Consider the following 57671-nt stretch of genomic DNA (forward strand, 5'->3'; position numbering starts at 1 on the left):
GCCGACTTCCAGTTGCTCCTGCATCTGGACGCCAAAGGGGCGCTGCTGCTGGCCCGCTATCTGCCGCATGGCCGGCTGACCCTGGCGATTGGTCTTGCCGTACTCGCCATCATCGCCCTGCTCTGGTGGAAGGAACGCCCGTTGAACCTGCTGCGCGGCAAGCGCCGCCTGGTTGTGATCGCGCTGGCATTGATGGCGAACCTGAGCCTTTTGCGCGGATGGGCGCCGTGGCCGGTGCTGTATGGGGAAGACGTGCCCCTGAAGATCTGGGCGCCAAAACTGCAGGCGCTCGAAAGCGGTTTGCTCGCGAACCTGCTGCACTACCAATGGGCGATGGGCGTGATTTTGCCGGCGCCCGATGACGCCGCAGCCAGCGCATTGCTCGCCCGACACCGCGACCTGCTGACACAAACTCCGGCGATGCCGCCGGCAGACCTGCCCGACATCATCGTTCTGCAAAGCGAATCCCTGTTCGACCCCTCGCGCCTCAATGGCATCGAATCCGCGCAGGTGCTGCCCCATTTGCGCGAGCTCGCGCAGTCGGCGCAGCATGGCGACATGTGGGCGCCCACCTTCGGCGGCGGCACGATCCGTACCGAATTCGAGGTGCTCACCGGAATTGCCATGCGCTATTTCCCGCTGGTCGAATATCCGTATTTCGGCATGGCGGCAACGCGCGAAACGAGCCTGGCGAGCGTGCTCGCCAGGCACGGCTACGAAACCCTTGCCGTGCATCCATACCACCGCAGCTTCTGGAATCGCGCAAGCGCGTTGGCGAATCTGGGCTTCGCTGATTTCGATGCCGAAGACGAGTTCGGCGACGCGCCGCGCCAAGGCTGGTACATCAGTGACGACGCGCTCGTCGATCACTTGCTTGCGCGTCTGTCGCAGGCGACCTCGCCGATGTTCGTGTTCGCGATCAGCATGGAGAACCACGGCCCTTACGACGACTATCCCAACGTCGATACGCAGCGGCTCCAGGCACTGAAACTCCCGCCGCAGCTCGATGAGCATGGCAGCAAATTGCTGCGCGGCTATCTCTATCACCTGGACAATGCCGATCGTGCACTGGCCCGGCTGGTGGACGGGCTGCGCCAGCGTCCGCGCCGCAGCCTGCTGCTGTTCTACGGCGACCACCTGCCCGGGCTCAACGAGGTGTATGACCAGCTCGGCTTCAGGAACGGCGCAGCCGCCACCCAGCAACCGGTGCCTTGGCTGCTGCTCGATACCGCTCACCCCGCGCCACAGGCAGCGCAGGCAACAGCCGCGTTCTATCTGCCGGGCAAACTGCTGGCTACGGCCGGAATCGATGACGAGCCCTACTTTCGCCTGCTCGAATCGCTGGGTGAGGCCGATCATGTCGGCCCCGGCTGGTCGCCACCCGACGATGCCCAGCTCGCCGCCGTGATGCAGCTGCGCCAACAGCGGGAATTTGCGCGACTGCTGCGCCAGACCTTTGGCGCGCGACCGACCGTTGCGCAACCGCCCGCCGCTGCACCCGGGGAACGCTGACACGGCGACGCATGCAGCAGACGCCTGTCGACATGACGGCGTTCGTGCCACCCGCCAGGGCTTGCCCTAAAATCCGCGCTCCGCCAGCCGCCCGGCCTTCGCCAGGGAATGACCATGTCTGTAACCGCAACTGCGTCGGATCATTCGGCGATCGACCGCGACTACACGCTCGAACACAAGTACACGCGCGGTCAGGGCCGCATCTATCTGTCGGGCGTGCAGGCCCTGGTGCGCCTGCCCTTGATGCAGCAGATGCGTGACCGTGCGGTCGGGCTCAATACCGCGGGCTTCGTCTCGGGCTATCGCGGCTCGCCGCTCGGCGGCCTTGATCTCGAACTGTGGAAGGCCGGCAAGCATCTCAAGGCGGCCAACATCCAGTTCACGCCCGGTCTCAACGAAGACCTCGGCGCGACGATGGTCTGGGGCACGCAGCAGGCCAACCTGTTTCCCGGCGCCAAGTACGACGGCGTGTTCTCGATGTGGTACGGCAAGGGCCCGGGCGTGGATCGTTGCGGCGATGTGTTCAAGCACGGCAATGCCGCCGGGACTTCGAAGTTCGGCGGCGTGCTCGCGCTCGCTGCCGACGATCACGCCTGTCGGTCGTCGACCTTGCCACATGGATCGGAACTCGAATTCGTCAGCGCGATGATGCCGGTGCTCAATCCGGCCGGCGTGCAGGACATTCTCGACATGGGTCTGCTCGGCTGGGCGATGAGTCGTTTCACCGGCCGCTGGGTCGGCTTCAAGACGATCGCTGAAACGGTCGAATCCTCGGCCTCGGTGCTGGTCGATCCGCATCAACTCGACATCATCCTGCCGCCGGATTTCACCGGCCCCGAGGGTGGCCTCGGCATCCGCTGGCCCGATCCGCCCTTGCAGCAGGAAATGCGCCTGCACCAGTACGCGGTGCAGGCCGCCTGCGCCTTCGCGCGGGCCAATCGCATCGATCGCGTGGTGATCGATTCGCCGCGTGCGCGGCTGGGCATCGTCACCACCGGCAAGAGCTTCCTCGACGTGCTGCAGGCGCTTGAATACCTCGGCATCAGCGCCGAAGACGCGCGCGAAATCGGTATCCGCGTCTACAAGGTCGGCATGACCTGGCCGCTCGAACCGCAGGGCATCCGCGAATTCGCGCGCGGCCTGGAAGACATCGTGGTGGTCGAGGAAAAGCGCTCCTTCATCGAATCGCAGATGAAGGAAACCATGTACAACTGGGATCACCACGTGCGGCCGTCGGTGATCGGCAAGTACGACGAAGAGGGCAATTGGGTGCTGCCTTCGACCAACGAGTTGACGCCGGCGATGATCGCGCTGGTGATCGCGCGCCGCCTCGGTCGCTTCTTCAGCAGCGATGCGATCAAGGCGCGGGTGGCCTGGATCGAGGCCAAGGAACACGAGCTCACCCTGCCGCGCGCGAATTTTCCGCGCGTGCCGCACTACTGCTCGGGCTGTCCGCACAACACCTCGACCCAGGTGCCCGAAGGCTCGCGCGCACTGGCCGGCATCGGTTGCCACTACATGGTGACCTGGATGGATCGGCGCACCGACACCTTCACGCAGATGGGCGGTGAAGGCGTGACCTGGTGCGGGCAGGCGCCATTCACCGAAACCCGCCACGTGTTCCAGAACCTCGGCGACGGCACCTATTTCCACTCGGGCTCGCTGGCGATCCGGCAGGCAATCGCGGCCAAGGTCAACATCACCTACAAGATCCTCTACAACGACGCGGTGGCGATGACCGGCGGCCAGCCGGTGGACGGCACGCTCAGCGTGTCCGACATCGCCGGGCAAGTGTGGTCCGAGGGCGTCAGGACCATCGTCGTGATGTCCGATGACCTGAGCAAATATCGCGACATCGATTTTCCTCCGGAGGTGACATTCGAACACCGCGATCAACTCGACGCGGTGCAGAAGCGGCTGCGTGAAGTGACCGGCGTGAGCGTCCTGATCTATGACCAGACCTGCGCCACCGAGAAGCGCCGGCGCCGCAAGCGCGGCAAGCTGGAAGATCCGAACAAGCGCGTGTTCATCAACTCGCTGGTCTGCGAAGGCTGCGGCGACTGCGGCGAGCAGAGCTTCTGCGTCTCGGTGCTGCCCAAGGACACCGAGTACGGGCGCAAGCGCGAAATCGATCAATCCGGCTGCAACAAGGACTTCAGTTGCGTCAAGGGCTTCTGTCCGAGCTTCGTCACCGTGGTCGGTGGCCGCCTCAAGAAGCAACAGGGCAAGGCGAGCGTCGATTTCTCCGCGCTGCCGCAACCGCAATTCGCCAGCGATCTCGCCCAGCCGTGGAACATCCTTGTCACCGGCATCGGCGGTACCGGCGTCGTCACGATCGGCGCACTGATCGGCATGGCCGCGCACCTCGAGGGCAAGGGCAGCACCGTGCTCGATCAGACCGGTCTGGCGCAGAAGGGCGGCGCGGTGACCTGTCACCTGCGCGTGGCGCGCACGCCCGCAGACATCCACGCGGTGCGCATCGCCGCGGGTGAAGCCGACCTCGTGCTCGGTTGCGACATGGTGGTGGTCAACGACTACTGGGCACTGTCCAAGATCCGCGCGGGACGCTCGCGCGTGGTGCTCAACAGCTACGAGGCGATGCCCGGTTCGTTCACGATGAAGCCCGACCTGCAGTTCCCCGCGCAGGGCATCATCGATGCGGTCAAGACCGCGCTCGGCGGCGAGTCGCCAGAGCTGATCGATGCGACCGAGCTCGCCACCGCCCTGCTCGGCGACACCATCGCCGCGAACCTGTTCATGCTCGGCTACGCCTGGCAGAAGGGTTGGGTGCCGCTGTCAGGCGAAGCCCTGCTGCGCGCGATCGAACTCAATGCCGCTGCGGTCGAGATGAACAAGGCCGCATTCAACTGGGGCCGACTGGCTGCGCATGACCCGGTTGCGGTGCGCAAGGCGGCCGGCCTGCCGCATCCGCATCTGCCCTCGGGCGCGATTGCGTTGGCGCTGCCGCTGCGCAAGCCCGCAACGAGCTCGGATGGCGCAATGGCCGCAGCGCTCGACGATGGCACGCTCAGCAGCTCGCTCGATGAGCGCATCGCGCGCCGCGTGGCCTTCCTCGGCGAGTACCAGAATGCCGCCTACGCCGCGAAATACCGCGCCCTGGTCGACAAGGTGCGCGCCGCCGAGGCCGCCGCGTTGCCGGGTAGCAGTGCGCTCGGCGAAGCGGTCGCGCGTTACGCGTTCAAGCTGATGTCCTTCAAGGACGAATACGAAGTCGCGCGCCTGTACGCCTCGGGCGAATTCGAGCAGCGCCTCAAGCAGGTCTTCGACGGCGATTACCGCGTGCATTTCAATCTCGCGCCGCCGCTGTTCGCCAAGCGCGACGCCGAGGGGCGTTTGATCAAGGCCGAATACGGGCCGCGGATGATGACCGCGTTCAAGCTGCTGGCGAAGTTGCGCTTCCTGCGCGGCAGCGTATTCGACGTGTTCGGCTACACCGCCGAGCGGCGCGAGGAGCGCAAGCTGATCGCCGAGTACTTCACGATCGTCGATGAACTGCTGTCCGGGCTCGACGCGGGCAACCACGCGCTCGCGACCGAAATCGCCTCGATTCCCGAGCAGATCCGCGGCTTCGGACACGTCAAGGAGCGTCATCTGGACAAGGCACGCGAACGGCAAGCAGCCTTGCTTGCGCAATGGCGCAATCCGCAAGCTCGGCGCGACGCGGCTTGATCGCGCCGCGCCTGCCGATGCCTTAGCGTGCAGCCACGCGCGGGCGCAGATCGTCGACCAGACGCTTGCGACTGCTGCGCGCAAATTCGGCCGGCGAGAAGGGCATCGCCGCTGCGGCATAGTCGTCGATCAGGCGCAGCAATTCCTCGCGTGCGATGCCCGCTGGCTGCGCCTCACTGCCGTTGGCGGTCACTGCCGTGAGTCGTTCCTGCAGGCATTCCTTGCGCGCAATGCCTGCGCCGCTCGCGGGGTCGGCAACGCATAAGCCGAAGGTGCCGTCGAGAAAAGCGGGAATGTAGTTCTGCCGAATCTTCGCGTCGATTGCTGCAGGATCCTCGCCTGTGCCTGCGAGCGCCGCGTGCAGTTCCGCGCTCAAGACAGCCAACACCGCGTCGCGCTCGCCACCGGCAGCCGCGCGCTCGGCGATCGCCACCCAGCGCAGGCATTCGGGGCGGAAATACTCGCCCGCTGCGGCCTGCTGAGCTTCGATGCGGCCGAAAACCGCCGACTCGATCGCGTCGCCATCGCAGACATAGGTCGCGCGCGGAACCGCCCCGAGTTCGATCAAGGTCGCCAGGCGTTGTTCGGAGATCTCGGCCATCTCGGTGAAGCGCTGCCGGGAGACGAAGTGCCTGTGCAGATATTCGTCGAGCGTCATGTGCTCTCCATTGGCATGTCTGGGGCGCCGTGACGATCGCGCCACTCGATCAGTCTTGCCTCAGGCTGGTTCAATTCGAGTCGCTTTCGGCTGCGCTGTCACGCGCGAGTTCGGCTTGTTTCTCCGGGGTCAGCTTGAGGATGCCGTGACGAATCTCGCGGCTGAGGATCAAGCGCGCATCGGTGGCAACCGCGGCGAGTGAGGCATCGAAGGCGAGCTTGCCGGCATCGTCGTTCCACACCACGCGGCGTTCGCGCAATTTCTGGATGAAGCCGCGGAACAGGCTCTTGTCGAAGAATTCGGGTGCATTCAGCTCCTGCAGCAGCGACAGCCGCTGCGCGCTGAGCGTGCACAGATTCTCGAGCTCGGCGGAAGTCAGCGTGCCCGAGCCGTTCTTCACCAGCAGCGCGAGCGCGATGTAGTAGCGCTCGATCGCCGGCAACAGGTTGTCGGCCAGCGCACGCAACTGGAAGGCCGCATCGGTCTGACCCGGTCCGCGGCTGATGATGCGACCATCCGCGCTGGCGTGCAGCAGATCGCGGGCGACGAGGAAATCGATTGTCTGCTGCACGCGCGTACCGAACTCTTCTTCGTCCCAGGGCAGGAACAACTCGGCCTGGACGAACGGATAGACGATGCGTCCCAGACGCAGGATCGAGGAGCGCGCGATGCGTCGATTGTTGAGCAGGCAGCAGGCAACCCACGCCGCGCAGGCGAACAGGTGGCTGACATTGTTGCGGAAATAGCTGAGCAGAACACCGGCCTTGTCGTCGGCAACCAGCACATCGCCAAGCGGATGACTGACGCGGCGGATCCATTGCATGCTCTCGCCATAGGCGATGATCTGCGTGGCCGGCAGCGCGGAAACGGTGACGCGCGTCGAATACGGCAGTGCCTGCAGCAGCTCTTTCGACAAATCGAGCTGGGCGAGCAGATCGGTCTCGGACATCGCATGCTTGGGCGTGGCAAGCAGGGTGATGCCGAGCAGATTGACCGGATTGACGTCCGCGGCGCGATTGATGTTGACGAGGATGCGCTCGCCGAGCACGTCGACCGCGCTCTTGAGCCAATTGGGCTTGGCTTCGGGATCGGCGGTCGCAGCGCGCCAGTCGGGCTCGATCTCGTCGAGCAGCGGGGTGAGAAACAGCGCTTCGCCGAAATTGACCGAGACCGCACCGTAATTGCGGCGCAAGACGCCGAGATTGCGCAACATGCCGCCCCAGGATTCCTTTTCCTTGGGCTTGCCGGAAAGCTCGCCGATGTAGGACTCGCCTTCCATGACCTTCTCGTAGCCGATGTAGACCGGCTGGAACACCACCGGGCGATCAGGCTGGCGCAGGAAGCTGCGCAGGGTCATCGACAGCAAGCCGCCGCGCGGCGCGAGCATGCGTCCGGTGCGCGAGCGTCCGCCTTCGATGAAGTACATCAGCGAAATCCCGCGCGCGATGAGCTGGCTCATGTATTCGCGGAACACCGTCGAATAGAACGGATCGCTGAAACTGCGGCGCAGGAAGAAGGCGCCGCCCCGGCGCAGCAGGCCGCCGATCACCGGCAGGTTGAGATTGACGCCGGCGGCGATGTGCGGCACCGCCAGGCCATTGCGATAGAGCAGGTAGGGCAAGAGTGCATCGTCGGTGGTGCTGCGATGGCAGGGCACGAAGATCACTTCGTGACCCGGCGCGATCTCGCGCAACTTGTCGAAGTGATGCATGTGCACGCCGCGATAGATCTTCTCCCACAGCGCGGTGAGCAGGAACGAGGCAGAGCGCACCACCAGATGCGACTGGTCCGCGGCGATTTCCCAGGCAAACGCGCGCGCCTTGGCGGCGGCGGCCTCGCGCGGGATGCCTTCGCGATTGGCATGGGCATCGATTGCCTGCTGAACCGGTGCGGCATTGACCACGCCATCGATCAGGGTGCGCCGGTGCGAAAGATCGGGGCCGATCACCGCGGCGCGCACGCGGCGGAAATGCACGCGCACGATGCGCTGCAATTTGCGCACGCCACGCTCGGTGCTGCTTTCGCCGGCGACGACGTCGCGCAGGCTTACCGGCGCGGCAAATTCGACCAGCGTGTCACGGCCATTGAGCGCGAGCGCGAGCAGGCGGCGGAAGCGGCCGACGACGACCCAGTTTTCGGAGAACAGAACGCTGAACCAACCCGACTCACGTTGTGGCGCGCGACCGACGAAGATCGATACCGGCACCAGACGCACGTCGAGTTCGGGTGCACTGCGCACGGCCTCGGCGAGCAGGCTGAGGGTTTCCGAGCGGGTCGGATGCGGCGCGCGTCCGAACATCGGCGGCCGGCGCGAGAGCGTGATCACGGCGCGGCGACGACCGATCGGCAAGCGTTCGGCTGCCGCATAGGGCGAGGGCAAGCCGGCTTCCTGGCAGGCCTGTTCGAGAATCAGATTGTCCGACAGACCGTAGCGCTCGATGAGATACACCGTCGGACGCGGATCGTCGGGCAGCAGTGAAAGCACGTCCTCGGGCGTGCGCTGGATGCGCACCCAGGGCCGCAGCAAGCTGCCGAGGATGCGCAGCCAACGCGGCGCCTGCACGCCTGATTGCGGTGCCGGCGCAGGAGATGGGTCGTTCATGCGCGCAGTCTAGCGGATGTGAAAAGTCCCGCCTTGCGCGGGACTTTGCGACAGCGAACACGCATCACGCCGCATTCGCCTGCGGGCCATGCCGCGCATGACCCGCGCTGGAGAGGGCAAGACTCAGCCCTGTGCTTCGGGCTTTTCCGCCGACTCCGCGGCTGGCGCCACCTCGGGTGTGGCAGCTTCATCGGCGGCCTTGGCCGCGGCCTTGTCCTTGATCTTCTCGATGGTGTCCTTGCCGTACCAGCGGCCGTCGACGTTGACCATGTCGGCCTCGCCGGTCAGCGGCGTGCCCAACAGCGTGTAGGCGATCTTGATCTTGGCGGTCTTGCCGTCGTTGCTGACGACTTCGGGCTTGATCGAATCGAGCGTCTGGTCGAACGAGAAGCCATAGACGTTGAGGGCCGCCTTGAACGCGGCAAATGCCGTCTTGCCCTTTTCCATGCCCTGCTCGTAGCTCAGCGCGCGCGCCTCGTCGATCGACTTGAGGTTGAGATCACGCGCCGCCTTGACCACGATCGCGATCACCTGCTTGACCTTGGCCGGATCGGTGAAGCGGGTCTTGGTGACCCAGGCACCGAGCGCGTTGATCGCGGCCAGGGCCTGTTGCTTGGATTCTTCGGACATGTCCTTGTTCTGCTGCACCATGCCCTGCAGCCAACCCGATCCCATCGCCACGTACATCGGAATCTGCTGCTGGTACTGCGCATCGAAGGCGGTGAGCTGCGGTTCGATTTCGGCGTAGATCTTCTCTTCGGCGTCGGGGGCGGTGAGCTTGCCGATGGTATCGGCGAACTTCTGCCGCTCTTCGTCGGTGATCGGATCCTGATCCTTGTTCCAGTCGGCCTTGATCTTGGCGAACTCGGCGGGCGGCAGCGAATTCTTCATGAGACCGTCGAAATCACCCGCCTTGAGCAGCTTGACCGAAGCCATCAGCGCGCCATCGGGCGAGGTCGCAGCAGCGGCTTGCTCGGCGGGCGCGGTTTGCGGCTCCTTCTGGCAGCCGACGGCAACGAGGGCGAGCGCACTGAGCAAGGCAATGCGAAACAGGGGCTTGTTCATGATTGGATCCAGGATTCCAGGTGGGATTGCGGGAGCGGCACTCTAGCAGATCGGCCCCACGCGGCCGGTTGCCGAAAGGCACAAAAAGAAAGCCCGGGCGATGGGAATCGTCCGGGCCAAGTTCCGGTCAAGCCGGAGGAGGAAGTCTGGCGTCCTTGCGATTTCGGGATACCACCACGAACTCGAAAAAACCATGCGCGGACTATAGTTGGCGATCAATCTTTACGCAATACTTCAATATGATCGATACAAGTTGTTGATCAATAACGAAGATTATCGAGCTTTTCCTGGCGCCTTTGTGCGGGCGGCTGCTTCCAGTCGTTGCCGAACAGGGCCGGCTCCCAGGAGCCATAGGTCGGGTTGGGCAGCACGAACCAGCGCTCGCCGATCCAGGGCAGATAGGGTTCGACCGCAGCCTTGCGTTGGGCCAGCGTGTTGGGGCGGGCCTCGAGGAAATCGCCCAGCTGATCACCGAACTGCATGAGCACGCGATAGCGCTGGCCGATCAGGCGCCGCCGGCAACTCTTGTCGCTCTTGCCCTGTGGCGTGCAGCCGGGGACATCGGTGCCCTGCCCGAGAAAGACTTTCTCGCCCGCAGCGATCGGAAAACCCTCGCTGCTCAGGTTGGCGAGCGTGACTTCGTTGAGCTCCGTGTCGCGATTGGACAGATAAAACACGGTTACGCCGTGTTTGGCTGCAAAATTCGTGAACTCGCGCGCGCCGGGCAGGGCCTTGGCTGCCTTTTCCTCGCACCACTGCGTCCACAGCGCGTCTTCATGGGTCTTGCCCGCGCGCACCAGTCGCGCCGCATACGGCGAGTTGTCGAGCACGGTTTCGTCGATGTCGAGAATGATCGCCGGCTTGAGCTTGCGTACCGGGCCGCTGCGGTCCGCGTGCGCCAATGCGTCCCAACTGCGATCCTTGAGCGCGCGTGCGAGGGTGTCGGTGGCGTCGCGGTAGACCTCGAGATAGATGAGGTCGTGCTCGATCGCGGTCTGCGACCAGGCCACCGCATTGAGATTGTCGTTGGGTGCAGGCCCGCTCACCGCAGGTGCGGGCACCGGCATCGCGGCTGGCGTGGCGGGCGGTGCGGATACGGGTCGGCTTGCGGGCGTGGCACAGGCACCGAGCAGCACTGACAGCAACACCACGATGAACGAATGACGATGGGGATTCATTGCAACTCCGAAATGGACATTGACGGGTTCAGCCAAGGCACCTTGGCACCAAGCGGCACCGTGCTCGGCCCTTCCACTCCAGGTCGGGGCGCGTTGCGCAATGCCGGCCGGCGACGGCCTGCTAGGATCACCGCTGAAGTTTAAAGCACCCCGACGCAGCATCGTTGCCGCGCCGGCACGGAGACCTGATGAGTCCGATCGCCAACCTGCGCTTCACCCTCGCCGCCTGCATCATCGCCGCACTTGCGTTGCTGGCGGTGCTGCACCTGCACCTGCTGTCGGCCCTGATCGCGGGCCTGTTCGTGTTTGCGTTGATCGACATGCTGGCGCCGCATGTGCAGCGCTACCTGCCGCGCTCGAACGCATACCGCATTGCGGTGTTCGTGCTGAGCGTGGTCGTGGTCGGCCTGATCACCCTGGCCGTGCTCTTGACGATTTCACTGGTGCGCAAGGAGATCGGCGATCCCAAGGTGTTTTTCGACAACCTCAATCCCCTGCTCGATCGCGCCCGCGGCCAGTTGCCCGGCTGGATCGTCGATCACCTGCCCGACAACATCACCGAAATGCGCGTGGCCGCGCTCGACTGGCTGCGCCAACATGCCAGTACGCTGCAACTGGCCGGCAAGGCGGCAGCACGCAGCCTCGCGCACCTTCTGATCGGCATGGTGCTGGGCGCGATGATTGCGCTCGCCGCCAATGGCAGTCGGGGCCAGGGCCGCACGCCCTTCATCGCCGCGCTGCACGCGCGCAGCCGCAACCTGCTCGACGCCTTCCGCGACATCGTCTTCGCCCAGGTCAAGATCTCGGCGATCAACACCGTGCTCACCGGCATCTTCCTGCTCGCCTTGTTGCCGCTGTTCAGCACGCCGATTCCGTTCGCCAAGACCCTGGTCGTCATCACCTTCATCGTCGGCTTGCTGCCGGTGGTCGGCAACCTCGTCTCCAACACCGTGATCTTCATCGCCGCGCTGTCGGTGTCGTTCGGCGACGCGGTCGCCGCGCTGACCTTCCTCGTGCTCATCCACAAGCTCGAGTACTTCCTCAACGCGCGCATCGTCGGCACCCAGATCCACGCCCGCGCCTGGGAACTGTTGGTGGCCATGCTGGTGATGGAATCGGCCTTCGGCATCGGCGGCCTCATCGCCGCACCGATCTACTACGCCTTCCTCAAGCGCGAGCTGGCCGAGGCGAAACTTGTTTGATCGAGTTCACGAAATTCGGGCTTGACGCCCCCCCCCCCGCCGTCCTTCACACTCATGATGCGCCACAGATGATTGGCGCACTCACCCATGGAAAAGGAGAGAGTTCCGTGAAGTACATCATATCCACATCGCTCGCACTGTTTTGTCTTGGCTTGGCTTTTGGCGCATCGAAAGCAAGAGCCGAAGAATCGGTCATCATTGATCACACCGAGTTCACTTGTACAAATGCGTGCGAGGTTTATGTCTTGCCAAACGGTGGTTGGGGTGTTCGTGATTGCTGCGGTGGATCCATTATCCGGATCGTTCTTGTACGTAAATAGTCCGTCTGGGCCTTACCCGTAGCTGCAGTTCGGAGATGATCGTGGTGAAGTGGAAATCAGCGTATGGTTTTGTTTTGGCGATCATTGCGATCATCTCTTTTCTTTATTTTTTTACCACTGACGCGCATCAGTCAATTGTCATAACCAAAGAAAATCAGCAAAAAGTTGACAAGCCAAAGGTGCCACCGATCGAAGAACTGCCTCTCGCCATTGAACACGTCCACGCGAACAAGGGCCGCGGCACATCGCAAGAAATTCCGAAGGGTGATGAAGTCCCGCCGCATGGCAAAAAGGGCGGATTGACACTTCATGAACGATCGATACCCATCGAAAGAGGTCTGCTCGCTGGAGACAGCATCAACTTTCTCGGCATCAGGTCAGCCTTGGCTTCTCCGGACTTCTTGAATTTCGTGGCGGAGCTCAGGGATCAGGCTGCCGATAACCAACTTGCCAACGACGTAAATCAGTTATATGAAAGCGCTTTGACTGCTGAGGTCAGCAAATTCAATAATTCGATCATGCGGGTAAATGCTTTTTCCTGTGGAACAATATTTTGTGCGGGATCGATCACTGTAAATGACGAAGAATCATGGAAGGCTTTCATGGCGTCTTTCCAAGGTGAAGGGAAGTCGCCAAGCTACGTTTTTACCGATTTCCCTGTCACTATCGATGATAGCCGTACTGAACATCGTTTCATGTTCTCCACCGATGCAAGCAATTCGTCGGATATTCAAGTGCGGCCGTAGCAAGCACGCTTGTTGCACATCGGGACTTGCGTGCTTCAATCACCGAGCAAGGCGGCCAGACGCGCCAGATGCGAAGCGGCCATTTCCTGCTTGAGTGCGGTGTCCTTTTCCTCATCGCGTCCTGACCAGTGCAGATCATCGGCCGGCAGTTCCATGAGAAAGCGACTGGGCAGGTTGGCGAGGATCTCGCCGAAGCGCTTGCGGCGTTTCGCATACGACAGCGCAAGGTGTTGCTTGGCACGGGTGATGCCGACATAGAGCAGGCGGCGTTCCTCTTCGAGACGTCCTTCCTCGACGCTGCCCTCGTGCGGCAGGGTGGCGTCATCGACACCGACCAGAAACACGCTGCCGAATTCGAGGCCCTTGGCCGCATGCAGGGTCATCAAGCGCACGGCGTTGCCGGGATCATCGCGGTCACCATGCGTGAGCAAGGCGAGCTGCGCGGCAAGGTCGCCGGCGCCGCGACTGTCCATCGCGCGCAGCCATTCGACCAGCTCGCGCAGGTTTTCCAGACGCCGCTCGCGCAGCGCCGGCTCCTTGATCTGCGCGCCCAGATGTTCGGCATAGCCGATGCGCGCGATCAGGGCTTCGACCAGATCAGCCGCGGCATCGTGTTCGGCGCGCGCCGAGAATTCACCCATGAGCTTGGCAAAACCATGCAGCGATGAGGCCGCGCGCCCGCCAAGCTGGTTGAGCACGGCGTCGCTGTGAGCGGCATCGAGCAGGGATGAATGCCGTGCGCCGGCCAGTTCACCCAAACGTTCGAGCGTCGTCGCACCGATGTCGCGGCGTGGCAGGTTGACGATGCGCAGAAACGCGGCGTCATCGTCGGGATTGGCGATGAGGCGCAGGTAGGCGACGAGATCCTTGACCTCGGCGCGATCGAGAAAGGCGGTGCCGCCGCTGACGTGATAGGGCAGGCGCGCAAGCCGCAGCGCTTTCTCCAGCGCGCGCGACTGGTGATTGCCGCGATAGAGCACCGCGAACTGGCTCCACGGCAGCTTGTGTCGCTGCGCCAGATGCGCGATCGCCGCGGCCACGCATTCGGCCTCGTGCTCATCGTCACGGCATTCGAGCACGCGGATCGGATCGCCTTCGCCCTGCTCGCTCCAAAGGCGCTTGTCGAACAGGTGGTCGTTGTGCGAAATCAGCGCGTTGGCCGCACGCAGGATGCGCCGCGCGCAGCGGTAATTCTGTTCGAGCTTGACCACGCGCAGGGTTGGATAGTCGCGCGCGAGTTCATGCAGATTCTCCGGATTGGCGCCGCGCCAGGCGTAGATGCTCTGGTCGTCGTCACCCACCACGGTGAACGCGCCGCGCTCGCCCGCGAGCATCTTGATCAGCCGATACTGCGCGGCATTGGTGTCCTGATATTCGTCGACGAGCAGATAACGCAGGCGCTCGCGCCACGCAGCGCGGATCTCGTCATTGCCATCGAGCAGCGCCAGCGGCAGGCGGATCAGATCATCGAAATCCACTGCATTGAATGCAGCCAGACGCCGCTGATAGCCGGCATACAGCGTGGCCGCCTCGCGCTCGCGCGCACTGCCCGCCTGCGCCGCCGCCTGCTCGGGGGTGAGGCCCTCGTTCTTGGCGCGGGAAATCAGCGACTGCAGCGCAAACAGCGCATCGGGCTTGATGCCCTTGGGCGCAAGTTCCTTGATCAATCCCTGCGCATCATCGGCATCGAGCACCGAAAAGCCGCGGCGCAGGCCCGCGTGCGCATGTTCGATCTGCAGGAATTTGAGGCCCAGTGCGTGGAAAGTGCAAACCGAGAGTCCCTGCGCGTCGTCGTTGCGCAGCAGACGCGCAACGCGCTCGCGCATCTCGCGCGCCGCCTTGTTGGTGAAGGTGATCGCGGCGATCTTGCCCGCCGACATCTGCTTGCGCCGGATCAGGTGAGCGATTTTCTCGGTGATCACGCGCGTCTTGCCAGAACCCGCGCCGGCGAGCACCAGCATGGGGCCGTCGCTGTATTCGACCGCGGCGCGTTGTTGCGGGTTGAGGCTCATCGGCTCGCACCGGAAGGAGAGCGAGATTGTGCCGCACCGCTTGCCATGCTGACAGCTTGACAGTGAATCGAACTCGCTGCGTTCAGTAGATCTCGGCGACGCAACAACGCAGGCTGCCGCCGGCCTTCTCGATCTCGGCGAGATCGACTGCGCCGATGGCGAAACCCTGACGCGCAAGCGCCGCGCGCTGTGCGGGCGTGAGTGCGGCCTCGGCGCGCGCGCTCAGCCAAACCCGCTGCGAGTTGAGCGCGATCGCATTGCCGGCATAGGCGGCCTTCTGCGCGGCATCGAGCCAGATCGCGCCTTCGCCATACACGTCGGCGATCGCCTGCGCATCCTCGCTGCGCGCAAAGCCATCGGCTGCGATCAAGGCGGCACGTCCGGCGAGCACCGCGAGCACGACATTGGTGTGGTACTCGCCCGCAGCAAGCGGGAAGGCGAAGCTCAGGCGCAGACCGAAGGCCGCGTGCATCGCGCGGACGCCATCGAGATCGCAGCGCTCGGACAGGCCGCAGTAGCCAATGCCACGCGCGCGGTCGATTACCAGCGCGCCAGTGAGTTCAGCCACGAAGGTTTCTTGCGAGAAATCGATTACGCCATAGCCGAGCACATCACGGAAATAGGCGCGGATATCAACGCGCCGCGCCTCGCGCTGGCGCACGGTGTGGCGCATGCGTCCGACGATCAAGCGCCCATGGGTGGTCGCGAACACGTTGTTGGGAAACATGCCATCGGCGCAGTCGGGATCGCCCGCGAACAGCGTCACCGGCACATCGACACCGAGCGCAAGCGCGAGTGCATCGTGCTGCGCGCGCGCGCGCGCCAGATCGATGACGCCCGCGTCGAGCATGTAGGCGTTGTCCTGCGCCGACTCGACAGCGAGCGCCGCGCTCGCAGGCGCAACGAGGAAGGCGCCGCGCGCGGTTGCGGGACGACAAGGTGGATACCCTTCTGCGCTGTACGCGGCGCGAAACTGGGCAGCACTGGTGACGATCATCGATGACCCCGGGATGCGGCGGAATGGCGAAAGCAGGCGAGCAGATGGTCATTGACCATGCCCGCGGCCTGCATGAAGGCATAGCAGATCGTCGGGCCGACGAAGCGGAAGCCGCGCTTGCGCAGCGCCTTGCTCATGCGCTCGGACGTCTCGTCGCTGGCCGGCACCTCGCGCGCCTGCGTCCAGCGATTGCGGCGCGGCTTGCCATCAACGAAGGACCACAGATACGCATCGAGCGAGCCGAATTCGGCAATCACCGCCTGGGCCGCGCGCGCACTGCTGCGCACCGCGCCGAGCTTGAGCCGGTTGCGGATCAGACCGGGATCGTCGAGCAGGCGCGCGAGCTGCGTGTCGGTGAGACGCGCGCAGTGCTCGATGTCGAAGTCCTTGAACACTTGACGATAACGTGCACGTTTGTCGAGTACGGTGCGCCATGACAGTCCCGCCTGCGCGCCTTCCAGACACAGCAATTCGAACAGCGCGCGATCGCCATGCAAGGGCACGCCCCATTCGTGGTCGTGATAGTCACGCAGGCTGTCGCTACCGGCAGCCCAGTCGCAGCGGGTGGGTTCGGGCATTGGAGCGAGCCTGCTCGGTGGTGATCGGGGGCCGTATGATACGCGGCCTTCATCGCCCGCCGGATCGCGCATGACGCCCCGTTTGTCTCCGCGCCACCCTGCCCTGCTCGCGCTCGCCATCGTCAGCCTGGTGTGGAGCTACAACTGGATCGTGATGAAGCAAGCGCTCGCTTATGCCGGGCCGATCACGTTCTCGGCCTGGCGTTATGGTTTGGGCACCTTGGTGCTGTTTGCTGTCTTGCTGTTGCGCCGTGAAGCACTGCGGCCACCGCCGCTGTGGCCGACCCTGGCGATCGGTCTGGCGCAGACCACGGGCTTCCAGCTGCTGGTGCAGGCGGCGCTGCTTGCCGGCGGTGCCGGTCGCACCGCCTTGCTCGCCTACACCATGCCGTTCTGGGTGGTGCTGATCAACTGGGTCGCATTTGCGCAATGGCCGACGCGGCGCCTGTGGCTCGGCCTTGCGATCGCCTGCGCCGGCCTGCTGCTCGTGCTCGAACCCTGGCATGGCATGGGCGACTCGGTGGCGAGTACGTCGATGGCGCTCGGTGGTGGCGTGAGCTGGGCGATCGGCGTGGTGCTGAGCAAGCGCCTGTTCGAACGTGGCGGCGTGGGCGCGCTTTCGCTGACAGCATGGCAGATGCTGTTCGGCACTGCCGTCATCATCCTCGTCGCCCTGCTCGTGCCCGAACGTGCGGTGGCGTGGACGCCGCAATTCATCGGCGCACTCGCCTACAACGTGCTGCTCGCCTCGGGCCTCGCCTGGGCACTGTGGTCGTTCATCGTCGCCGAACTTCCGGCCAACGTCGCCGGCTTGTCGTCCTTGGTGATACCGGTGCTCGGCATCGGTTTTGCGTGGCTCGTGCTCGGCGAACGGCCGGGCGCGGGCGAAAGCATCGGCGTGCTGCTGATCGTGTTCGCGCTCGCCTTGGTCAACCGCCGTCGCGCGACTTGATCGATACCGGCGCAAGACCGGCAAGACAGGCATCGAGATCGACGTTGCCGCCGCTGAGCACGATGCCCACGCGCTTGCCTGCGAAACGCTCGCGCCGTGCCAGCACCGCCGCGAGCGCGATTGCCGAAGACGGCTCGACGAGGATCTTGAGGCGCTCCCAGATCAGTCGCAGCGCGGCGAACGTCGCCGCATCGTCGAGCGTCGTCACCTGTACCGAATGCGCGCGCAACAGCTCGAAGTTGATCGCGCCGATGAGGCCACGCAGGCCATCGCAGAAGGTTTGTGGCACGAGTTCGGTGACGCGCGTGCCGCTGCACAGCGAGCGCGCCGCATCGTCGGCGCCACGCGGTTCGGCGCCATGGATCTCGATGCGAGGATCGATGCCATGCGCGGCAATCGCGCAGCCGCCGATCAGGCCGCCACCGCCGATCGGCGCAACCAGCGCATCGAGCGTGCCTGCCTCCTGCAGCAGCTCGAGCGCGAGCGTGCCTTGCCCGGCGATCACGCGCGGATCGGTGTAGGGATGGATCAAACTGGCGCCGGTCTGCGCGCGCACCGCTTCGGCCATCGCCTCGCGCGCGACCATCGTCGGTGCGCAGCGGTGCAGCACGGCGCCGGCAGCGGTGATCGCGGCGAGTTTGGCCGCAACCGCGCCTTCGGGCACGACCACGTGCGCGGCGATGCCGCGCGTGCGCGCGGCCAAGGCCAGGGCCGCGCCGTGGTTGCCCGAGGAATGCGTGACCACGCCGCGCGCTGCCGTCGCCGCGTCGAGTGACCACACCGCGTTGCAGGCGCCGCGGAATTTGAAGGAGCCGGCGCGCTGGAAGCTCTCGCACTTGAACAGCAAGGTCGCACCGGTGAGCACATCGAGGCTGCGCGAATGCAGCACCGGCGTGCGCTGCGCATGCGGCGCGATGCGCGCGGCGGCGGCGGCGATTGCGGCTGAATCGGGAACTGCACATTCGCTCGGCGTCATCGCGGTTCGGTGTTGCCGGGATCGCCGTCACCATAGCAGGCCGCGCAGGGGCTTGCGCCCACGGCATTGGCGGTCGACGGCGGTTGCGGATAGTTTGTCATTCCCCTTTTCGCCCATGCCCGCCCCGATGCCCGCAGCCCAAGGCGCCAAACCGACGATTCATTTGCGCGACTATTGCGCGCCTGCCTGGCAGATCGACGCGGTCGAGCTCGAGTTCGATCTCGATCCGGCAGCAACCCTCGTGCATGGTCGCCTGCACCTGCGCCAGTGCGAGGCCGGGGCGATGCTGCGCCTGGATGCCGAAGCGCTCGAAGTGCTCGAAATCCGCGTCGATGGCGTGCTGCTCGAAGCTGCGCAGTGGCAGCTCGACGCGCGCGGACTGACGCTGCCGGACGTACACGGCAGGATCGTGGTGGACACGCTGGTGCGTATCGCACCCGAGCGCAACACCACGTTGCAGGGGCTCTACACCAGCGGCCCGGCCGAACGGCGCTTCCTGCTCACGCAGTGCGAGGCCGAAGGCTTTCGCCACATCACGCCATTCATCGATCGCCCTGACGTGCTGGCCCGCTACACGGTGACGCTGCGGGCCGACCGCGCGCGCTTTCCGCTCTTGCTCGCCAACGGCAACCAGGTGGAATCCGGCGTGCTCGCCGATGGTCGGCATTTCGCGCGCTTCGTCGATCCGCATCCAAAACCCTGCTACCTGTTCGCACTGGTGGCCGGCGAACTCGCGCAAATCGAAGACGAGTTCGTCACGCGCGAAGGTCGCCGCGTGCGCCTGTTCATCCACGCCGAAACCAGTGCGATCGGTCGCTGCGACTGGGCCATGCAGTGCCTCAAGCAGGCGATGGCCTGGGACGAAACGCGTTTCGGCCGATGTTACGACCTCGACGTGTTCCACATCGTCGTCACCCACGATTTCGCCATGGGCGCGATGGAGAACAAGAGCCTCAACATCTTCAACGCCAAGTACCTGCTGGCTGACGCCGACAGCGCCACCGATGATGATTTTCGCCATGTGCTCGCGGTGGTCGGCCACGAGTATTTTCACAACTGGAGCGGCAATCGCGTCACCTGCCGCGATTGGTTCCAGCTCAGCCTCAAGGAAGGTCTGACGGTCTACCGCGAGCAGGAATTCGAGTCCGACGTCGCCTCGCGCACGCTGCGCCGGATCGACGATGTGCGCACGCTTTGGCGCGCGCAATTCGCCGAGGATGCCGGTCCGCTGGCGCATCCGGTGCGGCCCGACCGCTACAGCGAGATCAACAATTTCTACACCGCAACCGTCTACGAGAAGGGCGCCGAGATCGTACGCATGCTCGCCACCCGCCTGGGTCGCGACGGGTTTCGGCGCGGCCTGGATCTGTATTTCGAACGCAATGACGGCCACGCTGCGACAGTCGAGGATTTTCTTGCCGCACTCGGTGATGCCAATGGCACCGATCTCACGCCGTGGCTGGCGTGGTACGCGCAAGCCGGCACGCCCGAGTTGCATGCGCACGGCGAGTACGACGCGCAGCGCCGCGAGTACGTGCTCAGCGTGCGCCAATCAACCGCGCCGACGCCGAATCAGGCCGACAAGCAGGCCTTGCCGATTCCGATCGCCCTGGCCCTGCTCGGCAGCGACGGTCAGGCCTTGCCGCTGCGTCTGGCGGGCGAGTCCGTGGCTGGGGCATGTGAGCGCGTCGTGCTGTTCGACCGCGACGTGGCCGAGTTCCGCTTCGTCGGAGTTGCCGCCGCGCCGACGCCTTCACTGCTGCGCGGTTTCTCCGCGCCGGTGCGCCTGCGCGTGGATACCGACATCGCGCATCTGCTGCTGCAGGCACGCCACGATTCCGACGGCTTCAACCGCTGGTTCGCTGCCGATACGGTGGCGCGTCGGCTGTTTGCACACGTGCTCGCACACGGCACGGCAGAGTCCGCCACCCTTGATCAATTTGCCGCAGCGCTCGCCGCTGTACTTGCCGATCACGATTTGGATCCCGCCCTGGTCGCCGAGATGCTCACGCTCGCCGACGCCCACTCGCTCACTGACGGCATGCAGGAGATCGATCCCGAAGCCGTGCATGCGGCGCGCGGCATGCTCGAGCGCAGCCTTGCCGAGCGGCTCGCCACGGGTTTGCTGCAGCGTTACCACGCCTTGGCAGACGAGTCCGGGACGCCCACGCAGACAAGCGCCGGCGCTGCGCGCCGGCGTCTGCGCAACGCCTGCCTTGCTGCGCTGGTGCGCGTGGATGAACGTCATCACGGTCTTGCCGGCAGCCACTATGCGCAGGCGCGCACCCTCACCGATCGCCTCGCGGCACTGGCCGCGCTCGCGGCCGTCGGCGCCGCCGATGCCGAGTCGATGATGGAGGATTTCGGTCGGCGCCATGAGGACGATGCCCTCGTGCTCGACAAATGGTTTGCGCTGCAGGCTGCGCAGCCGCAACCGTCCACTCTCGAGCGTTGCATCGCCCTGAGCAGCCACACCGCATTCCAGTGGAGCAACCCGAACAAGGTTTACGCCCTGGTCGGCGCGCTGGCGATGCGCAACCAGCGCGTGTTCCATCGCGCCGATGGCGCCGGCTACCGCTTCCTTGCCGACGCGATCGCCCGCGTCGATGCACTGACACCCCAGGTTGCGGCGCGGCTGGCCACCGCCTTCGGTCCGTGGCGGCGTTACGAATCCACGCGCGCCGCTCGCATGCGCGGCGAACTGGAACGCCTGCGTGCCTGCAGCGGACTGTCAGCAGACCTCGCCGACATACTCACGCGCCTGCTGGCCTGAGGGCATGCGGGGCCCGCCGCAGACACAAAAAAAGAGGCCGCACACAGTGCGGCCCCTTTCCCCTGTTCCACGGCGTACTCGTTGCGGATGCTCAAGCCGGCAGTCGGCTCAGGGCTTCCTGGATTCGGGCGCAGCGCGATTCGATCGCCATCACGGCATCGTTGCCGGCAGGCTTGGCGGCGCTGCGCACGTTGTCGAGAACCATCTCGAGTCGACCCAGTTCGACCATCAGCTCATAGCGCTGGAAAAGCGGGGTCGGAATCACGTTGGTGTCGGGTCGCATGACGGTGTCCTCGGTTTACGGGTTTGGCAAAACGGATGTAGCAACCATCGTGCCAACTGCATCACAGCCATTGGGTGAACCGGGTCCCGACGTGGATTCGTCGCAATCTGACAGCAACCGGCAAAGTCGCGCAGACAAGCTGACCTTTAGCGACTAGAATCACAGACACCGAGGCGCAATGGGGATAAGGTCGCCGCGGGACTGTTCGTTTGAGTTGGCGTGCAACGGCGCCGACGATCTTTCACTGGCGCCCGGCACACGGTCCTCTTGGATTCCCCCTGTTCCTACGACCGCCGGGCGCCAGCCTTCTTTTTTCGACTTGCAATGCGCACCTGCGCACGCTCGGCATGCCTGCGGAATTCGATATTCGGGAGTGTGCGCGAAAGGGCGCCAGGGAAGTGCTCCCACCGACGCAAGCCGGCCCCTGAATTCCGGCATCGGCGTGCTCGCAAACGCCGTGCGTCGGTGGGAGTGTGCAAGGACGGGTGCAGAAAGCATGCCAACACCCCGGCGGGTGTTGTCCTAGAATGCGCGTCCACGCGGTCCGCCCAGGCCGCCCGGATCGTGCAGATGAGCCGTTTTGATGTAATCGTCGTCGGTGGCGGCCATGCCGGCACCGAAGCCGCGCTGGCCAGTGCGCGCTGCGGCGCGCGCACCTTGCTGCTCACGCACAACATCGAGACGATCGGCCAGATGAGCTGCAATCCGGCGATCGGCGGCATCGGCAAGGGCCACTTGGTGCGTGAAATCGACGCGCTGGGCGGCGTCATGGCCTGGGCAGCCGATCAGGCTGGCATCCAGTGGCGCACGCTCAATGCCTCCAAGGGTCCCGCGGTGCGCGCCACCCGTTGCCAGGCCGACCGGGTTTTGTACAAAGCGGCCATTCGGCGTCGGGTCGAGACACAGCCCGGTCTGTCGCTGTTTCAGCAAGGCGTCGACGCCCTGCGCATCGAGGGGGGGCGCGTCACCGGCGTGGTCACCCAATCGGGGCTGGAATTCCACGCCGCGGCCGTGGTGCTCACGGTCGGCACCTTTCTCGCCGGCAAGATCCATGTCGGCATGACCCAGCAGCCGGGCGGCCGTGCCGGCGATGCGCCGGCGCTGAGCCTGGCGCACATGCTGCGCAGCCTCGACCTGCCGGTGGGTCGCCTCAAGACGGGCACGCCCCCGCGCCTGGACGGCCGCAGCATCGATTTCAGCCTGCTCGAGGAGCAGCCCGGCGATGAGCCGGCACCGGTGTTCTCCTTCCTCGGTTCGCGCGCCGATCATCCGCGCCAGGTGAGCTGCTGGATCACCCACACCGACGAGCACACTCACGACCTCATCCGTGGCGCACTTGACCGCTCGCCGCTCTATGGCGGCGTGATCGAAGGTGTCGGGCCACGCTACTGCCCGTCGATCGAGGACAAGGTGGTGCGCTTTGCCGACAAGGCCTCGCATCAGATCTTTCTCGAACCGGAAGGCCTCGATACCCACGAGATCTATCCCAACGGCATTTCGACCTCGCTGCCGTTCGACGTGCAGGTCGAACTCGTGCGTTCGATCCGCGGGCTCGAAAACGCCCACATCACGCGGCCCGGTTACGCGATCGAATACGACTACTTCGATCCGCGCGCGCTCAAGGATTCGCTGGAGACCAAGGCCATCGAAGGACTGTACTTCGCCGGCCAGATCAACGGCACCACGGGCTACGAGGAAGCCGCCGCGCAAGGTCTGATCGCCGGCCTCAACGCCGCGCGCGCGACACGCGAGCAGGCGCCGTGGACACCTCGCCGCGATGAAGCCTACATCGGCGTCCTGATCGATGACCTCATCACCAACGGCACCAGCGAGCCCTATCGCATGTTCACCTCGCGCGCCGAGTATCGACTGCAATTGCGCGAGGACAATGCCGACCTGCGCCTCACCGAGCGCGGCTTCGAACTCGGCTGCGTCCCGCAGGATCGCTTCGACGCCTTGCGCCGCAAGCGCGAGGCGGTGGAACGCGAACAGGCACGGCTGGCGGCGTTGTGGGCATCGCCGGTCAATGCACTCGGCCGCGCATTGAGCGCGGGACTGGGCATCGAGCTGTCACGCGAAACCAGCGCGCGGGATCTGCTGCGCCGCCCGGGCGTCGGTTATGGCGAGCTGGTCGCCGTCGAGGGCTTCGGCCCGGGCGTTGCCGAAGCGGCGGTCGCTGAGCAAGTGGAAGTCGGCATCAAGTACGCCGGTTACCTCGAGCGCCAGAACGAGGAAATCGCGCGCAATCGCCGCCACGACGACACCGTGATTCCCGCGGATTTCGATTTCGAACGCGTGCGCGGCCTGTCGGCTGAAGTGCTCGCCAAGTTCAGCCAGGCGCGCCCGCAGACGATCGGCCAGGCGCGCCGGATTGCCGGCGTTACGCCGGCGGCGGTATCGCTGCTGCTGGTCCATCTGCGTCGCGGCCTGCGCCACGTCGCCTGAAACCGGTCCGGAAGGGGCGACCCGCCATGCGCATCCTGGTGGTCGAAGACGACGCCCTGGTTGCCGACGCGATCCGGCGCGGATTGGAGTCGGCGGGCCATGCGGTGGATCGCGTCGATTGCGCCGAACATGCGCGCACCGCACTGGCAGCCGAGAACTTCGATCTGGCGATCATCGACATTGGCCTGCCCTGCAGCAACGGCCTGAGCCTGCTGCGCAGCCTGCGCCAAGACGGGCTCGCGGTGCCGGTGCTGATCCTCACCGCCCGCGATGGCCTCGCCGATCGCGTCAATGCGCTCGATCTGGGCGCCGACGACTACATGGTCAAGCCATTCGCGATGCCCGAACTGGTGGCGCGCTGTCGCGCACTGATCCGCCGCAGTCGCTCGGCGGCAAGCGCGCTGCTGACGATCGGCGCGCTGGCACTGGATCTGGGCGCCCATCGCGTCGAAGTGGATGGCAGCGTGGTGGAGTTGACGCGTCGCGAATGGGCCGTGCTCGAATGCCTGGCACTCAATGTCGGCCGTGTCGTGGCCAAACCCAAGCTGCTGCAGGCGATCGTCAACTGGGATGCCGAAATCGGCGCCAACGCGATCGAAGTCTACGTTTCGCGCCTGCGCAGCAAGCTCGGTGCCAGCGTGCCGATCCGCACCGTGCGTGGCATCGGCTACCGCCTCGATGACGGCAGCCACTGAACCCCGCGTGATCTCGATCAAGTGGCGGCTGCTCGGCCTGCTGCTGGTTCCGTTGACCGTGCTGCTTGGCCTGGGCCTGTTCATCGATTACCGCACCGGCGTCGCCTCGATCGGTGGCGTCTACGACCGCGCACTCGGCGAAACCGCCTTGGCGATTGCCGCTCATCTGCGCGATGCCAATGGCGATGGTCACATTGATTTCGATTTGCCGCCGCAAGCAATCGCCGCGCTGCGCACACGCGGCAGCGACACGGTCGCTTACGCCGTGCGCCGCATTGACGGTGTTCTGGTTGATGGCGATGCCGACCTCGGTTTCGTGCTGCCGGCCAGCGAACAGGCGCAACTGTTCGATGCGAAGTTGCGCGGCAAACCGGTGCGTGTGGCGGTACATGCCGCGCAGGTTGACCGTACTCCGCTGGTGGTCGCAGTGGCGGTTTCAACTCATCAGCGCGATTCGGCGTTGCGGCGCATCCTTGCCAGCATCGTCCTCACCGACCTCATCCAGTTGATCGGCACGCTGGCGCTGGTCTGGATCGGCGTGCGTCACGGGTTGCGCCCGCTGCGCAACCTTGGCGAACAGATTGCGCAGCGCTCGGCTCGCGACCTCGCACCGCTGCAGGACACCGCGATACCGGCCGAGGTGCGTCCCCTGGTGCATACGCTCAATGCCTTGTTCGACACCGTGCGCGGTGCCGCGCGCGCGCAGCAGCAGTTCACCGCCGACGCCGCCCACCAACTGCGCACCCCATTGAGTGGGATCATCGCGCAACTCGAAGTGCTCGAACGCGAACCGGTCTCCGCGGAATTGCGCGCGCGCCTGCTGGCGCTCCACGGCGGCTGCGTCCGGCTTGCGCATACCGCCCACCAATTGCTGACTCTGGCACGCTCGGAACCGAGCGCAATCACCCACGAGGACTACGCCCGCGTCGATCTCGAACAGCTGGTCACCGAGGCCGTCTCCCACAGTCTCGATCGCGCACTCGACGCCGGCCTGGACTTTGGTGCCGAATGTGCGCCCGCGCAGGTGCTGGGCAATCCTTGGCTGTTGCGGGAACTGCTCGGCAATCTTGTCGACAACGCGCTCGCCTACACGCCGCGCGGTGGCCGCGTCACCTTGCGCTGCGGCGATGATGGTTGCGCTGGCTGGCTTGAAGTCGAGGATGACGGAGCCGGCATCGCGGTCGACCTGCGCGCACAGGTGCGCGAACGCTTCGTGCGCCTGCCGGGCTCACCCGGCAACGGCTGTGGCCTGGGTCTGGCCATCGTCGATGAAATCGCACGCGCCCACGAAGCCGAGTTCAGCCTGGACAGCGGCAGCAACGGCCGTGGCACCCGCGCGCGCGTGCGCTTTCGGCATGCGAGCGCCGAGCCTGTCAGCTTGCCGACAGCCAAGCCGCAGTAGTCTCGCGCCGCGATCAGCGCGGTCAGCCTTCACCCCAGAGAATCTGCCGTCGCCTCGCCCAAAGGCGGCCCACTCCCAGGATGGGCCGCCTTTTTCATTCGAAGCCGTTGGCAAAAACCAGATCCGGCGCCCATTCCCAGGCACCGATGTCGATCGCGCCCGACTGGATTCGCACCACACGGTTGGTCGAGTGCAGATAGGCGAACAGCGGTGCGAGTGATTCACCCGCGGCGCTGCCTGGTGCCACGCCGGCATCGATCGCGGGCGAGCCTGCGGCCAGGCGATAGTCGTATTGCGCAGCATTGACGAACAGCGGATCCACGCCGCTGAGGTTGTGATCGAGCACGGTGTCGGCGCGGCTGCTGAGCGTGCCGGGACCGGCGAAGAGGTTGTTGCGCGCGAGCGCCGGCGTGGTGAGCGCGCTGCCCAGCTGCAGAAAGGTGCCATTGCCACGATCGTTGACGAAGGTGTTGTTGACCACGAACAGACGCGTGTCGGGATTGGCCGTGGCCGGCTCGCTCAGATAATCGAGCAAGGCGCCATTCTGCGAACTTGCCGGCTGCTCGATGAAGTTGCCGATCACGAATGAGAGACCACCGCTGGGCATGCTCAATTCGTAACTGGCGCTGGCGCCGGCTTCGCCGGTGAGGCGGTTGTAGAGGATCTCGTTGCGCAGCGCGCGCGTCTTGAGCAGGTGTCCGACCACCGCATCGTGTGACCAGTTCCAGCGGAACACCAGGGCGGCGACGTGGTTGATGTAGAGGTTGTGCGAATAGCCGTCGCCATAGCCGTTGTGGGCGAATTCGCTGTACTCGATCGTGATCGTGCTCGCGGCATTGTTGCCGGCGAGAATGCCGTTCTCGTTGTCGTGAAAATACGCGCGGCGTACGGTCAGATTGGCACCTTCCTGGCGGATGCCCGCGCCGTTCTGGTCGGGTACATGGCAGCCGGACAACTCGATGTTCTCGATCGTGGTGTCATTGCCCGCGATCACCCAGATCGCCTTGCCCTGCGCGTTCTGCCCGGCGGCATCGATGTGCGGGCGACCGTTGATGCCGATCAGCGAGAGGCCGTTTTTGGACCAGGCGCAGACATCGCCGGCGTAGTTGCCGGCGGCATCGATGAGGATGGTGTCGCCATTGCTGGCCGCGGCGATCGCCGCGCAGGGTTTGGCGTAGGGCTGGCCGGGGCCGACCTGCAGGGTTGCCGCATCGAGCAATGTCGCCGCGCTCGCCGCGAGCGCACCCAACAACAGATTTGACCCTGAATGCTTCACCGCGCTGCTCCGGCCATGCTGTGCGGGCGCAGTCTGCGAGCGCCGTGCGGCACCCGCAAGCAGGCGCCGCACAAGGCGTGATGGTTTGCGCAATTATTTCTTGCGGGTCGCGTCGTAGCGTTCCTGCGCCATGCGCTGGGCCTTGACCGCGGCATCGTGCATCGCCTCGACCTCGGCCTGTGCCACTTCGCCGCCGCCACGCTTTTCGTTGACCAGCAACTTGCCGTCAGCGTCCCAGCCCACCGCGGCGCCACCCTTCTGCTGCACGTACATCGGCTTGCCATCCTTGCTGAAGCCGTAGTGGACCGCGCTGCGGCCACCGGCGTCGAGCTCGGTGTTGACGCGCACGAAGCGCACCACGTTGCTCTCGACAAACGCGTCCCAGGCGATCGACGCGGTGTCGGTGGTATAGGCACCATTGACGGTCTTCATGCCGCCGATGCGACCCTGCAACTTGTTGAACTCGGCCTTGAGCGCTTCGGCCGGGGTGGCTTCGGCGGTGAGCATGATCTGCACATTGGTGCCCGCGCCATGCGTGAGCACCGGCGTGGCGAGGCCCGCCTGGAAGCGGCGGTCGCCGTCGACCAGCACTGCGCGGACCTCGTAGGTGCGCGAGGGTTCGACGCGGGCGCGGTCGAAATCGAGGCTGAAATTGAACGGCGGATTGCCGCTGACATCGAAGGTCTTTTCAGCCAGCGGCGCATCGGGCAGCGCCGAGTCGATCAGGCGCGTGTTGAGTTTGGCGCCGGCACCGATCGTCATCGGATCGTGCAACAGCACCTGCGCGCTGATGGTGTTGCCGGCGGCCACGCCGTTGCTTGCGGCCGCCTTGCTGGTCGCCTGCTGGTCGGCGCCGTTGCAGCCGCCAAGGATCGCGAGCGCGGCGAGCGCCGCGAGCCATTGAATCCGCATGTTCTTCACTCCTGAAATGAAACGAAAGCCATCGTATTTTTGTGCCACGCTGTTCCGGACTTCGGGGTGGCGGGGAAATGCAACTGTACGCCGCCGACGCTTGGACGGCCAGACGCGGCAGCCGCGGCCCGCGGCAGACCGCATCCAGCTCACGCCACAGGCAGCAGGGAAATGTCGGCCACGCGCAGGAACAAACCACGCAGGCCTTCGAGCAGTGCAATGCGATTGGCGCGCACGCGCGCGTCCTCGCACATCACCATGACGCCCTCGAAATAGCGGTCGACCGGTTCGCGCAGGCTCGCCAGGCGCTTGAGCACGCCGAGATAGTCGCCCTGCGCCGCCAGTGGCGCCACTGCCGCGCGTGCGTCGTCGATCGCCGCGGCCAGCTCGCGCTCGACGCCGGCTTCAAGCAAGGCCGGATCGACCGCGCGCGGGCCGGTTTCAGCGGCCTGCCGCAGCAGGTTGCCGATGCGCTTGTTGGCCGCCGCCAGCGCGCTGGCTTCGGGCAGATGCGCAAACCCGACCACCGCGCGCAGACGCTGGTCGAAATCCGCCAGGTCAGGCGGTGCGAGTGCGCGCACCGCGTCGAAGGCTTCCACACCAATGCCTTGCTCGGCGTAGTAACCGCGCAGGCGGTCGATCACGAAGTCGTACAGCTCATTGCCCAGCTGAACGCGACGCGGACCCGGATCGAGGGTCGGCTGCTTGCCGTCCTTGCCCTTGGGCAAGCCCGCCGCGAGCGCGCTGTCGGGCAGTTGCGCGAGCGCCTCCTCGAACTGCGCACGCAGATCGAGCGCAAGACCCGCTTCGATCAGGGTGCGCGCCAGACCCAGCGCGGCGCGGCGCAGCGCAAACGGATCCTTGCTGCCCGAAGGTTTCTGGCCAACCGCGAAGATGCCTGCGAGCGTATCGATGCGGTCGGCCACCGCGAGCACGCGCGCGACGCCGCCCTGCGCGATCGCATCCCCGGCGAAACGCGGCGCATAGAATTCGTCGAGCGCCGCGGCCACCGCGGCGTTCTCGCCGTTGGCGGTCGCATAGTGACGACCCATCACACCCTGCAATTCGGGAAACTCACCGACCATGCGCGTGAGCAGATCGCAGCGCGACAGCGCCGCCGCGCGCGTCGCCAATCCAGCATCGACACCGACGCGATTGCCGATCACACGCGCAAGTTCGGCCACGCGCACGACCTTGTCCCATACGCTGCCCAGCGCCTGCTGGTAGGTGACGCGCGCCAGCGCCTGCTGGTGCTCGGCCAGCGGCAGCTTGAGGTCTTCCTCGAAGAAGAACTTGGCATCGGCAAAGCGCGGCCGGATCACGCGCTCGTAGCCCTTGCGGATCTCGCCCGGATCCCTTGATTCGATGTTGGCGACGCCGATGAAGTGCTCGCTGAGCGTGCCGTCGGCGGCGAAGCAGGGCACGAACTTCTGATTGGCCTCCATCGTCATCACCAGCGCTTCCTGCGGCACGGCGAGAAAACCGCGATCGAAGGTGCAGGCGATCGCGACGGGCCACTCGGTGAGGTTGGCGATTTCGTCGCACAGCTCCGGCGACAGTCGCGGCGTGGTGTCCGGCGGCGCCACCCGCGCCACTTCGGCGCGCACGCGCGCACGGCGCTCGGCCGGATCGGCGAGCACCTTGGCCGCGCGCAGGGCGTCGAGCCAGGAATCGGCATCGACGATATGCACACTCTGCGGATGATGGAAACGATGGCCGCGCGAGCTGCGTCCCGACGTCAGGCCGAGCAGCTGCGCGTCGATGATGTCCTGACCATGCAGGATCACCAGCCAGTGCACCGGCCGCACGAAGGCATAGTCGTGATTGCCCCAACGCATCGGCTTGGGAATCGGCAGCGCGGCGAGTGCTTCGGCAAGGATTTCCGGCACCAATTTCGCGGTCGACTGCCCGGGCTTTTCGCTGCGCGCGACGAAGCGCTCGCCCTTGGCGTCGCTGCTGCGCTGGAGCTGATCGACCGCGAGTCCGTTCTTGGCGGCAAAACCCCGCAGCGCCGCGGTCGGTGCGCCGTTCGCATCAAGGCCGATGTTGAGATACGGGCCGAGCACCTCGCTGGTCTGCGCCGGTTGCTGCGCGGCGACCGCCGGCACGTAGACCGCCAGGCGACGTGGTGACGCGTAGGTGCGTGCATTGGCAAGATCAGCGCCGATGCCGCGACGAACCATTCCTTCGCACACGCCACGCGTGAACGCGGCGGCCAGATCATCAAGCGCCTTGGGCGGCAGCTCTTCACTGCCCAATTCGATCAGCAGCGGTTGTGTCTGCTCCATCATGCGGCCTCCTTGCGTGCCTTCAGGCCCGGAAAGCCGAGTTTCTCGCGCTGCGCGAGCCAAGCCTGGGCGACCGCGCGGGCGAGCGTGCGCACCCGCAGGATGTAGCGTTGCCGTTCGGTGACGCTGATCGCGCGGCGCGCGTCGAGCAGGTTGAAGGTGTGACTGGCCTTCATCACCTGCTCGTAGGCAGGCAGGGGCAGGCCGAGCTCGACGAGGCGCTGCGATTCGGCCTCGCAGGTATCGAACCACGCCAGCAGTTTCTCGACATTGGCGTGTTCGAAGTTGTACGCGCTCTGCTCGACCTCGTTCTGATGATAGACATCGCCATAGGTGACGATGCCATGGGGCGTGCGCGTCCACACCAGGTCGTAGACGTTGTCGACGTTCTGCAGATACATCGCCAGGCGTTCCAGCCCGTAGGTGATTTCGCCGGTCACCGGTCGGCACTCGATACCGCCGGCTTGCTGGAAATAGGTGAACTGGGTGACCTCCATGCCGTTGAGCCAGACTTCCCAACCGAGGCCCCAGGCGCCGAGCGTGGGCGATTCCCAGTTGTCCTCGACGAAGCGCAGGTCGTGCACCAGCGGGTCGATGCCCAGCTCGCGCAGCGAGCCGAGGTAAAGCGCGAGGATGTCGTCGGGATTGGGCTTCATCACCACCTGATACTGGTAGTAATGCTGCAGGCGGTTGGGATTCTCGCCATAGCGGCCGTCAGTGGGTCGGCGTGAGGGCTGCACGTAGGCCGCGGCCCACGGCTCGGGACCGATCGCACGCAAGAAGGTTGCGGGGTGGAAGGTGCCCGCGCCGACTTCGGTGTCGAGCGATTGGATCAGGATGCAGCCCTGCTCGCCCCAGTAGCGATTGAGGGTCTGGATCAGTTCCTGGAAGGTCGGTGCCGGCATGCCGTGACTCACGAAGTCGATCAAGAAAAGCGCGCTAGTATACCCGCGAGGTTCCGCCCGACGGCCCGCAAGGCCGCTGCGGCGGGGCATCCGCCGGGCGGCGGGACCCTGCCCGAAACCCGGCGCGATGGCGCGGTCCGGTCGCGACCGTTGCGTGCAGCGGACGACAATCCGCTGTTCAAACCATTCGAGGATCGATGGCGATGGCTGGTGCTCCCCCGCTCGCAGGCAAGACCCCACCACCCGGCGCTGCGCTGGGACTCCATCGTCGGCTCGAGCTGGACGAGACCCTCGCCGCACTGGTCGCCGACGGCGCCCTCGGCGAAGCCGACGCCAGGCGCGTGCGCAACGACGTGCGTACCGTGCGCGGACGCACCGAACTGCATCCGCTGGTGCTGGTCGCCAACCTCAAACTGCCCGACCTGCGCCATCCGGACAAGCCACTGAGCCTGGAAGTGCTGACCCAATGGCTTGCCGACCGGGCCGGCCAACCCTATCTCAAGATCGATCCGATGAAGATCGACGTCGCCGCGGTGACCCAGGTCGTCAGCCATGCCTATGCGCAGCGCTATCGCATCCTGCCGGTTGCGGTGACCGACCTGCAGGTGGTGTTCGCCAGCAGCGAACCCTTCGACGAGCGCTGGGTCGCCGATCTCGGCCACATCCTGCGCAAGGACATCCAGCGCGTCGTCGCCAGTCCGCTCGACATCAACCGCTTCCTCGCCGAGTGGTGGAGCGTGCAGCGCTCGATCCAGCGCGCGCGCGACGCCAAGGATGGCCAGCCACAAGCCGGCTCGGGCATCCTCAACTTCGAACAGCTGGTCGAACTGGGCAAGACCGGCGATGTCGGCGTCGACGATCGCCATGTCGTGCACATCGTCGACTGGCTGCTGCAGTACGCCTTCGAACAACGCGCTTCAGACATCCATCTCGAGCCGCGCCGCGACACCAGCAACATCCGCTTCCGCATCGACGGCGTGATGCACAAGGTGTTCGAGCTGCCGACCCCGGTGATGGTCGCGGTGACTTCACGCATCAAGATCCTCGGCCGCATGGACGTGGCCGAAAAACGCCGTCCGCAGGATGGCCGCATCAAGACCCGCTCGCAGGGCGGGCGCGAAGTCGAGTTGCGCTTGTCGAGCATGCCCACCGCGTTCGGCGAGAAGATCGTGATGCGCATCTTCGACCCCGACATCGTGGTCAAGGAGTTCCGCCAGCTCGGCTTCTCCGAATCCGAGGAAAAGACCTGGCGCGATTTCGTGCTGCGCCCGCACGGCATCGTGCTGGTGACCGGCCCGACCGGATCGGGCAAGACCACCACGCTGTATTCCACGCTCAAGGTGCTGGCCACCGCCGACGTCAATGTCTGCACGGTCGAAGACCCGATCGAGATGGTCAGCCCCGAGTTCAACCAGATGCAGGTGCACCACGCGATCGAACTGGACTTCGCCGCCGGCGTGCGCACCCTGATGCGCCAGGATCCCGACATCATCATGGTCGGCGAGATCCGCGATCTGGAAACCGCGCAGATGGCGGTGCAGGCTTCCCTCACCGGCCACCTGGTGCTGTCGACCCTGCACACCAACGACGCGCCCAGTGCGCTCACCCGCCTGCTCGACCTGGGCGTGCCCAACTACCTGCTGCAATCTACCCTCGCCGGCATCGTCGCCCAGCGCCTGGTGCGCACGCTGTGCCCGCACTGCAAGGTCGAAGCCAAGCTCGACGTCCAGGGCTGGGCTGCACTCACCCATGGCCTGGGCATCAAGCCGCCGCCTTCGGTGTTCGCGCCCAAGGGCTGCCTGGAATGCCGCAAGACCGGCTTCCTCGGCCGCACCGGCATCTACGAGATGCTGCGCATTTCGCCGACGGTGCGCGCGCTGATCCAGCCGAACATGGATCTGGCCAAACTCACGCGTACCGGACTCGATGAAGGCATGCGCCCGCTGCGCGCCTCGGCCGCGGCACAAGTCGCGCGCGGCGTGACCACCCTCGCCGAAGTGGCGGACGTGCTGCCGCCCAGCGAATGAAGGCCAGCGCGATGCAGCAGCCCGCCAATCCGGTCGCCACTGGCACTACCTTCGACGCGGTCTATGCACGCCTGCACCAGATCGCGCAGCGCGAACGCAAGCGACTGGGTGCGCGCGCCACGCTCAACACCACTGCGCTCGTGCATGAGGCCTATCTCGACCTGTGCAAGAACACCGAGCCCGAGTCGATCCGCAACTTCTACGGCTACGCGGCGCGCGCGATGCGCAACCTGCTGATCGACGCCGCGCGCCAGCGCCTGGCTGCCAAGCGCGGCGGTCAGGCGCACCACACCGATCTGGATGCCGCGGCACGTCAGGCCAGCGAGCACGACGCCGTGCAGGCGATCGAACTCGATGCGGCGCTGCGCGAACTGGCCGCCGCCGAACCGCGCTGCGCACAGGTGGTGGAACTGCATTACTTCGCCGGCCTGGCGCTCGAGGAAGTGGCCAAGGTGCTGGCGCTGTCCTTGCGCACGACCAATCGCGACTGGCAATTCGCGCGCGCCTGGTTGCGTCACGAGCTGACGCCATGACACACCCTGGCGAGCGCGCGGTGGCACGCTCGGGCGCGTGACGACGTCAGCACCGACGATGGCACCGCTTTCCACCCTGCGTCGCTGGTTCGAGCACTGTCTGGATCTTCCGGACGGCGAGCGAGCGAACTGGCTGGCCCAGCATGTGGGCGATGCCGGTGACCGCGCGCGCGTGGAACGCATGTTGGCCGCCGCGACTGCGCCGCAGGGCGATTCCTTCGACGAAGAGATCAGCGTGCGCATTGGTCGCCTGCAGGAAGGACTGGACGTGCCGCCAGATCGCATTGGCCGCTGTTACGGCGCGTTCCGTCTCGTGCGCGAATTGGGTCAGGGTGGCCAGGCAGTCGTCTATCTGGGCGAGCGCGCGGACGGCGCCTTCAAGCAGGCCGTCGCGGTCAAGCTGCTGCGCCGTGGACTGTTCAGCGCGCAGGACCTGCGCGGCTTTCGCCGCGAACGCGAGATCCTCGCCCGCCTCGATCACCCCGGCATCGCGCGCCTGATCGATGGCGGTGTGGGCGAGGATGGCGTGCCCTACCTGGTCATGGATCATGTCGACGGCACGCGGCTGGATGCGTGGCTGCAGGCGAAGGAACTCGGCACCAGCGCGCGGCTGGCCCTGTTTGCCGCGCTGTGTGCAGCGGTTGGCGCCGCGCATCGCCAACTCATCGTGCATCGGGACCTCAAGCCCTCGAACGTGCTGGTGCAGGCCGATGGCATGCTCAAGGTACTCGACTTCGGCATTGCGCGCCTGCTCGATGAAGAGGACGCCGGCGCGAACACCGAACTGCACATGCTCACGCCCGGTTACGCCGCGCCCGAGCAGGTGCGTGGCGAGCCCGCCATGCCCGCCGCCGATGTGCATGCACTGGGCGTGATCCTGCGCCAGATCCTCACCGGCCAATCACCACCGCAGCGCGCCGGCGCATCATGGCCGTCCTGGCCGGATGCGACCCCGCGCGAATTGCGCTGGATCATCGAGCGCGCCACCCAGGCCGACCCCGGGCTGCGCTACCGCGACGCGGCCGAGCTGGGCGAAGACATCGAGCGCTACCGCGAGCAGCGACCGGTGCACGCCCATCCACCGGGGCGCTGGTATCGCACCCGCAAATTCGTCGCCCGCCATCGTGGCGGCGTCGGCGCCAGCGCCCTGCTGCTGCTGGTCGCGCTGCTGGGTTTCGGCAGCGCGCTGTGGCAAGCCCATGTCGCCCGCGAGCAGGCACAGCTGGCACGCACGCAGGCCGATCGCGCGATCGCGGTGCGCGACTTCGTCGACCGCATGTTCGACGCCGTGCGCGATGGTCGTGGCCGAGGTGAGGAACCCAGCATGCGCGAACTGGTCGCCAGCGCCGGCCATGCCTTGCTGCGCGCGCCGCCACACGATGCGGCGATGGCGGTCGATCTGGCCAGCCTGTTCGCGGACCTGGCCGAAGCCAGCGGCGATCTCGCCCTCGCCGACGAACTGGCCACGCAGGCCACGCGCACGGCCGATGCCGAGCTCGCGCCCGACGAGCCCTTGCGCATCGGGGCCCACGCCTTGCTCGGCTTCGTCGCCAGCAAGCGCGAGAACTACGCGCGGGCCGAGGCCGAACTGCGCCCCGCCCTGGCAGCGCTCGATCGCCACGGCCTGCGCGGCCGCCCATTGCTGCGTGCACTCGAAGGCCTCGAAGCGGTCGAAACCATGCGCGGCGATCGCAGCGCCGACATCCGGCTGGCTCGGCGCGACATCGACGAGCGCATTGCCGCTTTCGGCGCAGATAATCCCGCCGTCGGCACCGGCTACGTCAACCTCGGCTCGGCGCTGGAAGGCATCGAGGAATACGCGGGAGCCGATGCGGCCTACACCCAGGCGCTCGCCTTCGCGCTGGCCCACCACGGCGAGCACAATGTTGCCACCGCCGAGGCGCAATGCGGCCTGGCTTCGACGCGCTGGCGCAGCGGGCGCTGGCGCAGCGCGCTGGAGCTGTTTCGCGCCTGCGCGGCGCGCTACCAGGCACTGCAGCATGCGCCGACCCAATCCGAGGTCTATTCCCTGACCAAGTGGTGCGTGCTCGAAGGCTGGATGCTCGGAGCGCACACCGACGAGGCCTGCTCGCGCGCCGATGCGGCCAGCACCCGTGTCTTTGCCGGCGACCGCGACTACGCCGGCGAAAGCCTGCAGCGGCGCGCGTCGGCGATGATCGAGCGCGGCGCCGACTACGCACACGCCGAACAGATGCTCGAGCAGGCGCGCGCGTTGTATGGCGACGGCCCGCTCAATGCGATGCGCAAGGGGCGCGTCGATCAATTGCGCGCCGATCTCCTGCTGGTGCGAGGCGCCTTTGCGCAGGCGCGCGCCATGCTCCCCGAAGCAATCTCCGACCTGCGCGAGCGGCCGTACAAGCTGCAGCCCCTGCTGGCGCAGGCGCAGTTGCTGTTCGCTTGTTCGCAGGCGCCCGGGCCCGGGTGCACGAATGACCTGCGCACGCAGGTCGAGCAGGCGCAGGCGCCCCTGCTGGCCTGGCACCATCCGCAGATGCTGCAGGTGCAGGTGCTGCTCGCGCGCGTGGACCTGGCTGACCATCCGCGCGCGGCGATCACGCGCCTGCAGTCCGCGATTGCCGATGCGGCGCAGGAGTTGCCGGCAACGCATCCGCGCCTGCTCGAAGCGTCCCTGTGGCTGGCCGCCGCGCAGGCGCAAGCAGGCGACTGCGATGCGGCGCGGCAGGAACGCGCGGGCACGCTTGCCGAGGTCCATGCCGCTGCGCTCGACAAGCACCCGCTGGTGGCAAAGGCGGCGGCAGCAATGACCGAACGGTGTGCGCCAGTCACGCACTGACGGTGCCGGCATGGCGCAAATCGGCGCGTTTCGGCGTCCTTCAGGAATTCATCCCCAGAAGACCGCCACGATGTCGAACCGTTCCCCCAGTCTTGCACGCCTTCCCGCCCTGCTCCTGCTGATTGCCGCCTTGCCCGCGCAGGCCGCTGCGTTCAAGGTCGGCAGTGATGCCGCCTGCGATTTCAGTTCGGTGCAGGACGCATTCGACGCCGCCAAGGCCAACGGTCCCGGAATGGATTTGATCTACATCGCCACCAACCAAACCTATTCCGCCCAAGCCTTGTCGATCGACGATCATGACGTGTGGATTTTCGGTGGCGTGCCCGATTGCAGCACGAACACCGTCGTTGCGGGCTCGCGCGCGCATCTGTCGGGCGCCGGCAACGGCGGCCTGCCGGTGCTGTCGATCTCCGTGCCGGGCAGCCGGCGCGGCAACGTGATCGTGTGGGATCTGGAACTGAGCGATGGCCATGCCGACGCCGGGCAAGGGGGTGGCTTGCGCGTCGAAGGCAACCTGCAACTGACGATGAGCGGGCTGTGGCTCCACGACAATTCCGCGCAGGAAGGAGGCGGCGCGTGGTTCAAGGGGCTGGGCGATGGCAGCGCGCTCAGCGTCCAGTCAAGCCATTCGCAGGCCGGCAATGGTTCGATCATCGAAGGCAATCAGGCCGTGCATGGCGGCGGCATCTACGCCGACCTTTGGACCAGCGTGTCGATCGCCGATACCTTGATCAGCGCAAACAATGCCGAGATGGGCGGCGGTGCCTATCTCGCGGGCAGCAGCAGCAATGCCTTTGCCAGCGTCCCGGCCGACGGCCCGACCGGCGGCGGTATCCGCAACAATGTGGCGGATCTCGATGGCGGCGGCATGTACGCGATCGATGGCGCGCATTTCGATTCACTGCGTTATCCGGGACACGCCCAATTCCAGGTGCAGGGCAACCAGGCCGGGCGCGATGGCGGCGGGGTCTACGCCACGAATGGAGCCTCGCTCCAGTTCATCAAGGCGGCGATCATCGGCAATCAGGCCGGCATGAGCGAAGTCGGCCACGGTGGCGGCATCTACGCCGGGAACGGCGCAGGGCTCGTGCTCAGCGCTGGCGCGCCCGACGACGGCAGCGATCGCGGCTGCCTGCAGGCGCTGCCCTGCGCGGCGCTGGATGGCAATGAGGCCGACCTGGGTGGCGGCGCCTTCGCCGATCTGGGCAGCAGCATCAGCGTCGTGATGGCGCGGATTGCCGATAACCACGCACTGGCTGCGGCCGTCCTCGAAGCCCGCGGCACCGATTCGACGATTACCATCGGCTCGGCGCTCGTGCACGGCAATTCCGCCGTGAGCGGCCTGCTGCGGGCACAGGCCGGCGCCAAGTTCGTGCTCACCGGTTCGACGCTTGCCGACAATGCGGTTTCCGTGCTGCTCGATCTGGTCGATGCCGACGCCGAAATCCGCGCGAGCATCCTCCATCAGCCCGGCACGCCCGCGCTGGCGAGCAGTGGCACTTCCAGCCGCATCACGCAATGCGTGATCGCCTCGGATGATTTCGATCCGAGCGGCGATGTGCGCGTGCTCGATCCGCAATTCCTCGACGCCGCGATGCACGACTATCGCCTGGCTGACCAGAGTCTCGCCGTGGATGCCTGCGAGCCAAGCAATGGCTACGGCCGCGATTACGCCTTGCGCCTGCGCGGCATCGACCAGATCGACGTGGCCGACAACGGCGGCCCTTACGACATCGGTGCCTACGAGATGCCCTCGCGCGACGTGATCTTCGCCGATCCGTTCGAGCTGGTCTGGTGACAGGCGCTTGCGTGACTCAAGTGAGGGGATGGCGCAGTCGGCAACGAATTCGCGTCAAGGATCAAGGAGCGTTCCGGTTGCGGTTGCGGTTGCGGTTGCGGTTGCGCCTGCGACCGGTCGCGGATCTTGATCCCAGACATGGAGACGCACATGAAATCCCTGATCAAGGGTTCGCGGCGGCTGCCGCTTGCGAGCCTGATTCTTGTTGCACTTGCCGGACCGACCACGACTTCCTCGGTGGCATCGGCGGCCACATCCGCGCTGGACACCAGCGGCGCCTGGCCCACGGCGCCCGGCGCGACCGTGCGCTTCTACACCAACTGTGATGACGATGGCCTGGGCAGCCTGCGTCAGGCGATCAGCGCCTCGGCCTCGGGCGATTCGGTGCGCGCCTCGCCGACACTCTCGTGCAGCACCATCACCTTGCAGACGCCGCTGATCTTCGGCCAGCAAGACCTCGATATCCGCGGCAATGGCAAGGGACGACCGACGATCACCGCGGCTGCCACGGTCACCGATGGCCTGATCCGCCATCTGGGCGCCGGCCAGCTCAACCTGCAGTTCCTCTCGCTCGAGGGTGGCCGCAAGTACAAGGACGACGGCCAGGCCAAGGGCGGCTGCGTCTACGGCGCGGGCAACGTCGGCCTCAACGTGACCAGCGTGTCCGGCTGCACGGCCAAGGGCGTGGGCTTTCAACAAGGCATCGGTGGCGGCGTGTTCTCGCAAGGCTTGACCTCGTTGCGGTTGAGTGAGGTCAGCGGCAATGTCGCCACCTCCAGCGGCGGTGCTTACGCCAGCGGTGGCGGCATGTACGCCGTGGGTGGCGTGACCCTCGACCGCAGTGTCATCGCGGGCAACGCAACCGACACGACCGGCAACAGTTGGGGCGGCGGCTTCACCACCCCTGGTGGCGCGCAGATCGTCAATTCGGCGCTCATCAACAACAGCGCGAGGGTGTCCGGTGGGGCGCACATCCACCCGCCATCCGCCACCCCGATCTCGATCATCAACACGACCATTTCAGGCAATAGCGCCACGCGCGTGGGCGGCCTCACCTGCGTCGGCACGACCACCATCCTCAGCAGCACGATCAGCAACAATACCTCGCAAGACGGCAGCTCGGGCGGGCGCATCATCGGCGGCGGTCTCGATCTGGGCGCGGGCAACCATGTCATCGCCTCGACCATCATCACCGGCAACTACGCCGGCGGCGAGGGATTTGCCACCAGCATCAACCTCAGTTCATCCACGGGCGCGACCCTGGCCGGCGACCACGACCACATCTCCGGCTCCACGCTGGCCTTGCCCAACGGCACGATCACCACCGCCAGCCAACTGCTGCCGCTCGCGCTCAATGGCTCGAGCCGACCGACCCACGCCCTGAGTCCGACCGACCTGGATGTGGACGCCGGCGTCGCGCCGGTCGGGCAGACCTATGACCAGCGCGGCTTTCCGTTCCTGCGCTCGGTAGGACCCGGTACCGACATCGGCGCCTACGAATACGATCCGGACTACATCTTCCGCGACGGCTTCGATACCGCGTTCGGCGGCCCGCCGGGCTGATGGCGCGCCCACGGATCGCCCAATGCGATCCGTGGGCGTGTTCCGATGGCGGCCCTGCGCGCGTGAAGCGCTACCATGGCGCCAACGCAGTCTACAGTCTCGAAATTCATGCCCCAACGTGCCGGTGACGCAAGCGTATTGATCGTGCAGACCGGCAGCACCCTGCCAATGGTGCGCGCACGGCACGGCGATTTTCCCGACTGGTTCCGGCGCGGTCTGGGTCTGCCTCGCGATGAGGTCGAGGTGATCGATGTCACGGCAGGAGCCGCGCTGCCGGAGCCTGGCCAACATGCGGGCGTGATCGTCACCGGCTCGCCGGCGATGGTCACCGAGCGACTGGACTGGAGCGAGCACGCCGCGCAGTGGTTGCGCGCATCGATCGGTGCCGGCAGCGCCGTACTCGGCGTCTGCTATGGCCATCAGTTGCTCGCCCATGCGCTCGGCGGTCGCGTCGACTACCACCCCGATGGCCGCGAACTGGGCACGGTGTCCATCGAGCGCCTGGGCGAGAGCGTCGACGATCCGCTGCTCGGCGATGCACCGGCTTGCTTTCCCGCGCATGCCTCGCATCAGCAGAGCGTGCTCGAACCGCCGCCCGGCGCGGTGGTGCTGGCGCGTTCGGCGCATGATCCCTTCCACGCGATCCGCTTTGCGCCGCGCGCCTGGGGCCTGCAGTTCCATCCCGAATTCAGCGTCGAGATCATGCGCGGCTACGTCGAGGCGCGGCGGCCCGCACGCAACGGCAACTGCCCGCAGCCTTGCTGCGCGGCACGCGACTGCGCGCCGACGCCCTTCGCCCGCGGACTCCTGCGCCGCTTTCGCAGGCTCGCAACGGGTGTTGCATGAGAGCCCGCGGAATCGCCATGACTTTCGTTGCTTGACGCAAACAGGCCATGCGCCGAGTCTTGCGCGACTTCACATCCGCTTGGGGAAGCCTGTCATGAAGACCCTGCTCTGCCTGTTCGCCTTGATCCTCACGACCCTGGTCGTGGTCATGCCGGCACAAGCCGAGCCGACGACTCCCGGCGCCCGTGAGTTTCCCCCGGGCCTGCAGATCCCGCCCGCGGCGCAGCCCACGCCCGATTTCGATGTCGATCGCGCGACTCAGGCCTATCTCGATCTGCTCACGCCCGAGCAGCGCGCGCTTTCCGATGCCTACTTCGAAGGCGGCTACTGGCTGCAGCTGTGGGGTTTCCTTTACGGCCTCGTGGTCTGCGCGATCTTCCTGTTGACCGGCCTGTCGCGCTGGATGCGCGACCGCGCCGAGCGCATCACGCACAGGCCTTGGCTGCAGACGGTGATCTATGCCTTCCTGTGGATCCTGCTCGGCTTCGTGCTGGCGTTGCCGCTTTCGATCTACAGCGACTTCTTCCGCGAGCATCAGTACGGCCTGGCCACGCAGACCTTCGGCGGCTGGTTCGGTGACCAACTCAAGGGCCTGGCGATCTCGCTGGTGATCGCCCCGCTGCTGATCGCGCTGCTGTATCGCGCGGTGCGCCGCGCGGGCGCGCGCTGGTGGATCTGGGCCAGCGGCGGTGCCTTCGTGTTCATCATGCTCATGGCGATGCTCTCGCCGGTCTACCTGTCGCCGATCTTCAACGACTACAAGCCACTGCGCGAAGGCCCGGTGCGCAGCGCCGTGCTCTCGCTCGCGCGCGCCAACCAGATCCCCACCGACAACGTGGTCGAATTCGATGCCTCGCGCCAGACCACGCGCATCAGCGCCAATGTCTCGGGATTTGCCGGCACCACGCGCGTATCGCTCAACGACAACCTGCTCGACAAGACCTCGCTGCCCGAGATCAAGGCGGTGATGGGCCACGAGATGGGGCACTACGTGCTCAACCATTCGCTGCGGTTGATGATCTACATCAGCCTGGTCCTGACGCTGGGCTTCTTCTTCGTGCACGTGGTGTTCGACCGGCTGCTCGCGCGCTGGGGTCGGCGGCTGGGTCTGCGCGATCGCGGTGATACCGCGGCCTTGCCGCTGGCAGTCGCGGTGTTGTCGACGTTCTTCCTGCTGATGACGCCGGTCACCAACTCGATCACGCGCCAGGCCGAGGCCGAAGCCGACATGTTCGGACTGGACGCCGCACGCGAGCCGCATGGCTTTGCAATGGCGGCGATGCGGTTGTCGACCTATCGCAAGATCCACCCCGGGCCGCTCGAGGAAATCGTCTTCTACGACCATCCCAGCGGCTACGCACGCGTGCATGGCTCGATGATCTGGCTCAAGGAGAATCTCGAGCTGGTTCGGCGCACCGAGGCCGAGCGCGCGGCACGGGGCACCGCACCGCAGTGAGGCCAATCCACGCAACGCGGTCCGGTTGATTTTCCTGATGGGAAGAATGGCCCCGACGCCGATTCCCTTCAGCGGGTCTTGCGCTTCTTCCACATGGCCAGCCGCTCGGGATGCGGCCACGCGGTGTACAGCTCCACCGCGGAATCGACCACGTCCTGCGCGCGCGGGTGTCCGGGGCCAAAACCCTCGGCTTGCGCGAAGATGTCCCAGGCGTGGTCGAGTTGCGCCTGCGCCTCGGGATAGCGGTGCAGGCGAATCAGGATGGTGGCGTATTCGCGCGACATGATCGCGCGCATCGGATTGTCGCCGAAGGCGGCATCGGCATTGCGCGCCGCATCGCGCGCATGCCGTTCGGCACCCGCCAGATCACCGGCATCGCGCAACAACAACGAAAGATTCGACTCGGCAATCACCGTGGCCGGGCTGACTTCGCCATAAAGCCGGATCGCAAGGGCGAGCGCGCGTTCGTAGTAGGGCCGCGCCTCTTCATTGTGCCCTTGCTGACGGATGAAACTGCCCAGATTGCTCACCAGGCGCAGGGTGAGTGGATGATCCTTGCCGAATACACGCTCATAGATCGGCAATTCCGGCTCGAGCAAGGCCTGCGCATCGGCGAAGCGTTTCTGTTCCGCGTAAACGACGGCGAGGCTGTTGATTGCGCTCAAGGTGCGCGAATGTTCAGCGCCGAAACGAGCCTTGCAGTGCGCGACCAACTCCAGCGCCAGAGGCTGCGCGACGTCCAGATGCGCGGTCTCCGACTCCAGCGTGACCAGACCATTCATCGTGTCGAGGGTCTCGTCGCTGTCGACACCTGCCACTCTTCGCTGCAGCGCGAGCACGCGCTGGTAACGCTCGCGCGCTTGCTCGGTGGCGCCGGTGTTGTATTCGACGCCGGCCAGCACCGACTCGACGACCAGCCGGTCACGATCGTCGGCGGGCAGGCTCGCGACGAGGCCGAGCGCCTGCTCGGCCTGCACCAGCGCCTCCTTGGCATGTCCCTGGTTGTCCAGATTGAGCGCCGAACTCGCGAGCAGCCGCGCCCGCGCGCTGGCGCCCATCCCGGCAGCCGCGGCAGCGGCGATCGCCGTGGCGTAGTGTTCGCTTGCGATCGCGCCCTCACCGATCGCCGCATAGCTGCCGGCGATCGTGCGTTCGATATCGGCGCGCACGGCCGGTTGGCCGACCAGTTCCTTGTCGGCGCGTTGCGCGGCCGAATCGAGCAGCAGCCGCATGAGGCTGCGATCCATGCCCTTGGCCCGATTGGGATCGATGCCTGCGAGCATGCCGCGCACGAACTCGGACACCTGGGCGGCCTTGTTTGCCTCCACCTGGGCCAGGCGCGCGGATTCCCGCGCGGCATTGCGTCCCTGCAATGCCAGCACGATGCCGGCAACCAGGGCCACCGCAATCATGGCGGCCGCGACCAGACCCAGGCGATGCCGCAAGACGAAGGTGCGGGCGAGATACCAGCGCGTGGGTGCGATCGCAATCAGCGGTCGATTCGCACGATAGCGCTCGAGGTCTTCGGCCAGCGCCGAAGCCGAGGGATAACGGTCCTCGCGTTCGGTGGCCAGCGCCTTGCGCAGGATCGCACGCAGCGAAGCAGGCAAGTTGCGCGCAGCGGCCAGCAAGGAATCCGTCGGCGCCGGTGGCCCGCCTGCCGCGTCTTCCACGGCCGCGAGCAAGGTCGCGTGCAGGCCCTTGCGCGAAGCATGCGGCGCCGAGGCGAGGCTGGCCGCGTCGCAACCGGTGAGCAATTCGCACAGCATCACGCCCAGGGCGTAGACATCGCTGCGGGTATCCAGATCGCGTCCGCCGCGCGCCGACTGCTCGGGGCTCATGTAGGCCAGCGTCCCGGCCTGCTCGTCCACGCGCACGCTCACCTCGACCACACCATCGGCGGATGCACCGCCCCCGATGGCGATGCCGAAGTCGATGATGATCGGCAGCGGCACGCCATCGACTTCGCGTACCAGCACATTCGCCGGCTTGAGGTCGCGATGGATGATGCCCTTCTGGTGCGCGTGCTGGACACCGTGGCAAATGCGTTTGAACAGCGCGATGCGCTGGCTGCGGTCCAGGGCGTGTTCACGGCAGAATTGCGCCAGCGGTTCTCCCTCGACCCATTCCATGGCCAGGTAGGGATGCCCGTCTTCGGTCGTACCCGCATCGAATACCTGCGCGATCGACGGGTGCTGCATTTGCGCCAACGCCTGGCGCTCGACATCGAAATAGGCGCGCGCGAGCGGGCTGGCCACCTGCTCGCGGATCAGCTTGAGCGCGACCTTGCGCCGCACCGGGCGCAGCTGCTCGGCCAGATAGACCCGACCCATGCCGCCCTCGCCGAGCAAGGCGCGGATCTCGTAGACGCCCAATTGCGTACCCGGAGCCAGTTCGGCCGACGGGCCGGCGGCACAGGCGCTGCGCGGCAGCAGCTCGGTGGCATCATCGGTCATCGGTGGCTGCGATGGCATTGCACGAGACTCCCGGAAACGCGCCCCGCTGGACGCGCGCGGGCACAGGGGGAGAGTGTAAGGCGCTGCGGCGATGCGCGCGCGAACCCTCGCAGCTGGCTACACTGATGGCAAACCCTGGCCGGGCTTGCCTGCATGCGCACAATCGGGCGCGACTCCACCACTCCCACCACGCAGCCGCGCACCCTTCGCCCAGCGCACGGTGCGGGCGATGCGAACGGTGCGGACGCCTGCCTGGTGGTCCTGCAGGGACCCTCGCTGGGCCAGCGCATCGATCTTGGTGACGGCGAGCTCACGCTTGGACGCGGCGATGATGCGAGTTTTCGCATCGACGAACGCAGCGTATCGCGCCTGCATGCCCGCATCTGGCGCCAAGACGGCAGTTGGCGGCTGCGCGACCTGGGTTCGACCAATCGCAGCCTGCTCAACGATGTTCCGGTCGAGGAAGCCGAGCTCAGCGACGGCGACTACATCACCATCGGCAGCTGCGTGCTCAAGTTCATGGCGCGCACCTCGGTCGAAGCGCGCTACCACGACGAGATCTACCAGCTGGCCACGCGCGATCCACTCACCGGCCTGAGCAATCGCCGCCACTTCCTCGACCTGATCGAGCGCGAACTGCAGCGCGCGAACCGCCACGATCGCGCCTTGTGCCTGCTGATCATCGATCTCGACCACTTCAAGGCGATCAACGATCGGCATGGCCACATCGCCGGCGATCAGGTGCTGGAAAGGCTTGGCAGCGCGCTGCAATCCTTGGCGCGCGACGAGGCAATCGCAGCGCGCATCGGCGGCGAGGAATTCGCGATCGCCCTGCCCGAGCACGATCTGGTTGCCGGCGCCGCGGTGGCCGAGCAGGTACGCGGCACGATCGCCGCACTCGAATTCACGCTGCCCGATGGGCCGACCACGATCACGGTCAGCGTGGGCGCGGCCACATGGCGCCCCGGCATGCAGCGCGTCGGCGACCTGATGGGTGCCGCCGACGAGGCGCTCTACCGCGCCAAGCAGCTCGGGCGCAACCGCGTCGAGCTGGGATGAATTGGGTCATGAAATCGCACGAAGTGGGGTCAGGCGCAATTTCCGATCACCATCGCCGGCTTGATCCCTCATGCCGGAAAAATGCCTGACCCCGATTCAAGCGTCCCTCACTTCACCACTTCGCCGCCCTTGAGCACGAAGCGCACATGCTCGAGTCTCGAGATGTCGGTGAGCGGATCGCCATCGACGGCGATCAGGTCGGCATAGCGCCCCGGCTGCAGCGAACCGACCTTGTCGCTCCAGCCGAGCAGCTCGGCGGCCTGGGTCGTGGCGGCCTGGATCGCCTGCATCGGGGTCATGCCCCACTCCACCATCTTGGCGAACTGCTTGGCGTTCCAGCCATGCGGATACACGCCCGCGTCGGTGCCGAAAGCCATCTTCTCGCCCGCGCGCACCGCGCGGCGGAAGCTCTCGCGCTGGGTGCGCCCGACGAGCTTTTCCTTGTCGATCTGGTTCTGCGGCACGCCGAGCTTGGCGTATTCGGAAAGAATGTAGTCATCGTTGTAGACGTCGAAGTCGAGCCAGGTGCCGCGCTGCCTGGCGAGCTTGAGCCCCTCGTCATCGATGAAGCTGCAATGTTCGACCGAATCGACACCGGCCTTGATCGCCATCTTGATCGCCTCCGCGCCATGCGCATGCGCGGCGACCTTGCGGCCCCAGCGATGCGCCTCGTCGACCAGCGCATTCATTTCATCCTGCGTGTACTGCGCCGCGCCGACCGATTCCTCGTTGCTGAGCACGCCCGCGCCGGCCATGAACTTGATCACGTCGGCGCCGCGCTTGACGTTTTCGCGCACGCGCTGGCGGATCGCATCGACGCCATCAACCACGCCATTGGCACCGTGGAACTCGATGTTGGGTGCGAAACCCGTGCCGCCATCGGCATGGCCACCGGTCGCGCCGAGCGCAATCCCCGCGGCAAGGATGCGCGGTCCGGGAATCTGGCCGCGGTCGATCGCATTGCGCAGGGCGATGTCGATGTACTGGTTCGAGCCCAGATTGCGCACCGTGGTGAAGCCCGCTTCGAGCGTGCGCCGCGCCGAGCTGGGCGCAAGCACCGCGGTGTCGATCGGGCCGAGCGTGAGGATGTCCTTGTAATAGTTGCCGCTGCCGAAGGTGGGATCGAAGTCCAGGTGCACGTGCACGTCGATCAGGCCTGGCAACAGGGTCGCATCACCGAGGTCGATCCGCTCGTCGTAGCCGGCGGGAATGGCCCCGCCACTGCGCACCTCGATGATGCGATCGCCCTGGATCAGCACCAGCGGATGCTCGATGACCTTGCCCTGCTCGGGCGCAATCAGGCGCGCGGCGGTCACCGCGAGCTGACGCGGCGCGGGCGCTTCGACGGCGCCCGCGGTGGTGGCAAGGGCAAGTCCAAGGACACAGAGCAGTCGGCGCATGGCGGCGTCCACGAGGTGGGGGAATTTCACGTTAGCAGGAGGCGAGCGCGCCGTCGCGGGCGATTGGTCACGGGGTGGTCGCTGGCCCACGATTGGCTTCGCGCCACCCCGACGTGACAAAATCACCCGCTCGACCCGCCCGTCGCCCATTGCATCCGGAGTCGCCTGATGGCCACGCAAGAAATCAAGGTTCCCGACATCGGTAGCCACGGCAACGTCCCGGTGATCGAGGTATTGGTCAAGGTTGGCGACACGGTTGCCAAGGATCAGGGCCTGGTCACGCTGGAATCGGACAAGGCGACGATGGAAGTACCCGCCACCGTTGCCGGGGTGGTGCAGACGGTGGCCGTCAAACTCGGGGATGAAGTCTCGACCGGTCACGTCGTTGCGATCATCGAAACCAGTGGGGCCGCGGCAGCGCCCAAGCCCGCGGCTGCGGCCACGCCGGCGCCCGCTGCGGTCGTTGCGCCGCCGCCTGCGCCCAGCCCAAGCGCAGTTCCTGCGGTCGCATCCGCGCCCGTCGCCCCGACAGCCACGCCCACGCGCACGCCGCCGGTCGCCTTCGACGCCAGCGCACTGATGCCCGATCAGGTGCCCTACGCGAGCCCCGCGGTGCGCCGCTTCGCGCGTGAACTGGGCGTTGACCTCACCCAGGTCAAGGGCAGCGAGCGCAAGGGCCGCATCAGCAAGGAAGACGTGCAGAACTTCGTCAAGTCCGCACTCGCCGGCGGCGGTTTCGCGCGCGCCGCGGGTGGCGCTGGCGGCCTCAACCTGCTGCCGTGGCCGAGCGTCGATTTTGCCAAGTTCGGCCCGGTGGAAACCAAGCCGCTGTCGCGCATCAAGAAGATCTCCGGCGCCAACCTCGCACGCAACTGGGCGATGATTCCGCACGTCACCCAGTTCGACCACGCCGACATCACCGAGCTGGAAGCCCTGCGCGTGCAGCTCAACAAGGAAAACGAGAAGTCCGGCATCAAGCTCACCATGCTCGCCTTCCTCGTCAAGGCGGTGGTCGCGGCACTGAAGAAGTTCCCCGACTTCAACGCCTCGCTCGATGCCAGCGGCGAGACCCTCACGCTCAAGCAGTACTTCCACGTCGGCTTTGCCGCGGACACCCCCAACGGTCTGGTCGTGCCCGTGCTCAAGGACGCCGACAAGAAGGGCGTGATCGAAATCGCGCAGGAAAGTGGCGAACTGGCGAAGAAGGCGCGCGAAGGCAAGCTCGGCCCCGCCGACATGCAGGGTGGATGTTTTTCCATCTCCTCGCTCGGCGGCATCGGCGGCACCGCCTTCACGCCGATCGTCAATGCGCCGGAAGTGGCGATCCTGGGCGTGTCGAAGTCATCGATCCAGCCGGTCTGGGACGGCAAGGCATTCCAGCCGCGTCTGTTGCTGCCGCTGTCGCTCAGCTATGACCACCGCGTGATCGACGGCGCCGCTGCCGCGCGCTTCACCGCGTATCTGGGCCAGGTGCTCGCCGACATGCGCCGGGTCCTGCTCTGAGCAAGCCGTTCCGGGGCTCGCGCACGCTGCAAGCGTGCGCGCCGCCATCGGACTGGCCGGGCATCCTGCTAGAGTAGGCCGATGCCGCTGATCCTTCGCGCCGCGTGCGCCGCCGTCCTCACCGTTTGCGCCGCCACCGCCACCGCCACCGCCACCGCTGCCGCGCGCGCGCCCGCCTCGCCACCACCATCGGCCAGCCAGGCTGAGCGCGAATTCGCTGCCGAAGTCGCCCGCGAGGGCGGTCCTGCCGCCGATGCGGTGTTGCAGACGCTGGCCAAGGCCAAGCTGCAGCAGTCGATCCTCGACGCGATCGCGCGCCCGGCCGAAGCGACGAAAACCTGGGCGCAGTATCGGCCGATCTTCATCACGCAGAAGCGCATCGATGACGGCATCGCGTTCTACCGTGACAACCGCGAGCTGATCGATCGCATCGCCACGCAATATGGCGTGCCCGCCGAGATCATCGTCGCGATCATGGGCGTGGAGACCGGCTACGGCAAGATCACCGGCAAGTACCGCGTGCTCGATGCGCTGGTCACGCTCGCGTTCCACTATCCGCCGCGCGAGAAGTTCTTCCGTGGCGAACTCAAGCAACTGTTCCTGCTCGGCGATGCGCACCTGGCGTTTCCGATCGACCAGCTGCGCGGCTCCTATGCCGGTGCGATGGGCTGGGGCCAGTTCATGCCGACCAGCATCGCGAAGTGGGCGCGCGACGAGGATCGCGACGGCCGCATCGACCTGTGGGCTTCGCTGCCCGACATCAGCGCGAGCATTGCCAATTATTTCGTCGAACACGGCTGGCAGGCTGGCGCGCCAGTCGCGGTGCGCGCGCAGCCCGCCGCCGACGCCAAGCCGCTCGCCGATCCGGGCATCGAACCGATCTATCCCTTGCAGCAGATGGAAGCCTGGGGCTACGCACCGATCGAGCGCGTGGACGCTGCCACACCCTCGACCCTGCTCACGCTCGAAGGCGAGCAAGGTCGCGAATACTGGCTGGTGTTCGGCAATTTCCGTGCGATCACGCGCTACAACAAGAGCCCGCTGTACGCGATGGCGGTGTTCCAGCTGGCGCAGGAAATCGCGGCGGGAGCCGCCGCGCCGTGATGCTCGCGCGCCTGCTGGCGCCGCTGCTGTTGCTGTGCGCCTTGCTGACCGCTTGCGCCAGTCGCGCGCCGCGCCGCGCCGAATCGACACCGAAGCAGCCTGCAGCCACAGGCGGCATCGACGATGACGTCTCGCGACCACAGTCGCAGCGCTATCGGCATGGCAGCGATTTCGGCCCCGCTGGAGCGCCGATCGACGTGTCGAAGATTCCCGAGCCCGTGCCCAAGGTCGAGCCGCGCTCGCGCTACGGCAACAAGGAACGCTACGAAGTGCTGGGCAAGAGCTATCACGTGCTGCCCGATGCACGCGGCTATGTCGAGCGCGGGATTGCCTCGTGGTATGGCAACAAGTTCCACGGTTATCTCACCTCCTCGTTCGAGAAGTACGACATGTACGCGTTCAGCGCCGCGCACAAGACGCTGCCGCTGCCCAGCTACGCGCGCGTGACCAATCTCGACAACGGCAAGAGCGTGATCGTGCGCATCAACGATCGCGGCCCCTTCCACGACAACCGCCTCATCGACCTGTCCTACGCCGCCGCGGTGAAGATCGGCGTGTGGCCCAAGGGAACCGGGTTGGTGGAAGTACGTGCGATCGACCCGAGCCGCGGCGGCGATGCCGGCAGCGCAAGTGCAAGCGCGCCCGCGCCGATCGAACAGGCGGCCGTCTCGGCCAAACCGGCCAGCAACGGCGCCGCAACCGCTCCCGACAGCAGAACGCCTGCATTCGGCCACGCACTCCTCTACCTGCAACTGGGCGCATTCGGTGAGCGCGCCAATGCGCAGCGTGCGCTGGCACAGGCGCAGCGCGCCGGGCTTGCCGATGTTTCGATCGTGACTGCAAATGTCGAAGGTCGCAGCATTCATCGCGTGCGCCTTGGTCCGCTGGCCGATGCCGCAGCCGCCGATGCCATGAGCCGGCGCATCGAGCGCCTCGGGCTGGGCACGCCGCGCGTGGTGATCGAAAACTGAACGCATGAACATCCGCCGACCACGCGGCAAAAAGTGCTGAAAACGGCGTGTCTTGTGCGGCTTGCTCTGCGACAATCACGCTTTGTTCGTCGTTGTGAAGCCTCCACGCATGAAGCTGTCCGTCTTCGTCCTTGCCGCCGCTTGCGCATTGATCTGCACAAGCGTGCCGGCCGCTCCACCTCATCACACCAAAGCCGCGGCGGCGAAAGCCAAGCGCAGCACCAAACCAGTGAGCAAGCCTGCAACCGCGAACACGCTGGCGATTGCCACCGGCGTGGTTGCCGGCAGCGCCAGCACCGCCGCCGGGAAAGCCGCTGCCAGCGGCAGCGCGCAGGAAAATCTGCCGAGCCCGCAGGCCGTGCCCAAGCCGGTACCCGCCGCCAATGCCGCAGCGGGTACGGGGCCGATCCCGCCGCCACCCGCGATCGATGCCAAGGCCTGGCTCTTGATGGACTACGCCAGCGGTCAAGTGCTTGCGCAGTCGAACATGGATCAGCGCGTCGCGCCCGCCTCGATCACCAAGGTGATGACCTCTTACGTGGTCTCGGCCGAACTGGCGCAGGGCAAGATCAAGCTCGACGACAAGGTCACGATCAGCGAGAAGGCCTGGCGCTCGGGCGGCGCGGGCACCGATGGCTCGACCAGCTTCCTGCAACTGGGCAGCCAGGTGCCGCTCAAGGACCTGCTCTACGGCATGATCATCCAGTCGGGCAACGACGCCGCGATTGCGCTGGCCGAATACACCGCAGGCTCCGAGGACATCTTTGCCCAGCTCATGAACCAGTACGCGCAGCGACTGGGCATGAGCGGCACGCATTTCGTCGATGCCAGCGGCCTGCCCAATCCCGAGCACTACACCACCGCGCATGACGTGGCGCTGATGTCGCGTGCGCTGATCCACGACTATCCCGACGAGTACAAGATCTACGCGATCAAGGAATTCGAGTGGAACGGCATCAAGCAGCACAATCGCAACACCCTCCTGTGGCGCGATGACAGCGTCGACGGCATCAAGACCGGTCATACCTCCGAAGCCGGCTTCTGCCTTGCCACCTCGGCACAGCGCGGCGAGCAACGTCTGATCGCCGTGGTGATGGGCGCACCCAGCGAGAAGGCGCGCGCCGATGACAATCAGGCCCTGCTCAATTACGGCTTCCGCTTCTACGAGACGCACAAGCTCTACGCCGCGAACGCGCCGCTGGTTGCGCCGGAATTCTGGAAGGGCGCCAGCGACACACTGCCGCTGGGCGTTGCCGAGGATGTGCTGGTGACTTTTCCACGCGGTCGCTATGGCGAGCTCAAGGCCAATCTGGACATGCCCTCGCGTCTGGTTGCGCCGATCGCCAAGGGCCAGCAGGTCGGCAGCCTGCACGTGACGCTCGATGGCAAGTCCCTGCTCGAGCGCCCCTTGATCGCGCTCGCCGATGGCGCCGAAGGTGGCTTCTTCAAGCGCATGAGCGATGGCATCTGGATGTGGTTCAAGGGCGATGCGGGTGGCACGGTTTCGACCGAGGCGGCCAAGGCGCAATGAGCCTTTGATTCCCGGCGCGTGCCTCCATATCGTTGAGCCACGATCGGCGCCACGCAATTCGGAGCACGCATGAAAGACCTCGGTGAAATCAGGCCAGACAACCCCCAGCAGGGTTTCCAGTTTCCCGGCGTGTTCGAAATCACCGCGCTGGGCAGCGCTCGCGCCGAGCTCGAGAACGAAGTGCTGCGCATCATCGGCGACGCGGGCCTGAGCGTGCTGGCCGAAGCGGTGCGCGTGCGGCCCTCGCGCGAAGGCAACTACGTTTCGGTCACCGCGAGCTTCATGTGCCCCACGCGCGAGAAATACGACGAGGTGCATGCGGCGCTGCGCGCGCACCCGGATATCCGCTGGACGCTGTGACGATCTGACCGATTGAAGGTGGCCAGATGATCTGATCGGATCTACTCGCCCTTGGCCTTGCTTGCCCAGGCCCTGGGTTGCCAGTCTGCGGGCGGGTCGGCTTTGCCGGCACGCGCAGCGGCAGCACGGATGGCGGCGAGTTCACCCTTGGCGACATAGTCATCGGCGAAGGCGTCAGTCATCCTGTCCGACATCGAGGCTTGCTCCTGCCACCAGGCAATGCGTCGTGCGAATGCACGATCTTCATCCTCGAGCGCGCCCAGATTCAGCAGGGTCCTGGTGCCCACCGCAGTCACCAGCAGTGATGTGCCCGAATGCAACAGCAGGCGCGCGACCGCAATGCAGTCGTCGCGCAACACAGCGGCATTGGCGGCGTTGCTTTTTCCGCACGCGCGCGCGAACCCATTCATGCTGCCGAACGCCGGGCTGCCCATGCCGAGCATCAGTGCTCCACTGACCGCAGCCCATTTGTCGAGATCGACGGCGTCACCGCTGATGCCCTCACGCGCGAACATCTCGCGGTACGACTCGGGTACCGGTTGGCGCTGAAATGCCGCATGCAGCAATTCGAACGCGGCGAGACTGTAATCGTCATAGCGGCTGCCAGTGGCGGCGCGATGCAGGAGCTGAGCCACATCGGCCCCGTCTTTCATTGACGCCAGCCAGACGAAGGCGTTGTCGGCATCAAGTTGCTGCAGGCGAACCAGAGCCGGCGCGCTGGCCGATGCATCGCCGAGCGCAAGCCATTGCACGAAGGCATTGCCCGGGTTGGCCGCGGCCAGATCAGCCAAGTCCGTGTCAGCCAAGGCGTCGGCAGACCCGCCAGCCGCACTCGCTCCTTGCCGTTCGCGGGCAGACATGCCCTTGCGCATGTTCTCGACGAAAAAGCCGAGCGCACGTTCACGCTCGTCGCTGCGTGCTGCAAGATCGCTGGCGATTGCGCTCAGGTAACTCGACCAGGCGTCTTCGGCACGACCGCTCTCTTCACGCATGCGCTCGGCCGAGGAAACCCAGCCTGGCGGCGGCGTTGCCGGCAAGCCCAAACGTTCGAGGCGGTGCGTGGTGGCGGCGATGTCGCCATCGGCATTGCGCCAGTCGCTGGCCAAGCCGGTATCGACGGCGCCAAACAACTCGGCATTGTGCGCGGGTGTTGCCGCGTTCTCGATCAGGTACTGCAATTGGTAGCGCTGCTCGGCAAGCTCGTCCTGCGTCGCGCCCGCCGCGGCAAGCATTTTCAGACCGGTCTGGCGCAAACTGATGCTGCTGCCCTTGTCGGCGAGGAGCTCGCCCGCGCGCGCGCACCAACCCAGTCGTTGCAAGGCGCTGTCCTGCGCGGCGTCGGGCTTGCACACTGCTTCGAGCTTGTCGTCGACCGCTCCACGGCTGCGGTCGCCTTGCTGCAAGGCCTGCAGCAGCGCGAGGTCCCGTGCCGGCCCGGCGGGTTCTTGCACATGGGCACCCTCCATTGCCTCCGCGAACGAATTGAGCCAGCTCGGATGCTGCGCGTACAAACGCCGCCACAGGCGCACGAGTTCACCCTGATGATCGCTGGCGCGACTTGCACCGGCCATGCGCGCCAGCGCGGTGTCGATTCCGGCCGCATCGCCCTTGGCTACGGCCAAGGCGACCGCGTACTGCCATGCCGCGGCATTGTCGGCCTCCAGACGCACGAGATTGGCGACCTCGGCCTCGGGCCACTGGGTCGGCCCGCATTGGCTGCTGAAATAGCTGCCGTCCTCAGCTGCGACCCACTGCACGAAGGCATCGTCGGGAGCGAGTTCCACGGCGCGCTGTTTGATTTCTTCGGGTTTGGGCAGCAGCTTGTTGGCCACGTCGTCCGGGTCGAGCCATAGGCTCCCCGCCAACACCTGTACGCGCGGCGAGGGATCGGCACGCAGCAGTTCGAAGCGTTCGCGCTCCATCTGCCGGTAGTTGGCCATGTCATCGACGTCGGCCCACGCGGTCTGCGCGCATCCGGCAAGCAGGACTCCGCTGCACAGGGTCGCAAGGCGCATCGTCACTCTCCAGTGGGAGCTCATGGGAGCACTCTAGCGCAGCGGTCGTGGCGATTGCGGGGCAAATCGGTGACCCTGTTGGGAATTTCGCCCTCGCCCCAATCTGCAGCCCATGTCCCGTCCCGTTCTCGTGCGCCGCCTCGGACGCCAGCCCTACGAACCGACATGGCGCGCCATGCAGGCGTTCACCGACACGCGTGGCGCCGATACCCTCGATGAGCTGTGGCTGCTTGAACACGCGCCGGTGTTCACGCTCGGTCAGGCCGGCAAGTGGGAGCACGTGCTGCTGCCCGGCGAGATCCCGGTGCTGCCGGTCGATCGTGGCGGTCAGGTCACTTATCACGGTCCAGGGCAGATCGTGGCCTATCCGCTGTTCGATCTGCGTCGCATGAAACTGGGCGTGCGCGAGCTGGTCGAGCGCATCGAGCAAGCAGTGATCGACACCCTGGCCGAGTGGAACATTCTCGCCCAGCGCCGTGTCGGGGCACCGGGCGTCTACGTCGGTGAGGCGAAGATCGCCGCACTCGGCCTGCGCGTGCGTCGCGGCTGCAGCTTTCACGGACTGGCTTTCAACGTGGGCATGGACCTGGAGCCATTCCATCGCATCAATCCCTGTGGATATCAAGGGCTTGCGGTAACCCAAGTCATGGATCTGGGCGGCCCGGGCAGCGTCGATCGGGTGGCCGATGTCCTGCTTGCCGAGTTCGTGCGCCAATTCGATCTGCTGCCACGCGAAGCCGGCACGGACCTGCCCGGGGACGCCTCCGGTCTCACCCGCAGCGCCTGAGTCGCTGCGGAACGATTGCGCCATGTGTGCTGTCCAAGCCGCCCCCAACCGACCACCGGAGCGGCTTGATTTGTCGCGCACACGCCCGCAAACCCTGTGCCAAGGGCAACGCTTTGTGGCTGCGCAACACGTATCATGTCGCCGGTCGGGTGCGCGCCGTTGTTGCGGCGTGACTTGCGAGAACCACCCCGAGGCGTCGTCGCGCGCCCTGTGCAGTCATTTGGAGCAAGCAATGCGGAAGTTCCTCATCGTCGCGTTCGCCCTCGCGTTCGCGAGCCTCGCCGTCGCCAAGCCAGCGGAATCACCTGCGCTGGCGCCGGTGCTCAAGCCCACGCCGACCCAGGCCGAGGCGGCGATCTGGGCGACGCGCTTCCTCACCCACTTCCATTACGAGCCGATGCCGCTCGACGATGCGATGTCGGCAAGGATCTACAAGCACTATCTCGATGCGCTCGACGGCGACAAGTTGTTTTTCACCCAGGCCGACATCGACAAGTTCGAGCGCTTCAAGGACAAACTCGACGACGCGATCTACGACCAGGACCTGTCGGCGCCCTACGCGATCTTCAACATCTACGAACAACGCGTCGCCGATCGCATCGCCCATGCGCGCGCGCTGCTGGTCAAGGGTTTCGACTTCAGCAAGCAGGAGAACTACGACTACGACCGCGAAAAGGCCGCCTGGCCCAAGGATGCGGCCGAGCTCGACGATCTGTGGCGCAAGCGCATCAAGAACGACTGGTTGCGCCTCAAGCTTGCCGGCAAGAACGACAAGGACATCCGCGAGACGCTCGACAAGCGTTACGCGAACTATCTCGATCGCGTGCGCCAGCTCAACAGCGAGGACGTGTTCCAGACCTTCATGAATGCCTACGCCTCGTCGATCGAGCCACACACCAATTACCTGGGCCCGCGTGCCTCGCAAAACTTCGACATCGCGATGAAGCTTTCGCTCGAAGGCATCGGCGCGGTGCTGCAGCGCGAGGACGACTACACCGCGATCCGCGAAATCGTGCCGGGCGGGCCCGCCTCGCTGTCGGGCAAGCTCAAGGTCGGCGATCGCATCGTCGGCGTCGGCCAGGGCGAGAGCGGGCCGATTCTCGACGTGATCGGCTGGCGCCTGGACGATGTGGTCGAGAAGATCCGCGGCACCAAGGACACCACGGTGCGGCTGGAAGTGCTGCCCGCCGATGCCGGCCCCGACGGCAAGCATTTCACGCTGGCCCTGGTGCGCAAGAAGGTCAGCATCGAGGAGCAGGCGGCCAAGAAGTCGGTGATCGAAATAAAGGACGGCGCGCAGGTGCGGCGCATCGGCGTGATCTCGCTGCCGACCTTCTATCAGGATTTCGACGCACGCCGGCGCGGCGACAGGAACTACAAGAGCGCCACGCGCGACGTCGAGAAACTGCTCGGCGAACTCAAGGCCGACAAGGTCGATGGCGTGATCGTCGACCTGCGCAACAACGGCGGCGGCTCGCTGTCGGAAGCCACCGATCTCACCGGGCTGTTCATCGACAAGGGGCCGGTGGTGCAGGTGCGCAATGCCAGCGGCCAGGTCGAGGAGAACAGTGATGAGAAAGCCGGCATGGCCTGGGACGGTCCGCTCGCGGTGCTGGTCAATCGTGGCTCGGCCTCGGCCTCGGAAATCTTCGCCGCAGCGATCCAGGATTACGGCCGCGGCGTGATCATCGGCGAGCCCACCTTCGGCAAGGGCACGGTGCAGAACCTGGTCGACCTCGACGATGTCGCGCGCAACGAAAAGCCGACCTTCGGCGAGGTCAAGATGACGATCGCGCAGTTCTTCCGCGTCAACGGCGGCTCGACCCAGCTGCGCGGCGTCACCCCCGACGTCAGCTTCCCGCTCACCGTCGACGCCAAGGATTTCGGCGAGTCGAGTTACGACAACGCCCTGCCTTGGACTTCGATCGCGCCGGCCAAGTACACGCCGGTCGGCAACCTCAAGACCATCGTGCCGATGCT

At 65.9% G+C, this 57671-nt stretch carries 41 protein-coding genes (2 of these 41 cut by a window edge); 25 read left to right on the forward strand and 16 right to left on the reverse strand.

Features of this window, described 5'->3' with window-relative positions; genetic code table 11:
* Both KF759_RS00235 and KF759_RS00240 read left to right on the forward strand, forming a co-directional pair.
* Positions 1–1512, forward strand: the 3' portion of a protein-coding gene (locus KF759_RS00235; protein ID WP_291222131.1) for an LTA synthase family protein. 228 nt of this gene lie to the left of the window's left edge; only the last 1512 of its 1740 coding nucleotides appear in the window; its start codon lies beyond the left edge, outside the window; it ends in the stop codon at positions 1510–1512.
* Positions 1513–1620: 108 nt separating this feature from the next.
* The gene (locus KF759_RS00240; RefSeq protein ID WP_291222132.1) at positions 1621–5202 is read left to right on the forward strand and encodes an indolepyruvate ferredoxin oxidoreductase family protein; all 3582 of its coding nucleotides are present in this window, start codon (positions 1621–1623) and stop codon (positions 5200–5202) included.
* Between the two features lie 22 nt (positions 5203–5224).
* Here KF759_RS00240 and KF759_RS00245 read toward each other — a convergent pair whose 3' ends face one another.
* The 4 genes from KF759_RS00245 to KF759_RS00260 form a co-directional block, all read right to left on the reverse strand.
* Positions 5225–5860, reverse strand: a complete 636-nt coding sequence (locus tag KF759_RS00245; protein ID WP_291222133.1) for a DUF6058 family natural product biosynthesis protein — start codon at positions 5858–5860, stop codon at positions 5225–5227.
* Positions 5861–5930: 70 nt separating this feature from the next.
* Positions 5931–8462, reverse strand: a complete 2532-nt coding sequence (plsB, locus tag KF759_RS00250) for a glycerol-3-phosphate 1-O-acyltransferase PlsB (protein ID WP_291222134.1) — start codon at positions 8460–8462, stop codon at positions 5931–5933.
* Positions 8463–8585: 123 nt separating this feature from the next.
* The gene (locus tag KF759_RS00255; protein ID WP_291222135.1) at positions 8586–9527 is read right to left on the reverse strand and encodes a hypothetical protein; all 942 of its coding nucleotides are present in this window, start codon (positions 9525–9527) and stop codon (positions 8586–8588) included.
* A gap of 260 nt (positions 9528–9787) precedes the next feature.
* Positions 9788–10705: an HAD family acid phosphatase gene (locus tag KF759_RS00260; protein WP_291222136.1), complete on the reverse strand. Its 918-nt coding sequence runs from the start codon at positions 10703–10705 to the stop codon at positions 9788–9790.
* 188 nt (positions 10706–10893) lie between these two features.
* Here KF759_RS00260 and KF759_RS00265 point away from each other — a divergent pair, with 188 nt between their 5' ends.
* The 3 genes from KF759_RS00265 (at position 10894) to KF759_RS00275 (ending at position 12973) form a co-directional block, all read left to right on the forward strand.
* The gene (locus KF759_RS00265; protein WP_291222137.1) at positions 10894–11907 is read left to right on the forward strand and encodes an AI-2E family transporter; all 1014 of its coding nucleotides are present in this window, start codon (positions 10894–10896) and stop codon (positions 11905–11907) included.
* Between the two features lie 107 nt (positions 11908–12014).
* Complete coding sequence (locus tag KF759_RS00270; protein WP_291222138.1) at positions 12015–12227, forward strand: hypothetical protein; 213 nt, start codon at positions 12015–12017, stop codon at positions 12225–12227.
* Between the two features lie 35 nt (positions 12228–12262).
* On the forward strand, positions 12263–12973 hold the full coding sequence (locus KF759_RS00275) for a hypothetical protein (RefSeq protein ID WP_291222139.1): 711 nt from the start codon (positions 12263–12265) through the stop codon (positions 12971–12973).
* 35 nt (positions 12974–13008) lie between these two features.
* Here KF759_RS00275 and KF759_RS00280 read toward each other — a convergent pair whose 3' ends face one another.
* The 3 genes from KF759_RS00280 to KF759_RS00290 form a co-directional block, all read right to left on the reverse strand.
* Positions 13009–14985 carry a UvrD-helicase domain-containing protein gene (locus KF759_RS00280; protein ID WP_291222140.1) on the reverse strand — a complete coding sequence of 659 codons (1977 nt, stop codon included), beginning with the start codon at positions 14983–14985 and terminating at the stop codon, positions 13009–13011.
* Between the two features lie 82 nt (positions 14986–15067).
* Complete coding sequence (locus KF759_RS00285) at positions 15068–15982, reverse strand: arginine deiminase-related protein (protein ID WP_291222141.1); 915 nt, start codon at positions 15980–15982, stop codon at positions 15068–15070.
* Positions 15979–16560, reverse strand: coding sequence for a DNA-3-methyladenine glycosylase I (locus KF759_RS00290; protein WP_291222143.1), 582 nt, complete (start codon positions 16558–16560; stop codon positions 15979–15981). Before KF759_RS00290 ends, KF759_RS00285 begins: the two co-directional genes overlap by 4 nt.
* A 70-nt stretch (positions 16561–16630) precedes the next feature.
* On the opposite strand from KF759_RS00290, the gene KF759_RS00295 reads away from it, so the two are divergent.
* Entirely contained in the window at positions 16631–17512 is an 882-nt protein-coding gene (locus KF759_RS00295; RefSeq protein ID WP_291222145.1) for a DMT family transporter, read from the forward strand.
* Here the strand turns inward: KF759_RS00295 and KF759_RS00300 are convergent.
* Positions 17490–18488, reverse strand: a complete 999-nt coding sequence (locus KF759_RS00300; protein ID WP_291222146.1) for a pyridoxal-phosphate dependent enzyme — start codon at positions 18486–18488, stop codon at positions 17490–17492. The two genes, KF759_RS00295 and KF759_RS00300, sit on opposite strands and share 23 nt — an antisense overlap.
* Positions 18489–18603: 115 nt before the next feature.
* On the opposite strand from KF759_RS00300, the gene pepN reads away from it, so the two are divergent.
* Positions 18604–21261 (forward strand): aminopeptidase N, encoded by a 2658-nt coding sequence (pepN, locus tag KF759_RS00305; RefSeq protein WP_291222147.1) that lies wholly within the window; start codon positions 18604–18606, stop codon positions 21259–21261.
* Between the two features lie 91 nt (positions 21262–21352).
* On the opposite strand, the gene KF759_RS00310 is transcribed toward pepN, so the two are convergent.
* The gene (locus tag KF759_RS00310; protein WP_291222148.1) at positions 21353–21544 is read right to left on the reverse strand and encodes a hypothetical protein; all 192 of its coding nucleotides are present in this window, start codon (positions 21542–21544) and stop codon (positions 21353–21355) included.
* Between the two features lie 570 nt (positions 21545–22114).
* On the opposite strand from KF759_RS00310, the gene mnmG reads away from it, so the two are divergent.
* The 3 genes from mnmG to KF759_RS00325 are packed head-to-tail and all read left to right on the forward strand — an operon-like array spanning position 22115 to position 26086.
* The gene (gene mnmG / locus KF759_RS00315; RefSeq protein WP_291222149.1) at positions 22115–23989 is read left to right on the forward strand and encodes a tRNA uridine-5-carboxymethylaminomethyl(34) synthesis enzyme MnmG; all 1875 of its coding nucleotides are present in this window, start codon (positions 22115–22117) and stop codon (positions 23987–23989) included.
* Positions 23990–24015: 26 nt separating this feature from the next.
* Positions 24016–24684, forward strand: a complete 669-nt coding sequence (locus KF759_RS00320; protein ID WP_291222151.1) for a response regulator — start codon at positions 24016–24018, stop codon at positions 24682–24684.
* Positions 24685–24691: 7 nt separating this feature from the next.
* The gene (locus tag KF759_RS00325) at positions 24692–26086 is read left to right on the forward strand and encodes a sensor histidine kinase N-terminal domain-containing protein (RefSeq protein ID WP_291222153.1); all 1395 of its coding nucleotides are present in this window, start codon (positions 24692–24694) and stop codon (positions 26084–26086) included.
* 94 nt (positions 26087–26180) lie between these two features.
* On the opposite strand, the gene KF759_RS00330 is transcribed toward KF759_RS00325, so the two are convergent.
* The 4 genes from KF759_RS00330 to glyQ all read right to left on the reverse strand — a co-directional run bounded on the left by KF759_RS00330 (position 26181) and on the right by glyQ (position 31467).
* Positions 26181–27362 (reverse strand): right-handed parallel beta-helix repeat-containing protein, encoded by a 1182-nt coding sequence (locus tag KF759_RS00330; protein WP_291222154.1) that lies wholly within the window; start codon positions 27360–27362, stop codon positions 26181–26183.
* A 93-nt stretch (positions 27363–27455) separates the two neighbouring features.
* Positions 27456–28274 carry a YbaY family lipoprotein gene (locus tag KF759_RS00335; RefSeq protein WP_291222155.1) on the reverse strand — a complete coding sequence of 273 codons (819 nt, stop codon included), beginning with the start codon at positions 28272–28274 and terminating at the stop codon, positions 27456–27458.
* A gap of 149 nt (positions 28275–28423) precedes the next feature.
* Positions 28424–30562, reverse strand: a complete 2139-nt coding sequence (gene glyS / locus KF759_RS00340; RefSeq protein ID WP_291222157.1) for a glycine--tRNA ligase subunit beta — start codon at positions 30560–30562, stop codon at positions 28424–28426.
* Complete coding sequence (gene glyQ, locus KF759_RS00345) at positions 30562–31467, reverse strand: glycine--tRNA ligase subunit alpha (protein ID WP_291222469.1); 906 nt, start codon at positions 31465–31467, stop codon at positions 30562–30564. Before glyQ ends, glyS begins: the two co-directional genes overlap by 1 nt.
* A 203-nt stretch (positions 31468–31670) precedes the next feature.
* Between glyQ and KF759_RS00350 the strand changes: the two genes are divergently transcribed.
* The 7 genes from KF759_RS00350 to KF759_RS00380 all read left to right on the forward strand — a co-directional run bounded on the left by KF759_RS00350 (position 31671) and on the right by KF759_RS00380 (position 42505).
* A complete protein-coding gene (locus tag KF759_RS00350) occupies positions 31671–33494 on the forward strand; it encodes a type II/IV secretion system protein (protein ID WP_291222159.1) in 1824 nt (607 codons plus the stop codon).
* Positions 33495–33505: 11 nt separating this feature from the next.
* A complete protein-coding gene (locus tag KF759_RS00355; protein WP_291222161.1) occupies positions 33506–34027 on the forward strand; it encodes an ECF-type sigma factor in 522 nt (173 codons plus the stop codon).
* 58 nt (positions 34028–34085) lie between these two features.
* Positions 34086–36842 (forward strand): serine/threonine-protein kinase, encoded by a 2757-nt coding sequence (locus KF759_RS00360; RefSeq protein ID WP_291222162.1) that lies wholly within the window; start codon positions 34086–34088, stop codon positions 36840–36842.
* Between the two features lie 70 nt (positions 36843–36912).
* A complete protein-coding gene (locus KF759_RS00365; RefSeq protein WP_291222164.1) occupies positions 36913–38640 on the forward strand; it encodes a hypothetical protein in 1728 nt (575 codons plus the stop codon).
* A gap of 150 nt (positions 38641–38790) precedes the next feature.
* A complete protein-coding gene (locus tag KF759_RS00370) occupies positions 38791–40203 on the forward strand; it encodes a choice-of-anchor Q domain-containing protein (protein WP_291222165.1) in 1413 nt (470 codons plus the stop codon).
* A gap of 108 nt (positions 40204–40311) precedes the next feature.
* Positions 40312–41049 (forward strand): glutamine amidotransferase, encoded by a 738-nt coding sequence (locus tag KF759_RS00375; protein ID WP_291222166.1) that lies wholly within the window; start codon positions 40312–40314, stop codon positions 41047–41049.
* Between the two features lie 94 nt (positions 41050–41143).
* Positions 41144–42505: a M48 family metallopeptidase gene (locus KF759_RS00380; protein ID WP_291222167.1), complete on the forward strand. Its 1362-nt coding sequence runs from the start codon at positions 41144–41146 to the stop codon at positions 42503–42505.
* A gap of 68 nt (positions 42506–42573) precedes the next feature.
* Here the strand turns inward: KF759_RS00380 and KF759_RS00385 are convergent, their stop codons facing one another.
* Positions 42574–44961: a serine/threonine-protein kinase gene (locus tag KF759_RS00385; protein ID WP_291222168.1), complete on the reverse strand. Its 2388-nt coding sequence runs from the start codon at positions 44959–44961 to the stop codon at positions 42574–42576.
* Positions 44962–45216: 255 nt separating this feature from the next.
* Between KF759_RS00385 and KF759_RS00390 the strand changes: the two genes are divergently transcribed.
* Positions 45217–46020, forward strand: coding sequence for a GGDEF domain-containing protein (locus KF759_RS00390; protein WP_291222170.1), 804 nt, complete (start codon positions 45217–45219; stop codon positions 46018–46020).
* Between the two features lie 107 nt (positions 46021–46127).
* Here the strand turns inward: KF759_RS00390 and KF759_RS00395 are convergent, their stop codons facing one another.
* Positions 46128–47420, reverse strand: coding sequence for an amidohydrolase family protein (locus KF759_RS00395; RefSeq protein ID WP_291222171.1), 1293 nt, complete (start codon positions 47418–47420; stop codon positions 46128–46130).
* 168 nt (positions 47421–47588) lie between these two features.
* Here KF759_RS00395 and aceF point away from each other — a divergent pair, with 168 nt between their 5' ends.
* The 5 genes from aceF (at position 47589) to KF759_RS00420 (ending at position 52889) form a co-directional block, all read left to right on the forward strand.
* Positions 47589–48923 carry a dihydrolipoyllysine-residue acetyltransferase gene (gene aceF / locus KF759_RS00400; protein ID WP_291222172.1) on the forward strand — a complete coding sequence of 445 codons (1335 nt, stop codon included), beginning with the start codon at positions 47589–47591 and terminating at the stop codon, positions 48921–48923.
* 81 nt (positions 48924–49004) lie between these two features.
* Entirely contained in the window at positions 49005–50027 is a 1023-nt protein-coding gene (gene mltB / locus KF759_RS00405) for a lytic murein transglycosylase B (RefSeq protein ID WP_291222174.1), read from the forward strand.
* A complete protein-coding gene (locus KF759_RS00410; RefSeq protein WP_291222471.1) occupies positions 50027–50998 on the forward strand; it encodes a septal ring lytic transglycosylase RlpA family protein in 972 nt (323 codons plus the stop codon). The genes mltB and KF759_RS00410 overlap by 1 nt, the downstream gene beginning before the upstream one ends.
* A 274-nt stretch (positions 50999–51272) precedes the next feature.
* On the forward strand, positions 51273–52529 hold the full coding sequence (locus KF759_RS00415) for a D-alanyl-D-alanine carboxypeptidase family protein (protein WP_291222473.1): 1257 nt from the start codon (positions 51273–51275) through the stop codon (positions 52527–52529).
* 69 nt (positions 52530–52598) lie between these two features.
* On the forward strand, positions 52599–52889 hold the full coding sequence (locus KF759_RS00420) for a DUF493 family protein (RefSeq protein ID WP_291222175.1): 291 nt from the start codon (positions 52599–52601) through the stop codon (positions 52887–52889).
* 41 nt (positions 52890–52930) lie between these two features.
* On the opposite strand, the gene KF759_RS00425 is transcribed toward KF759_RS00420, so the two are convergent.
* Positions 52931–54904, reverse strand: a complete 1974-nt coding sequence (locus KF759_RS00425; protein WP_291222176.1) for a hypothetical protein — start codon at positions 54902–54904, stop codon at positions 52931–52933.
* Positions 54905–55016: 112 nt separating this feature from the next.
* Between KF759_RS00425 and lipB the strand changes: the two genes are divergently transcribed.
* Both lipB and KF759_RS00435 read left to right on the forward strand, forming a co-directional pair.
* Entirely contained in the window at positions 55017–55691 is a 675-nt protein-coding gene (lipB, locus tag KF759_RS00430; protein ID WP_291222177.1) for a lipoyl(octanoyl) transferase LipB, read from the forward strand.
* A gap of 232 nt (positions 55692–55923) precedes the next feature.
* Positions 55924–57671, forward strand: partial view of a carboxy terminal-processing peptidase gene (locus tag KF759_RS00435; RefSeq protein ID WP_291222178.1) — the 5' portion only. The gene runs 592 nt beyond the window's last position; 1748 of the gene's 2340 nt are visible here — the first part of the coding sequence; the start codon lies at positions 55924–55926; its stop codon lies beyond the right edge, outside the window.

The organism is Dokdonella sp. (genome assembly GCF_019634815.1).
GTDB lineage: Bacteria > Pseudomonadota > Gammaproteobacteria > Xanthomonadales > Rhodanobacteraceae > Dokdonella_A.

Coding starts and splice junctions, on each gene's coding strand:
- mnmG (WP_291222149.1), top strand. CDS start 22,115: ATGAGCCGTTTTGATGTAATCGTCGTCGGTGGCGGCCATGCCGGCACC.
- KF759_RS00395 (WP_291222171.1), bottom strand. CDS start 47,420: ATGCGCCGACTGCTCTGTGTCCTTGGACTTGCCCTTGCCACCACCGCG.
- KF759_RS00300 (WP_291222146.1), bottom strand. CDS start 18,488: ATGACGCCGAGCGAATGTGCAGTTCCCGATTCAGCCGCAATCGCCGCC.
- KF759_RS00420 (WP_291222175.1), top strand. CDS start 52,599: ATGAAAGACCTCGGTGAAATCAGGCCAGACAACCCCCAGCAGGGTTTC.
- KF759_RS00360 (WP_291222162.1), top strand. CDS start 34,086: ATGGCACCGCTTTCCACCCTGCGTCGCTGGTTCGAGCACTGTCTGGAT.
- KF759_RS00380 (WP_291222167.1), top strand. CDS start 41,144: ATGAAGACCCTGCTCTGCCTGTTCGCCTTGATCCTCACGACCCTGGTC.
- KF759_RS00365 (WP_291222164.1), top strand. CDS start 36,913: ATGTCGAACCGTTCCCCCAGTCTTGCACGCCTTCCCGCCCTGCTCCTG.
- mltB (WP_291222174.1), top strand. CDS start 49,005: ATGCCGCTGATCCTTCGCGCCGCGTGCGCCGCCGTCCTCACCGTTTGC.
- KF759_RS00425 (WP_291222176.1), bottom strand. CDS start 54,904: ATGCGCCTTGCGACCCTGTGCAGCGGAGTCCTGCTTGCCGGATGCGCG.
- KF759_RS00355 (WP_291222161.1), top strand. CDS start 33,506: ATGCAGCAGCCCGCCAATCCGGTCGCCACTGGCACTACCTTCGACGCG.
- KF759_RS00285 (WP_291222141.1), bottom strand. CDS start 15,982: ATGATCGTCACCAGTGCTGCCCAGTTTCGCGCCGCGTACAGCGCAGAA.
- KF759_RS00255 (WP_291222135.1), bottom strand. CDS start 9,527: ATGAACAAGCCCCTGTTTCGCATTGCCTTGCTCAGTGCGCTCGCCCTC.
- KF759_RS00370 (WP_291222165.1), top strand. CDS start 38,791: ATGAAATCCCTGATCAAGGGTTCGCGGCGGCTGCCGCTTGCGAGCCTG.
- KF759_RS00245 (WP_291222133.1), bottom strand. CDS start 5,860: ATGACGCTCGACGAATATCTGCACAGGCACTTCGTCTCCCGGCAGCGC.
- plsB (WP_291222134.1), bottom strand. CDS start 8,462: ATGAACGACCCATCTCCTGCGCCGGCACCGCAATCAGGCGTGCAGGCG.
- KF759_RS00240 (WP_291222132.1), top strand. CDS start 1,621: ATGACCATGTCTGTAACCGCAACTGCGTCGGATCATTCGGCGATCGAC.
- KF759_RS00275 (WP_291222139.1), top strand. CDS start 12,263: ATGATCGTGGTGAAGTGGAAATCAGCGTATGGTTTTGTTTTGGCGATC.
- KF759_RS00410 (WP_291222471.1), top strand. CDS start 50,027: ATGCTCGCGCGCCTGCTGGCGCCGCTGCTGTTGCTGTGCGCCTTGCTG.
- KF759_RS00295 (WP_291222145.1), top strand. CDS start 16,631: ATGACGCCCCGTTTGTCTCCGCGCCACCCTGCCCTGCTCGCGCTCGCC.
- KF759_RS00290 (WP_291222143.1), bottom strand. CDS start 16,560: ATGCCCGAACCCACCCGCTGCGACTGGGCTGCCGGTAGCGACAGCCTG.
- KF759_RS00335 (WP_291222155.1), bottom strand. CDS start 28,274: ATGCGGATTCAATGGCTCGCGGCGCTCGCCGCGCTCGCGATCCTTGGC.
- KF759_RS00385 (WP_291222168.1), bottom strand. CDS start 44,961: ATGACCGATGATGCCACCGAGCTGCTGCCGCGCAGCGCCTGTGCCGCC.
- KF759_RS00350 (WP_291222159.1), top strand. CDS start 31,671: ATGGCTGGTGCTCCCCCGCTCGCAGGCAAGACCCCACCACCCGGCGCT.
- aceF (WP_291222172.1), top strand. CDS start 47,589: ATGGCCACGCAAGAAATCAAGGTTCCCGACATCGGTAGCCACGGCAAC.
- pepN (WP_291222147.1), top strand. CDS start 18,604: ATGCCCGCCCCGATGCCCGCAGCCCAAGGCGCCAAACCGACGATTCAT.
- lipB (WP_291222177.1), top strand. CDS start 55,017: ATGTCCCGTCCCGTTCTCGTGCGCCGCCTCGGACGCCAGCCCTACGAA.
- KF759_RS00265 (WP_291222137.1), top strand. CDS start 10,894: ATGAGTCCGATCGCCAACCTGCGCTTCACCCTCGCCGCCTGCATCATC.
- glyQ (WP_291222469.1), bottom strand. CDS start 31,467: ATGCCGGCACCGACCTTCCAGGAACTGATCCAGACCCTCAATCGCTAC.
- KF759_RS00310 (WP_291222148.1), bottom strand. CDS start 21,544: ATGCGACCCGACACCAACGTGATTCCGACCCCGCTTTTCCAGCGCTAT.
- KF759_RS00260 (WP_291222136.1), bottom strand. CDS start 10,705: ATGAATCCCCATCGTCATTCGTTCATCGTGGTGTTGCTGTCAGTGCTG.
- glyS (WP_291222157.1), bottom strand. CDS start 30,562: ATGGAGCAGACACAACCGCTGCTGATCGAATTGGGCAGTGAAGAGCTG.
- KF759_RS00280 (WP_291222140.1), bottom strand. CDS start 14,985: ATGAGCCTCAACCCGCAACAACGCGCCGCGGTCGAATACAGCGACGGC.
- KF759_RS00375 (WP_291222166.1), top strand. CDS start 40,312: ATGCCCCAACGTGCCGGTGACGCAAGCGTATTGATCGTGCAGACCGGC.
- KF759_RS00320 (WP_291222151.1), top strand. CDS start 24,016: ATGCGCATCCTGGTGGTCGAAGACGACGCCCTGGTTGCCGACGCGATC.